Origin of the sequence: Collinsella sp. An7 (assembly GCF_002159335.1) — a bacterium.
Taxonomy (GTDB): Bacteria; Actinomycetota; Coriobacteriia; order Coriobacteriales; family Coriobacteriaceae; genus Coprousia.
This window is the reverse complement of record NZ_NFHP01000002.1, coordinates 285,678-343,348: the sequence shown is the minus strand read 5'-3', so window position 1 is coordinate 343,348 and position 57,671 is coordinate 285,678. Positions and strand designations below refer to the sequence as shown.

The 57,671-nt window shown below is 66.0% G+C and carries 42 protein-coding genes and 1 other RNA gene (2 of these 43 cut by a window edge); 35 read left to right on the top strand and 8 right to left on the bottom strand.

Annotated features, from left to right (window positions below; all coding sequences use genetic code 11):
* The 12 genes from B5G20_RS03650 to B5G20_RS03595 all read left to right on the top strand — a co-directional run.
* Positions 1–926: the 3' portion of a 6-phospho-beta-glucosidase gene (locus B5G20_RS03650; protein WP_087355145.1), read on the top strand. It extends 469 nt beyond the left edge of the window; 926 of the gene's 1,395 nt are visible here — the last part of the coding sequence; its start codon lies beyond the left edge, outside the window; it ends in the stop codon at positions 924–926.
* 1 nt (position 927) lies between these two features.
* A complete protein-coding gene (locus tag B5G20_RS03645) occupies positions 928–1,665 on the top strand; it encodes a glucosamine-6-phosphate deaminase (RefSeq protein ID WP_087355143.1) in 738 nt (245 codons plus the stop codon).
* Between the two features lie 44 nt (positions 1,666–1,709).
* Positions 1,710–2,951: a PTS transporter subunit EIIC gene (locus B5G20_RS03640; protein WP_087355140.1), complete on the top strand. Its 1,242-nt coding sequence runs from the start codon at positions 1,710–1,712 to the stop codon at positions 2,949–2,951.
* A 176-nt stretch (positions 2,952–3,127) separates the two neighbouring features.
* Positions 3,128–3,940: a hemolysin III family protein gene (locus B5G20_RS03635; RefSeq protein WP_239286855.1), complete on the top strand. Its 813-nt coding sequence runs from the start codon at positions 3,128–3,130 to the stop codon at positions 3,938–3,940.
* Positions 3,941–4,108: 168 nt separating this feature from the next.
* A complete protein-coding gene (locus B5G20_RS03630; protein ID WP_087355138.1) occupies positions 4,109–5,515 on the top strand; it encodes a hemolysin family protein in 1,407 nt (468 codons plus the stop codon).
* A gap of 179 nt (positions 5,516–5,694) precedes the next feature.
* A complete protein-coding gene (locus tag B5G20_RS03625) occupies positions 5,695–6,318 on the top strand; it encodes a hypothetical protein (RefSeq protein ID WP_087355136.1) in 624 nt (207 codons plus the stop codon).
* A 189-nt stretch (positions 6,319–6,507) separates the two neighbouring features.
* Positions 6,508–6,906: a YtxH domain-containing protein gene (locus B5G20_RS03620; RefSeq protein WP_087355134.1), complete on the top strand. Its 399-nt coding sequence runs from the start codon at positions 6,508–6,510 to the stop codon at positions 6,904–6,906.
* Positions 6,906–7,661 (top strand): hypothetical protein, encoded by a 756-nt coding sequence (locus B5G20_RS03615; protein ID WP_087355132.1) that lies wholly within the window; start codon positions 6,906–6,908, stop codon positions 7,659–7,661. Before B5G20_RS03620 ends, B5G20_RS03615 begins: the two co-directional genes overlap by 1 nt.
* 100 nt (positions 7,662–7,761) lie before the next feature.
* Complete coding sequence (locus B5G20_RS03610) at positions 7,762–9,141, top strand: polysaccharide deacetylase family protein (protein WP_087355130.1); 1,380 nt, start codon at positions 7,762–7,764, stop codon at positions 9,139–9,141.
* Positions 9,142–9,329: 188 nt separating this feature from the next.
* Positions 9,330–10,892, top strand: coding sequence for a polysaccharide deacetylase family protein (locus B5G20_RS03605; protein ID WP_143750208.1), 1,563 nt, complete (start codon positions 9,330–9,332; stop codon positions 10,890–10,892).
* A gap of 469 nt (positions 10,893–11,361) precedes the next feature.
* Positions 11,362–13,254 carry a CBS domain-containing protein gene (locus tag B5G20_RS03600; RefSeq protein ID WP_087355126.1) on the top strand — a complete coding sequence of 631 codons (1,893 nt, stop codon included), beginning with the start codon at positions 11,362–11,364 and terminating at the stop codon, positions 13,252–13,254.
* Between the two features lie 2 nt (positions 13,255–13,256).
* Entirely contained in the window at positions 13,257–14,498 is a 1,242-nt protein-coding gene (locus tag B5G20_RS03595) for a divalent metal cation transporter (protein WP_087355124.1), read from the top strand.
* A gap of 381 nt (positions 14,499–14,879) precedes the next feature.
* Here the strand turns inward: B5G20_RS03595 and B5G20_RS03590 are convergent, their stop codons facing one another.
* The 5 genes from B5G20_RS03590 to B5G20_RS03565 form a co-directional block, all read right to left on the bottom strand.
* Positions 14,880–16,949, bottom strand: coding sequence for a hypothetical protein (locus B5G20_RS03590; protein ID WP_087355122.1), 2,070 nt, complete (start codon positions 16,947–16,949; stop codon positions 14,880–14,882).
* 687 nt (positions 16,950–17,636) lie between these two features.
* Complete coding sequence (locus B5G20_RS03580; RefSeq protein WP_087355118.1) at positions 17,637–18,635, bottom strand: Spo0B domain-containing protein; 999 nt, start codon at positions 18,633–18,635, stop codon at positions 17,637–17,639.
* 9 nt (positions 18,636–18,644) lie between these two features.
* Positions 18,645–19,646 carry a GHKL domain-containing protein gene (locus B5G20_RS03575; RefSeq protein WP_087355116.1) on the bottom strand — a complete coding sequence of 334 codons (1,002 nt, stop codon included), beginning with the start codon at positions 19,644–19,646 and terminating at the stop codon, positions 18,645–18,647.
* A gap of 9 nt (positions 19,647–19,655) precedes the next feature.
* Entirely contained in the window at positions 19,656–20,864 is a 1,209-nt protein-coding gene (locus B5G20_RS03570) for a hypothetical protein (protein ID WP_087355114.1), read from the bottom strand.
* 10 nt (positions 20,865–20,874) lie between these two features.
* Positions 20,875–21,726 (bottom strand): LytTR family DNA-binding domain-containing protein, encoded by an 852-nt coding sequence (locus B5G20_RS03565; RefSeq protein ID WP_158094383.1) that lies wholly within the window; start codon positions 21,724–21,726, stop codon positions 20,875–20,877.
* 400 nt (positions 21,727–22,126) lie between these two features.
* Between B5G20_RS03565 and B5G20_RS03560 the strand changes: the two genes are divergently transcribed.
* The 10 genes from B5G20_RS03560 to B5G20_RS03515 all read left to right on the top strand — a co-directional run bounded on the left by B5G20_RS03560 (position 22,127) and on the right by B5G20_RS03515 (position 36,126).
* Positions 22,127–22,435, top strand: coding sequence for an Asp-tRNA(Asn)/Glu-tRNA(Gln) amidotransferase subunit GatC (locus B5G20_RS03560; protein WP_087355110.1), 309 nt, complete (start codon positions 22,127–22,129; stop codon positions 22,433–22,435).
* On the top strand, positions 22,435–24,009 hold the full coding sequence (gene gatA / locus B5G20_RS03555; protein WP_087355108.1) for an Asp-tRNA(Asn)/Glu-tRNA(Gln) amidotransferase subunit GatA: 1,575 nt from the start codon (positions 22,435–22,437) through the stop codon (positions 24,007–24,009). Before B5G20_RS03560 ends, gatA begins: the two co-directional genes overlap by 1 nt.
* Positions 24,006–25,889, top strand: a complete 1,884-nt coding sequence (gene gatB, locus B5G20_RS03550) for an Asp-tRNA(Asn)/Glu-tRNA(Gln) amidotransferase subunit GatB (RefSeq protein ID WP_087355106.1) — start codon at positions 24,006–24,008, stop codon at positions 25,887–25,889. The genes gatA and gatB overlap by 4 nt, the downstream gene beginning before the upstream one ends.
* Positions 25,890–26,549: 660 nt before the next feature.
* Positions 26,550–28,043 (top strand): 4-alpha-glucanotransferase, encoded by a 1,494-nt coding sequence (gene malQ, locus B5G20_RS03545; protein ID WP_087355104.1) that lies wholly within the window; start codon positions 26,550–26,552, stop codon positions 28,041–28,043.
* Positions 28,044–28,421: 378 nt separating this feature from the next.
* Positions 28,422–29,819, top strand: coding sequence for an ATP-binding protein (locus B5G20_RS10315; protein WP_087355102.1), 1,398 nt, complete (start codon positions 28,422–28,424; stop codon positions 29,817–29,819).
* A gap of 355 nt (positions 29,820–30,174) precedes the next feature.
* On the top strand, positions 30,175–31,794 hold the full coding sequence (locus B5G20_RS03535; RefSeq protein WP_087355100.1) for an ABC transporter substrate-binding protein: 1,620 nt from the start codon (positions 30,175–30,177) through the stop codon (positions 31,792–31,794).
* 117 nt (positions 31,795–31,911) lie between these two features.
* Complete coding sequence (locus B5G20_RS03530) at positions 31,912–32,928, top strand: ABC transporter permease (protein WP_087355098.1); 1,017 nt, start codon at positions 31,912–31,914, stop codon at positions 32,926–32,928.
* 5 nt (positions 32,929–32,933) lie between these two features.
* A complete protein-coding gene (gene nikC / locus B5G20_RS03525; protein WP_239286853.1) occupies positions 32,934–33,896 on the top strand; it encodes a nickel transporter permease in 963 nt (320 codons plus the stop codon).
* 6 nt (positions 33,897–33,902) lie between these two features.
* Complete coding sequence (locus tag B5G20_RS03520; protein WP_087355096.1) at positions 33,903–35,039, top strand: ABC transporter ATP-binding protein; 1,137 nt, start codon at positions 33,903–33,905, stop codon at positions 35,037–35,039.
* On the top strand, positions 35,026–36,126 hold the full coding sequence (locus B5G20_RS03515) for an ABC transporter ATP-binding protein (protein ID WP_087355094.1): 1,101 nt from the start codon (positions 35,026–35,028) through the stop codon (positions 36,124–36,126). The genes B5G20_RS03520 and B5G20_RS03515 overlap by 14 nt, the downstream gene beginning before the upstream one ends.
* A gap of 708 nt (positions 36,127–36,834) precedes the next feature.
* Here the strand turns inward: B5G20_RS03515 and ssrA are convergent.
* Positions 36,835–37,202, bottom strand: a transfer-messenger RNA (tmRNA) gene (gene ssrA, locus B5G20_RS03510).
* Between the two features lie 348 nt (positions 37,203–37,550).
* Here ssrA and B5G20_RS03505 point away from each other — a divergent pair.
* The 5 genes from B5G20_RS03505 (at position 37,551) to nagB (ending at position 41,221) form a co-directional block, all read left to right on the top strand.
* Entirely contained in the window at positions 37,551–38,450 is a 900-nt protein-coding gene (locus B5G20_RS03505) for a patatin family protein (RefSeq protein ID WP_087355092.1), read from the top strand.
* A 363-nt stretch (positions 38,451–38,813) separates the two neighbouring features.
* A complete protein-coding gene (rplM, locus tag B5G20_RS03500) occupies positions 38,814–39,257 on the top strand; it encodes a 50S ribosomal protein L13 (protein WP_087355090.1) in 444 nt (147 codons plus the stop codon).
* A 3-nt stretch (positions 39,258–39,260) separates the two neighbouring features.
* Positions 39,261–39,656 carry a 30S ribosomal protein S9 gene (rpsI, locus tag B5G20_RS03495; protein ID WP_087355088.1) on the top strand — a complete coding sequence of 132 codons (396 nt, stop codon included), beginning with the start codon at positions 39,261–39,263 and terminating at the stop codon, positions 39,654–39,656.
* A gap of 263 nt (positions 39,657–39,919) precedes the next feature.
* The gene (locus B5G20_RS03490) at positions 39,920–40,417 is read left to right on the top strand and encodes a PTS glucose transporter subunit IIA (protein ID WP_087355086.1); all 498 of its coding nucleotides are present in this window, start codon (positions 39,920–39,922) and stop codon (positions 40,415–40,417) included.
* A 69-nt stretch (positions 40,418–40,486) separates the two neighbouring features.
* Positions 40,487–41,221 (top strand): glucosamine-6-phosphate deaminase, encoded by a 735-nt coding sequence (gene nagB / locus B5G20_RS03485; RefSeq protein WP_087355084.1) that lies wholly within the window; start codon positions 40,487–40,489, stop codon positions 41,219–41,221.
* Between the two features lie 522 nt (positions 41,222–41,743).
* Here nagB and B5G20_RS03480 read toward each other — a convergent pair.
* Positions 41,744–42,676, bottom strand: coding sequence for a putative RNA methyltransferase (locus tag B5G20_RS03480; RefSeq protein WP_158094382.1), 933 nt, complete (start codon positions 42,674–42,676; stop codon positions 41,744–41,746).
* Positions 42,677–43,078: 402 nt separating this feature from the next.
* Here B5G20_RS03480 and B5G20_RS03475 point away from each other — a divergent pair, with 402 nt between their 5' ends.
* Both B5G20_RS03475 and B5G20_RS03470 read left to right on the top strand, forming a co-directional pair.
* On the top strand, positions 43,079–43,900 hold the full coding sequence (locus B5G20_RS03475) for a ZIP family metal transporter (RefSeq protein ID WP_087355080.1): 822 nt from the start codon (positions 43,079–43,081) through the stop codon (positions 43,898–43,900).
* A 109-nt stretch (positions 43,901–44,009) separates the two neighbouring features.
* On the top strand, positions 44,010–44,873 hold the full coding sequence (locus tag B5G20_RS03470) for an HAD-IIB family hydrolase (RefSeq protein ID WP_087355078.1): 864 nt from the start codon (positions 44,010–44,012) through the stop codon (positions 44,871–44,873).
* 55 nt (positions 44,874–44,928) lie between these two features.
* On the opposite strand, the gene B5G20_RS03465 is transcribed toward B5G20_RS03470, so the two are convergent.
* Positions 44,929–45,408: a LysR family transcriptional regulator substrate-binding protein gene (locus B5G20_RS03465; protein WP_158094381.1), complete on the bottom strand. Its 480-nt coding sequence runs from the start codon at positions 45,406–45,408 to the stop codon at positions 44,929–44,931.
* A gap of 56 nt (positions 45,409–45,464) precedes the next feature.
* On the opposite strand from B5G20_RS03465, the gene B5G20_RS03460 reads away from it, so the two are divergent.
* From B5G20_RS03460 to B5G20_RS03435, 6 genes are all read left to right on the top strand, one after another.
* Positions 45,465–46,793, top strand: coding sequence for an aminotransferase class V-fold PLP-dependent enzyme (locus B5G20_RS03460; protein WP_239286852.1), 1,329 nt, complete (start codon positions 45,465–45,467; stop codon positions 46,791–46,793).
* Between the two features lie 159 nt (positions 46,794–46,952).
* On the top strand, positions 46,953–47,705 hold the full coding sequence (locus B5G20_RS03455) for a TetR-like C-terminal domain-containing protein (RefSeq protein ID WP_239286851.1): 753 nt from the start codon (positions 46,953–46,955) through the stop codon (positions 47,703–47,705).
* Positions 47,698–52,590: a 2-hydroxyacyl-CoA dehydratase gene (locus B5G20_RS03450; protein WP_239286850.1), complete on the top strand. Its 4,893-nt coding sequence runs from the start codon at positions 47,698–47,700 to the stop codon at positions 52,588–52,590. Before B5G20_RS03455 ends, B5G20_RS03450 begins: the two co-directional genes overlap by 8 nt.
* A gap of 618 nt (positions 52,591–53,208) precedes the next feature.
* A complete protein-coding gene (gene pheS, locus B5G20_RS03445; RefSeq protein ID WP_087355072.1) occupies positions 53,209–54,285 on the top strand; it encodes a phenylalanine--tRNA ligase subunit alpha in 1,077 nt (358 codons plus the stop codon).
* A 229-nt stretch (positions 54,286–54,514) separates the two neighbouring features.
* On the top strand, positions 54,515–56,977 hold the full coding sequence (gene pheT / locus B5G20_RS03440) for a phenylalanine--tRNA ligase subunit beta (RefSeq protein ID WP_087355070.1): 2,463 nt from the start codon (positions 54,515–54,517) through the stop codon (positions 56,975–56,977).
* Positions 56,978–57,577: 600 nt separating this feature from the next.
* Positions 57,578–57,671 carry the beginning of a hypothetical protein gene (locus B5G20_RS03435; RefSeq protein ID WP_087355068.1) on the top strand. The gene runs 740 nt beyond the window's last position, so 94 of the gene's 834 nt are visible here — the first part of the coding sequence; its start codon is at positions 57,578–57,580; the stop codon falls past the right edge of the window.

Sequence of the window (57,671 nt, the reverse complement as noted above, 5' to 3'; positions counted from 1 at the left end):
AGGCAATTCTGCGTTACGGCAACTTCCCGCGCGCCGTGGGTCTCTGCAACGGTCCCATCGGCATCCAGCGCGGCATCGTGCAGACGCTCGGCGTCGATCCCTCGCGCGTGTTTGTGGAATTCCAGGGGCTGAACCACATGGTCTTTGCTCGTCGCGTCTTCCTCGACGGCGAGGACGTTACCGCCGACGTTATCGAGAGCATGATCGCCTCTAACGGTGACGCCATCTCGCTCAAGAACATTGCCGACTACGCCTGGGACCCGGAGTTCTTCCGTGCGCTTGGCATGATTCCCATCAGCTACCTGCGTTACTACTTTAAGACGTCCGCCATGCTCGCCGACGGCGAGCGCGCTCTTGTCGAGGAGGGTACGCGCGCCCAGGTAGTCAAGCGCGTGGAGCATGAGCTCTTTGACCTCTACCGCGACGAGAACCTCGATGTTAAGCCCCCGCAGCTCGCCGAGCGCGGCGGTGCCTACTACAGCGAGGCCGCCTGCAACCTCATCAACTCCATCTATAACGACAAGCGCGATATCCAGACGGTCAACACGCGCAACAACGGTGCCATTCGCGACCTCGACCCGGATTCTGCCGTGGAGGTCAACTGCGTTATCACCAAGCAGGGGCCGATTCCGCTCACCACGGGCGAGCTGCCGGTGAGCATCAAGGGCCTCGTGCAGCAGATCAAGAGCTTTGAGCGCACCGCCGCCAAGGCTGCCGTTACGGGCGACTACCGCACGGCGCTCCTTGCCATGACGATTAACCCCCTCGTGCCGAGTGACATCGAGGCGCGCGAGATTTTGGACGAGCTCTTCGAGGCGCACAAGGACTACCTGCCACAGTTCTATCGCGACGGCGTGCCGGTATGGAAGACCGCGCCCCGCGCCGATGCCCCCAACGAGTCTGCCGACGCCGGGTGCGGTGAGTAGCATGGCTCTCTCATATACGGTCGCCCGCGACTACGACGACCTGAGCCGTCGCACCGCCGCGCGCATCATCGAGCATATCAACAACGACCCTACGGGCCTCTACTGCTTTGCCGGGGGCGACACTCCGGTGGGGACGCTCAAGCTCGTGGCCGCGGCAGCCCGCGCGGGCATCGTTGACATGAGCCGCGCCTCGTTCGTGGAGCTTGACGAGTGGGTCGGCCTCGACCCGGCAGACCCGGGGAGCTGCGTGTCCTATCTGCAGCGAAACCTCTTTGAGCCGGCGGGCATTCGACCTGAGCAGATTCATTGCTTTGACGCATGCGCCGCGGACCTTGCGGCGGAGTGCGACAGCGCCAACACCTATGTAAGCGCCCATGGGGGCATGTCGCTCACGCTCCTCGGTGTGGGCGTGAACGGGCACCTGGGCTTTAACGAGCCGGGGAGCGCCCTCGACGCACAGGCCCACGTGGTGGAACTCACCGAGTCGACGCGCACCGTGGGCACGAAGTACTTCGATGATGCGGCGCGGGACGGTCACACGTCTGCCTCGCGCGGGATCACCCTGGGGCTCGCTCAGTTGCTTGCCGCTCACGAGGTCATCGTGCAGGCGAGCGGCCCTACCAAGCGCGACGCCATCGGCCGCGTTCTGTGTGGTACCTACGACCCGGCCTGGCCCGTCACGAGTATCTGGGGAGCCTCCGCGGCAGCGCTCATGGTTGACGAGGCGGTGCTCGCCTAGAGCGCCGCTCGCATTGCAAGCTGGAAATCGAGAGGGGAGACACTATGGATTTCCTGATGAACCGTATCATGCCGGTTCTCGTCAAAGTCGGTAACAACAACTACCTCGTTGCGATTCGTGACGGCATTACCAAGACCATTCCGTTTACCATCGTCGGCAGTATCTTCCTCATCATCGCCAATTTTCCCGTTTCGGCGTGGACGGACTTTATCGCGCCCTGGTCGGGCATGCTCTCGGCCGTCTCCAACGTTACGTTCAGCGCGCTCGGTCTTATTACGGCTATCGGCGTGGGCTACTACATGGGCGAGACGTTCGAGCTGGACGCCATCTCCACGAGCTTGCTGACGACAATCGCCTTCCTGCTCGCGACGCTCACCGATGACTTCACCATCAATGCTGCCGCCTTTGACTCAACGGGCATGTTCACCGCGATTGTGATGGCGCTTCTTACCAATGCGGTCTTTAGGTTCTGCCTTAAGCGCAACTTTGTGATCAAGATGCCCGAGGGCGTGCCGCCTAACGTCTCTACGTCGTTTACCGCGCTCATCCCTGGCGCCATCGTGCTGGTTATTGTGTGGGTGCTGCGCGCTGTGCTCGGCATCAACCTCAATGAGGTCATCTCGACCGTCTTCTCGCCGCTCGTTATGGGCCTCAACACCCTGCCCGGCATGATGCTCTACTCGTTTATGGTGTGCCTGCTCTGGGTGTGCGGCATCCATGGCGACAACGTGCTCTCTGGCATCGCGAGCCCGATCTTCCTCGGTCTTCTTGCCGAGAACGTGGCTGCCATGCAGGCCGGTACCGTGCCGCCCAACTTCATCTCTGATGGCTACTGGATCGTCTTTATGTGCTTCGGTGGCACCGGCTCCACGCTCGGCCTGGTGCTCAACATGCTCCGCTCGCGCAGCAAGATGTATCGCGATCTTGGCAAGATGTCGCTGCCCGCCGCCATCTTCTGCATCAACGAGCCTGTGATCTTTGGCTTCCCGATCGTGATGAACCCCATGATGATGATTCCGTTTATCGTGACGCCACTCGTGCTCTGCGCAGGCACCTACCTGCTCATGACAATCGGCGTGGTGGGGCGCATCTGCATTCAGGTGCCCTGGACCATTCCGCCGGTGATCGGTGCCTACCTTGCCACCAACGGAAGCGTCGGCGCGGCTATCTGGGCTGCGGTGGAGATTGTCATCTCGTACGTAATCTACCGGCCGTTCTTTAAGGCGGAGGAGAAGAAGCAGGTCGAGCGGGAGCTGGCCGCTGCAGGGGAGACCACCGCTGCATAGCCAACCGGTTGCCTGACCAGCCTTCTGACCACCTAAACAACTTATCATTTCCCGGGAGCGGGCGCCTGTGGCCGAGCAGTCGGTGACGGGCGCCGCGCCCTGTAGCGGCGTACTTCACCCGCCCCTCTCCTTCTGATATAGTATTGAGCAGTCTATCTTGGGAGGATGAGTAGGAGATGTCCCAATCGGGCGACAGTTCCACACCCCGAAGTACCACGGCGGCCTCCGACGCCGCTGATTCCGCTGCTGCCCCTACGGCCGAGGCAGCGACCTCGAGCCATGGGTTCTCCGTGGTAGAAGGCTCGGCCGCTGGCGCTCGCGCCTCCGCGCGCCGCCGTCGCACGCCGAGCGAGCCGCCCCATTACACCCTCGGCGAAGAGATCGCCAACTCCATTACGCACGGCATCGGCGTGCTACTTGCCATCGCCGGACTCGTGCTGCTCATCGTCAAGGCCACGCTCGACGGCGCTGAGCCGGCCCACCTCGCCTCGGGCATCGTCTTTGGCGTAACGCTCATACTGGAGTACCTCGCCTCCACGCTCTACCACGCCATCCAGGTGCCGGCGGCCAAGCGGGTCTTTCGCATCATCGACCACAGCAGCATCTACCTGCTCATCGCCGGCTCCTACACCCCGTTTTGTCTCATCACGCTCGCGCGTGCGGGCGGCATCGTGCTCTTTGTGATCGTGTGGGCGCTCGCCATCGCTGGCATCTCGTTTGAGGTCATCGGCCGCCAGCGCCAGCCGCGCTGGGTCACCACGGTCATCTACCTGTGTATGGGCTGGCTCGTGGTCTTTCGGCTCCCGCAACTCATCAGCGCGCTCGACCCGGTGGCGCTCGCCCTCCTCGCGGTGGGCGGCTTGTGCTACACCGTGGGCTGTGCCTTCTACCTCATGAAGAAGGTCCGCTACATGCACAGCGTGTGGCACCTGTGGGTGCTCGCCGGGAGCATCTTCCAGTTCATGGCGGTGATCCTCTACGTGATCTGATCGCGCACCCCGCGCGGACGAAGGGTCGCCCGGCCGCGCCGCTCGCCCAGCTCGGGCCCGTCCCGGCAGCAAGCGAGCCGCCCCGCCGTCCGCCGTACCGCCCGCCCCTCAGGGGTACTAGCCGGGCACGTTCTCATCCATCGTACCTAGGAGGTTCGATTCCGCCGTATGGGCATTGCCATATCCATCGTCGCAACGCTGCTCCTGACCCTTCTTAACGGCTACTTCTCGATGTCCGAGATGGCCCTTACCACCGCCAAGCGCGCCAGCCTCGAGCACGACGCCGAGGAGGGCGACAAGCGCGCCGCTCAGGCGCTCGAGCTCGCCGCCGACTCCACCGACTTCCTCGCCACCATCCAAGTGGCTATCACGCTCGTGGGGTTCTTCTCGGCAACGGTCTCGTCTAACACGCTTTCCGACCCGCTCACCCAGTGGGTTGTCTCGTTTGGCGTGGCCCCGCTCTCGGCCGTGGCACCCGTGGCCTCGCCCATCGTCATCACGCTCATCGTGTCGTATCTCTCCATCGTGATCGGCGAGCTCGTGCCCAAGCGCATCGGCCTCTCCGACGCCGAGGGCATGGCCAAGTCTGTTGCCGGGCCCATCATGTTCTTCCGCAAGATCGCCAAGCCGCTCGTGTGGCTCACGCAGGCGAGCGCCAACGGTATCTCGACGCTGCTTGGCATCAAGAGCGCCGACGACCGCCAGAACGTCTCGGAAGAAGAGATCAAGTACATGGTCTCGGAGCAGGATGGCCTGCTCGACGAAGAGAAGCGCATGATCCACGAGATCTTTGACCTGGGCGACGCCGTGGCGCGCGAGGTCATGGTCCCGCGCGTGGACGTGACCATGGTCGAGGACGTGGACAGCGTGGAGAAGGTGCTCGACGTGATGCGCAAGACCGGCTATTCGCGCGTGCCGGTCTTTCATGAGGACCCCGACAACGTGGTGGGCATCGCGCATATCAAGGACCTCATCGAGCTCGCGCTCTCGAGCAAGGGCAAGCAGCCGGTGAGCGGGAGCCTGCGTGACGCCACCTTTGTGCCCGACACCAAGGATATCCTACCGCTTCTCTCCGAGATGCAGACCGCGCACGAGCAGATGGTCGTGGTGGTGGACGAGTACGGCGGCACGGCCGGCGTTATCACCGTCGAGGACATCGTTGAGGAGATCGTGGGCGAAATCGAGGACGAGTTTGACCCCGACAACAAGTACCTTACGCGCCTCTCCCGTCGCGAGTGGCTGGTCGACGGCCGCTTTAGCTGTGACGATGCCATTGAACTGGGTTGGCCTATCGAGGAGAGCGACGACTACGAGACCATCGCCGGCTGGATTATGGACTTCTGCGACTCGGTGCCCGACATCGGAGAGGTCTTTACCGTGGAGGGCTACAAGTTTAAGGTGCAGTCGATGCGCGGGCAGCGTATCTCGCTCATCCGCGTGATCGCGCCGGAGGAGCCGGTGACGCCGGCGGTTGGTGCCGAGGATGCCGATGCCGCCGCACGTGCCACCGAGGAGGACGCTGCCGCGCACAAGGGTGCCGTCCACGATGAAGAGGGCAAGGAGGCGCGCGCCTAGTTGCCCATAACCGGTAGAATACGGGGGAGGGCCGCGCGGACGAGCGCTGCTGACGCCGCCGTTGCCGTTGCCACGTGCTTGCGGCAACGCCTGCGCGTAGCGCGCCGAGCGTGCCCGCACGCGAGCGGCCCTGCACGCGGGCCGGCAGCAAGCAACGGGAGCCGAAGGATCGGAGAGCCATGGCAGACCTGTTTAACATCATGAAGATCCACGTGAGCGCCGACAAACTCCGGGCGCGCGTGCTCGTGAACCCCGGCATGCCGGTGCGCACCTCCGAGGACATCGAGGCCACCGCGCGCGTGTACTACCTGGTCCCGGCCATCGCCCAGCACGCATGCTACGGCGACGCGGGCGAGAAGTTCCAGGACTGCATGGGCGATACCGAGGTCGCCCACCTGCTCGAGCACCTCACCGTTGAGCTTATGATCGAAACGGGCCTTGCGGGCGACATCTCGAGCGGGCGCACCCGCGGGGTCTCCGAGGACCCGCACCTCTTTGACATCGAGCTGAGCTGCCCGGACGACGCGCTCACCATCGGCGCGCTCTCGTCGGCCGTCTTTATGATGCAGTGGGCCTTTGTGCACCCCGACACCCCGGCGCCCGATGTGGAGGGCACCGTCGCCGCGCTGCGGAGCCTCGTGCTGAGCCTGCGCGGCGAGGACGATAGTGCAGGTAACGGGGCCGATGAGTCTGCGGACGGAGCCGAGGACGGCGCTCCCATCGACACCGAGGCGCCCGCTGCGGCGGGCGAGCCGGCCGAGGGTGCGGTCTTTGGCGGGGCTGCCGCTGGCTACCAGGGATAGACTGCTTGATTGCAGATACGAGCGGGATCGCCTCGCAGCAGGGTCCAGTGCCGGAGTACCCGGGCGGCCATGCTGCGAGGCGGCTGCGTTTCTAAACAAATCACCGCTCACGGGTCGTCTGAGTTGACGCTCGCACATGCGGGTATAATGAGCTGCACCTGTACGCAAACTCTCACTGGAGGGATAGACATGGGCAAGACGTTCAGCTTTGTGGTCGGCGCGGCGCTCGGCGCGGCGGCGGGTACGGTCATCGGCATCCTCGTTGCCCCGCGCTCGGGCGCCGAGACCCGCGCGATGGCGAGCGATATGGCCAACGACGCTTGGGACAACGCGCGCGACTTTTACGAGCAGGGCACCGAGCAGGTCCGCTCGGCGGTGAACGACTTTGGCCCGATGGTTGACGCCAAGACCGACGAGCTCCGCGCCAAGGTCGACCTCGCCCGCGAGCGCATGGATCAGCTGCGCGAGACTCTCAACCAGGCTGTCTCCTCCGGCAACGTAAAGCCCGCCATGGACGTTGAGGTCGAGGTCGCTCCCGCCGCCGAGGCTGCTGCCAAGGCTCCCACCGAGGCTCCCGCCGAGGCGTAATGCGCGCTCTCGATTTTCAGGGGCTCAAGCTCTACCGCGTGCCGCCTAAGGACCGCCGGACGGACAAGTCCGGCGCTCCGGTGCGCCCGCGCAAGATGGGCAAGGTGCACTTTCCCGTTTTTACGCCACGCGGCGATCGCTTGATGGGCTTTATGGTGACCCCGCCCGAGATTGCGGGGATGGTCAAGCGCCCCGATTTCTTTGTTGCTTTTGACGCCCTTGAGTCGTACGAGGGCGCGTTCTGCGCGCTCGACGTCAAGGGTTCGTTTGATAAGCCGGCGGCCAAGCGTCTGGGAATCGACCTCGACCGCTGCCTTATCTGGACGGGCATGGACGTGCGCACCGTCTCGGGCGAGTCGCTCGGCTACTGCGCCGATGCAACGTTTGACCCCAAGACGGGCGCGGTCTCTACCTATGCGCTCACGCGCGGCGCCACCGCCACGGCGCTTCTGGGCAACGTTGAGATGCCCGCGGAGCTTCTCCGGGGGTACCGCGACGGCTGCATGATCGTGGACGACGCAGCGGCCGAGCTCGAGGTTACGGGCGGTGCGGCGGCTAAGGCGGCCGAGGTGAGCGTTAAGGTCTCGGCCTCGGTTAAAGAAGGGGCCGCCAAGGTCAAGGCAGGCGCCAAGGCGTTTGACGACAAGGCGGCACCTGCCGTGGAGAAGGGAACCCGCGCCGTGGGCCGCCAGCTCGGCAAGACCAAGGGCATGTTCAAGGCCTTTAAGGACGAGTTTAAGAAAGCTTCGCAGTAAGGCGGTCTTGGTCGGAGGCAAGGCCGTCTTGTGTTTGTGTTGCGCGCTATGGGTGCTCGCACCCCCGGCGCATCCTCCGGTTATAGCGAGGGGAGAACCATTGCCAAAACGTCGCACCCCCTATCCGGCATCCCGTCCGACCCGCCGTCGGGCGGCCACGGGCTATCAGCTCCCGCGCGGACGGGCGCGCTCCCAGCGGCGCCCGGGTGCCACCTACCTTAACCATTCGCAGGGGTTTGGCCGTAAGCGGACGGGATTCCGCGCGAGCGGCCCCGACAGCCGCAAGCCTTACGCCATCTTGGCCGTGGGCTGCGCCTTTCTCTTTTTTGTGGCGAGCATCATCTGGTACCTCAACCGCTCGGTCGAGATTACCTATAACGGTGAGCCGGCGAGCGTGCGCATCAATGCGTCGATTTCGCAGTACATTGAGGACAACGGGCTTGCCGACGAGTATGACGCGGGCGACCTGCTCGCGGTGGACGACTCCGTGCTCGAGCGCGGGGGCGGCTCGCGCTATACCGTGACGCTCAACGGGAACGAGGTTGCACCCGACGATTACGGCACCACGCACCTCACGGGCGGCGAGGAGCTTACCATCGCCGACGGCGCCGACACCTACGAGGACCACGACGTTCAGGCGACCGAGATCGCGCCGACCCTCACCGTGGAGGGCTCGGGTGCCGTGGGCTACGTGGCCACCTGGGGCGTGCCCGGCCGCACGGAGGTTTGGACGGGCAAGACCTCGGGCATCACGGCCGACCGCGGCACGGTGCGCGAGGTGGTCAACGCGGTGGTTAAGCTCACCTCGGTCTACCCGGATGACGGCAAGAAGCTCATCGCGCTCACCTTTGACGAGGGCCCGAGCTCCTATACCGAGCAGATTCTGCAGGTACTCAAAGAGAAGGGCGTTACGGCAACGTTCTTTCTCCAGGGCGATGCGGTTGAGGCCGACCCTGCGGCGGCCCGTGCCATCGCCGAGGCTGGGTGCGAGATCGGGTCCAACTCCTACAGCGATACGGACCTCACCGACCTTTCGGCCGACGACCTGCGCTCCCAGCTTACGAAGGGCTTTAGCGCCATCAAAGACGCCACGGGTGAGGACGTGTGCCTGCTGCGCCCGCCGTACGCCGCGTTCTCGGAGCAGAACTGGGCCGACGCAATGGATTTGGTGAGCGCCGTGGTGTCGTGGAATCTCGACTCGGGCGATTGGCTCGTGCCAGGGGCGGACGAGGTGGCCTCGACCGTGGTGAGCGCGGCGCGCACGGGCAACATCGTGCTCCTTTCTGATACCGACGCGACGGGTGCGCAGGCGGTTGAGGCGCTGCCGATGATCATCGACCAGCTCCAGGCCAACGGCTTTAGCATCGTGAGCCTCTCGGAACTGGTGGCGAGTGACAGCGACCTCAAGGACGCCATCAACCTCTCTAAGGTGACGATGCCCAAGGACGCCGTGCTGCCCACGCTCTCCACCGAGGAGTGAGAATATGGGGACGGGTGCGTCTTTCTCACGTGGAGAGAACCGGACCCCCTAGCCCCCTGCTTCAAGCACTTGTTCTGGCTTCAACCTAGCATTTCGGTAACTTGTATCGGTCCCGCGTTGCGGGTACGCTTCTCGTCAAAGGAGAGACCGCTGCCAAGAAAGAGGGCTGCGGCGGAAAGGCGGACATGATGGCGCAGCGCGATCGCGTCGAGGTCGGCAAGGCAACGAATCTGCACTATACCGGTGGCCGTGCGCACTACCGGCATGCGCCCAAGCCGCATGGCCGCTCATCTGAGTTTCCCAAGCTGCATACCGGCGGGCCGCGTCTCACGCATCGCTCGGACGGTGCGCACGTCGGCCATGGCGGCTGGCGTGGGCCGCGTCGTCCGCGGGGCCGGGGCGGCGCGGCGGCCCTTGCCGTGATCGCGCTCTTTGCGGTGCTGCTGTGTGGTACCGTGGTGGGCGGCTGGTACTTTATGCTGCGCGACATCACCGTCACGGTCAACGGCGAGCCGGTGACGGCACGCGTTAACACCCCGCTCCCCAACCTGCTCTCTGAGCACGACTACTTTGGTGCCAAGCCGGGTCGTTTGCTCTCGGTGGGCGGGAACGTCCTCGATGAGGAGGGCGGCGTAACGTGTACGGTTACCCGGGGCGATGCCGAGGCCACGGGCGATGCGGCGGGGGACGCCGGGGACGCTGCGGGGGACGCCGTGGCAGATCAGGCCGCTCCGGACGGTTCGACTGACGACTCGGCTGCGCCCGCCGAGGACACCGCCGCTTCGGACGCTGCCGCAGATACCTCGCAGGCTCCCACCGGCGACACCATCGATGAGCGCGACTTTGCCAAGACCCTCCTGCACGACGGCGACGTCTTTACCGTGACCAACGGCGTGGACACCGACGAGCCGAGCCACGAGGAGGAGGCGGAGCTCGCCCCGGCTGTGCAGCGGGAGCGCGGAGGCGCGGTGCAATTTGTCTCGCAATGGGGAAAGGCCGGCAAAAAGACGGTCCGCGTGGGCGAGCGTTCGGGCGAGCGCGTTGACGTGGCGGTGATTGAGCCTGCGACCGACATGGTGGTGAGCTCCATCAATCTCGAGCCGGCGGGTGGTCCGTATGCGGCGCTCACCTTTGACGACGGCCCGAGCAGCTACACCCCGCAGATCCTCGAGATTCTTAAAGAGAAGAAGGTGCCGGCCACCTTCTTTAACCTGGGCAACCAGGCCGCAAAGGATCCGGACGGCTGCCGCGCCATCGTGGACGCGGGCTGCGAGCTCGCGAGCCACACCAACGCGCACCAGAACCTGCCGACGCTCGACCGCGAGAGCCTGCGTGCCGAGATTTCGTCCGCGGCGGATACGCTCGAGCAGGCGAGCGGCACGCGCCCGCAGATGATCCGTGCGCCCTACGGCGCCTTTACCGAGACGGAGTGGGGCCGCGCGGGCGACCTTATCTCGGCCAACGTGCTCTGGAACATCGACACGCTCGACTGGAAGCGCCCCGGGGCCGAGGCCATCACGAACGCGGTGCTGGACAATGTTGAGAACGGCTCGATCATCCTCATGCACGACGGTGGCGGCAACCGCGAGCAGGATGTCGAGGCGTTGCCCGGCATCATCGACGGCCTGAAGGAGCGCGGCTACACCCTCGTTACCGTGAGCGAGCTCATGAAGCTCGACGGGCGCGTGCCCGAGGAGGTCATCGAGGGAACGGTCAAGATGCCCGAGGACGCCGCCATGCCCGAAGGGTGACACCGCGGGCCCTATCGGGGCGCCTGGGGCCTGTTTTGTCGGGCGCCTGGGGCCCATCGTTGCCCGATTAGGGGGTCATTTTCAAAACTTCGCGTCAATGTAAGGATGGAATCGGGGTTTGCCGAGTAGACTAGGCCGGGCGCCCAGAGAAAGCGCTGGTAGATGCGGTGCCGATTTTCGCTCTACTCGACGGAAGCCGTTTTCATCCTTACATTGGCGCGAAGTTTTGATACTAACCCCTCTTTGGCGCTGTTTTGGGCAAAACGGTACGGATGCGCCTCCCTGACAGGCCGGCAGCTCGCCCGGCACCAAACCGCGCTCGTGGTACACTTAGCAAGTTATACGCAGGGTCTCGAGAAAGGTGAGCGGTGAAATCCAAACCTCGACCTCATAGTCGATAGGGCCCTGCGGGCGCTGCCGGCGCGTGCGGGGTGTCTTGCACCTTCTGCCGCAAAGGAGCGCCATACCCATGAATTACCTGTCTGAGATGCTCAGGCTCCCCGTCATCGACGCCGCGGGGGAGAAGCTCGGCGTTGTGAACGACCTCGGCATCGCCACCGGCGAGGTCTTTCCCCACGTTACGTCGCTCGCCTTTCAAGGGCCGGGCAAGACGCCCTTTATGATCAGCTGGCGCAAGTACGTCGATCATCTCGACGACACGGGCGTCTACCTCAAGGCCGTGAGCACCGATGTGCGCTTCTCGTACCTCCAGCCCGACGAGGTGCTGCTCGCGCGCGACATCCTCAACAAGCAGATCGTGGACACGCAGGGCATGAAGGTCGTGCGCGTAAACGACATCAAGCTCTCGGCCACGGGCGCGGGGCAGCTCCGCCTGCTCGGCGCCGAGGTGGGCGCCCGCGGCCTCTTGCGTGCCATCCACCCCGCGTTCGAGCGTACGGTCATGCGGCTCGCCAAGCTCACGGGCCGTCCGCTCAAAGAAGAGATCATCGCCTGGTCGTACATGGACCTTCTTGAGCGCTCGACCCAGACCATCAAGCTCTCGGTCTCGCACAAGACGCTCGACGAGCTGCACCCGGCAGACATCGCCGACATCATCGAGCAGCTCGACCCGCGCCTCCGCGGCCAGGTCTTTGCCCAGCTCGACACTGCGCAGGCGGCCGAGGCCATCAGCGAGCTTGACGATGACGAGCTCGTGGCCGAGATGCTCGAGGGCATGAGCGACCGCGACGCCTCGAGCATGCTCGCCCTCATGGACCCCGATGACGCGGCCGCGCTCATCGAGGAGCTCGACTACGAGAAGGCCGAGAAGCTCCTGCGGCTCATGGGCGTCAAGGAGGAGCGCGCCATCCGCACGCTTCTCGGCTACGCGGAGGACACCGCCGGCCGCATCATGACCCAGGAGTTTGTGGCGCTTCCGGCTACGGCGACCGTCGGCGATGCGATCGACGCCATTCGCAGGCTCGACGAGGACTTTGAGAGCGTCTACTACGTCTACACGCTCGATCCGGTGGGCGCGCTCACGGGCGTGCTCAGCCTCCGCACGCTCATCGTGGCCGACCGCGACGCGCGCCTCTCGGAGCTGTCGTACCGCGACGTGGTATGGGTCGCCCCCGACCTCGACCAAGAGGAGGTGGCCGACGAGATGACCAAGTACAACCTCGTGGCCATCCCCGTGTGCGACGAAGCGCGCCATGTGCTCGGTATCGTTACGGTGGACGACGCGCTCGACGTTCTTGCGGAGGAGCACGAGGAGGACCTGCAGATCGCGGGCATGGGCTCGGGCGAGAGCGGCGCGGCGGGCGAGTCGATGCACGCGCTCTCGTGGTTCGCGCAGCGTTCGTACTGGGTGCTCGTCTGGGCCATCGCCTCGGGCGTTATCGCGGCGGTGCTCACCTGGATGGGCGTGGACGGCAGCTCGTGGTTTATCTATCCCATGGGCGTGATGCCGGTGGTGCTCATCACTGCAAGCCGTATGACCTCGTTTGTGCGGGGCTTCTACCTGGAGTACGACGAGCGCGAGGACGAAGGCAAGCCGTATCTGGCGTTCTTCTTGCGCTGCGCCGGCGTGGGCGCGGTGCTTGCGCTCGTGGTCTACCTCTGCGGGCAGCTCGTGCTGGGCGCGGCATTCCCTGAGGGGTCGCTCGAGCCGGTGTTTGTGGGCGGCGCGTGGGATGTGACGGCGCAGACCACCGCGCAGGTGCTCACGGCGTGCTTTGGCGCCGCGGCCGCGGTGGTGTTCGTGTGCTTCTTGGGTGCCGTGGGCTACCTCAAGCTCCTCTTCTGGCGCGATGAGCACGACCGCAACACCTCGGGTATCGCGCTCAACGTCTCGGCGGTGCTGATCGCCTGCGTGCTGTACGCGGTTGCCGCGACGCTCGGCGTCTTTCTTGTGGTGGCGTGAGGATGGCGCGCGGGACGGGCGAGCGCTTAACGCTCGCGGCGGTGCTGGGCGCGATGGGCCCCGGACTTCTTGCGGCGCTCGCCGGCAACGACGCCGGCGGTATCGCCACCTACTCGAGCGCGGGTGCCACCTACGGCTACGGGACGCTCTGGATTCTGCCCATCATGGCGCTTCTGCTCATCGTGGTGCAGGAAACGGCGGCGCGCTGCGGCTGTGTGACGGGCAAGGGCTTTGCCTCGCTCATCCGCGAGAAGTTCGGCGTGCGCAAGAGCGCGCTCGCCATGGCGGCGCTGCTGATTGCCAACACGGCCGTGACCATCTCGGAGTTTGCCGGCCTGGCGAGCGGCCTTGCGCTTTTTGGCGTGCCCAAGACCATCTCGGTTCCGCTCGTGGCGCTTGTGATCTGGCTCGTGAGCATGTCGGGGAGCTTTCGGCGGATCGAGAAGATCCTCCTGCTTGTGAGCTGCGTGTTCTTGACCTACGTGGTCGCCGCGTTTCTGGTGGGACCCGACTGGGGCGCGGTGGCGGCCGCTACGGTCACGCCGCGCATGGTGGCGAGCCCGGGGTACGTATCGCTGCTGGTGGCGACCATCGGCACCACCATCGCGCCGTGGATGATCTTTCTCGCGCAGAACAACGTGGTCGATAAGAACGTTGACGAGTCGGGAATCCCGCTCCAGCGGGTCGATACCGTCTCGGGCTCCATCATCGCCTGCGCCATCGCGTGGTTCATCATCGTGACGACGGGCTCGGTGCTCTACCCCGCGGGAATCGAGGTCTCCGACGCAGCCGACGCGGCGCTCGCCCTCGAGCCCATCGTGGGGCCGTGGTCGACCGTCCTCTTTGCCGCGGGGCTCGTGGCGGCGAGCTTTTTGGCGGCGTGTGTGCTGCCGGGTGTGACCTCGAGCGCCATCTGCGAGGCCTTTGGCTGGGAGCGCGGGGCCGACCGCAGCTGGGACGAGGCGCCCGTCTACCGCGGTATCATCACGGCGGTGATCATGGTATCGGCCTTGCTGGTGATTTTGCCCGGGGTGGACCTCTTTGAGATCATGATGTCGGCGCAGGTCATCAACGGCGTGCTGCTACCCGTGCTGCTGGTCTTTCTAGTGTTTATCGCAAGCGACCGGCTCATCATGGGGCAGTACCGCAACGGACGGGTGTGGAACGTCCTCACCTGGGCGACGATCGTGCTCATCACGGTGCTCACCGTGGTGATGTTTGTGCTGCAGCTGCTGGGGTTTTAGGGGCGCGAGGGCTCCGGGTCGGTGCGGCCGGGCGCGATGTCGGGCCTGGGCTAGCACCCGACCGTCGGGCGGCGGTGCGGACGGCAGTCGCGGGCGGCCGCCTGGCCAGCCGAGATGACGGGAGGGGCGAGTCGGCGGCGGCTGCCCGGCCGGCCGTCTCGGACACTGCGGCCACCCCGGATACCGCCGTTGCGGACCGCTGCAGAGCACGCTCGCCGTACGGCCGGTCCCGCGGAACCCGGGCAACGCCCGTCGCCGCGGAACCCGTGCGGTCCGTCGCCCAACAACCCCGCCCCAACAAAAAGCGGGCCGCGACTCCTCGCCGCGGCCCGCATGCACCTCTGGCTCAGTCCGCCAGAAACGGCTTTCTATCCCAGCGGCTTACCGCTGCTTGCGCTTGCCCACGGCAATAAGGCAGCCGCCCGCCAGAGCCACCGTGGCAGCGCCGGCGCCCGCCAAAAGCGAGAGGTCGCCGGTCTGGGCGAGCGTCCCGGTCGGCGTGCCCGCCGCGCCGGCTCCCACAGACCCGCTGCCAGGCTCGACGTTCGCCAGCACAAAGGTCGAGAAGTGCGTGGTCTCAAAGCTCACGGTGCCGGCCTCGGCGTCCACGGTCGCGTGCATATCGGTCACCGTGCCGTCGTCCGCAACGTGGAAGACAAAGAGGTTCTCGGCGCTCATGCCCTCGGGGATGGGCAGCGTCACGGTCACACGGTCGCCCTCGGGCACCGCAAACTCGTTGCCCGCCCAGTCCTCGAGGTGGATGTCGTAGACGTACATCGCCTTCACGCCGGCAACCGCGGTGTTAATGGCATCGCCCGCGGTCTCGGCTGCGTCGCCGCCGATCCAGTCGGTCACCAGGGTGAGCATGCTCCATACAGCGTCGTCGCCAAAGCCGTCGGCGTCAACCTTGCCGCTTACGGTGTGGGTGAGCGTGGCGCCCTGCGCGTTGGAGATCACGGTCTCCGTCGAGGTGCCGAGGGTGAGCGTCGCGGGCGCGGTGAGGTTGATGTTGAGTGAGTTGGGGCCGCCCTTGCGGTTGAGGGTGCCCGCCGCGGGGGCGAGGGCGTAGGAGAGCGCCTTCTCGGCAGGGTACTCAACCCACAGGTTGGCGGATGCGCCCTGGCCGTCGCCGCGCACAAAGTAGATGCCCGAGTTGTGCCCGCTGTTATAGAGCGGGTCGGACGGGTCGAGCGAGTGCGCGTCGATCATCATGGTCCACGCCGAGCTGCCGCTGGGCGCGCTGAACGTGACGCCGTCTTCGGTCTTGACCGTGAGCTGGTACCACTCGCCCAGCTCAGGGTGTCCCGGGAAGGTCATAACGCCGTTGTTGATGGTGTAGGGCAGGAGCTCGTTGTTCTCGTCCCACGGCTCGGCGACGTATTTGAGGCTGCTGAGAACGTAGGTGCCGGTTGCGGTCATGCCCTTGATCACAAGGCGCCCGTTGCTGTCCACGGTGGTCGACAGATACTCGGGCTCGCCGCCGTTCTCGGGGATGCGCATGACGTACACCCCGTTGAGGTCGCTGAGGCCGAGCTCCTCCTCCAGCCCAAAGAGCGTCAGGTTAAAGGTCACGCCGTCTGAGGTTGCGAGGTCGTGTTTGGCCACGTCGATCGTGCCGTCGGAACCGTCGGTCAGATACTCATCAAAAGCAACGTCAAGGATGGCAAGGGCCTGCTGGTCGGGAGCGTACGTGGTAAAGCTCTGCTGCTGCGCGGCGTTGAGCTCGGCGCGATCGAGGCCGATGGGGTACTGGCCGCCCACGCGGTCACAGAACGCCTGCCACGCGTCGATGCAGGCGAGGTCGACCTTGCCGTTTGCGGGGATATCGGTGGTGTTGGAGGCGAAGATGATGGAGGAGACGCCGCTCCACTTTGCGTAGACCCAGATGTTGAAGGTGCCGTTAGACTCGGTAAAGTCTGACGCTTCGAGCTTCTTGTCGAGCGGGATAGAGCTCTCCCATCCCTGCAGGGTGTGATAAGTGCCGTCGCCGAACATCTCCGTTGTGCCCACGGGGAACAGGTCCGCAGCTTCCGCAGCGATGACCTCGTTGAGCGTCTTGCCGAGCGTGACGTCGACGCCGAAGTCGGACAAGCCGCCCGCCGGATCCTGCATGTCAAAGCGCACGATGTAGTGCACGTCTGCCTGTGTGCTGGCCTGGGCATCAGTTGCCGCGGCCTTGGCCGGCTCGGTCGCCTCTGCTGGTGCGGTCTCTGCGGTGCCGGCGGTCTCGGTGGCGTCCGTGGTTGCCGCACCGGTCTCGTCCGTCGAGGTCGCGCTCGCGTTGGCGGCCTCGGTGTCCGTTATCGAGGCGACGGCCTGGCCGGCCTCGTCGGCGGCAAAGAGCCCCGTGGGTGCGAGGCATACGCTGCCTGCGCCCACGCTCGCGGCAACGATGAGCACTGCCGCCGCGACGCGGACCGCGCGGGTACGCGCTTTGTTCTGTCGTGCCATAGCGTTCCTTTCTTCCCCCTGCCCCGGGCTCGCAGTGAGCTCGGGGCAGCATGAACCCATAGTCTTTCAGAGTATCCTCGCCGCCCACGTGGGACGGAAGGGGTTTGGCAGAACGGGTCGCTTGCTTGGCAGTATCGGTTGGCGGGGCCAAGCGCCGGTATCGGAGCGTGGCGAGCCTGTTTGGATGCGACCCGCTTGCCCGCAGGTGCCCGCGCTCATGGAGAAGGCGGTCCGAAGCGGCCTGAAGACCGAAGCCGCTGCCTGTACCGGCGCCCTGCGCAAGTGGATGGGCAGGCTGACGGCGGATGCAGGCGGGACGCGCATTGTGTGGGCGGAGTGGCGCGCCGCGCGGGCGGGCGGACAGCTTGGCGGTGCATGCAGACGGGATGACACGCCGCGCGGGCGGGTGGACATTTCGCGCCGTAAGGGCTCGGGCGCGGATGCATGACAGGGAGGGGGGTTCTTATCTATAACGAAACGCTGGCGTGGCCAAAAACAGCGTCGAAAAAGTAACGTGCCGTCCCGCGGACCGCCTGCTGAGCGATCGGAGAAGGCGGCACGGATGGTCCGCGTAACTTATGAAGGCTCGCAGGTGCAGATAAGCGGGCAAATTCCCTGCATCTGACCACGGAGCTCGATGCACTTTGGGGTGTGGGAAGCCCAGCAGCCCCTTGGCAACGCGGAAAATTACTTTTTCGACGCCGATTTTGGCCACGCGGCCAGCTGCGCGCGAAGCTCCGCCACGTAGGCGCGGGCGCGCTCCAGCTCGCCGCGCTCCACAAGCATGCCGATTACCTGCAGGTGGTTGCGCTGGTCGTGCCTGAAGCGCGCCGCCGCCTCGGCCTCGCGCGCCATGCGCCGTGCGGCATCCGCGTGCACGGCAAGCTGCGCCTCAAGGCCCGCGGCGCGCGCCCGCTCGCGCTGCGCGGTGCTGAACCGGCGCAGGGAGAAGACGGCCGCAATGTCCGCAACGGCGCAGAACAGGGTCACGCCTAGCATCACGAGCGCGAGGGGCGTGGGGATGACGCCCAGCCCGCCGCAGAAGTAGGCAGTGTAGAGGACGAGTATCACGAACCCCTGCGTGGCCAGAAACCGCCCGTATGGGGCAGCATCCTCCGCGTCCTCGACCTGCCCGCTTCCATCTAGTGCAGCGCGGTTCAGGGGTCTCGAGCCGTCTGCCGCCGTGCGGTCGTGTGCAAGGATCGCCTCCCGCTGCCGGGCGAAGAGCCGTCGGAGCGCCAGACCGAGTATGGCGAGCGCCACCAGCCCGGCAACGCGGACCGCAAACTCGAGCGGGCCGCTCGTTACCTGCGCCGTGAGGGGGAGGCCCAGCACGCTGTAGAGCACCATGGTGGAGGTTTCTACCGTCAGCTCCGCAATGACCCCGATGGCGATTGCCGCGGCGCGCACCGTGCGCGGACCGCGCCAGCACAGATAGGGGATGAGCACGTAGTCGGTAAGATACCAGAGCACGCGCTGGGTGGGATCGGGACCGATGGGCAGGAGCATGTTGCCGACGATCTGGCACACGATCGCCGCCGTCCAGTACACGCGCGGGTTTTTGATGGGCAGGACCCATGCGCAGACGGCATGGTAGACCAGGTCGAAGGCGACGTGCTTGACGGTGAAGTTGAAGAGCAGGATGGCGAGGGCGCCCGTGTCGGCGGCTTGGAGGAAGGGTTGCATGGAGGGCTCCTAGTCTTTCCAGAGGGCGCTCAGGGTAAAGATGCCGTTCTCGCGCGTGCAGGTGATCTCGCCGTCGCGCCGCTCGACGATCTGGCGCATGATGGCGAGGCCGAGCCCGTGGCGGGGGAGTGTGCCCGCCGGGGCGGCGGGATGTGTGGTTTGGGCGGAAGGACTCGAGGTTGAGCTCGAGTCGACGCGGCGGCGATTGGCTGCCCTGTCGGCGTGCGCATGGCCGGCCGATGCTCCCACCGGGGCGACCGGGTTCTCGACCTCCAGAAGGAAATAACCCTGTGCGGGGTGTGCGTGGAGGTGGATCCAGCGCTTGCCCGTCGGCAGCGCGGTGCAGGCGTGCACGGCGTTGTCGAGCGCGTTGGCGAAGAGCGCGCAGAGCTCGACGTCAGGGGTGGCGAGGTCGCCCGGCACGGTCGCGTCCGCATCGAGCTCGACGCCCTCCTCGGCACACCACGCGGCCTTGGCTGCCAGAAGCGCGTCGACCACGGGGTGCTCGCAGAAGCGGTCGTCCGGCGTGCGGACCACCTCGGCCGCGCCTGCCAGGTGGGTGAGCGCGGCGGCATCGTCGCCCGTTGCGAGGGCGGCCTCGACCTGGGCGAGCTGAGCATCGAGCTCCGTGCGCACGCGGTCGCCTTCGGCCTGCGTGCGCCGCATGAGCAGGGCGTAGTGCTCCTGCGCGGCCACTTGGTCCTCCAGAAGCGCCGCCCGCTCAGCCTCGATGCCAGCTCGCTCGGCGTCGAGTAGGCTGCGGAAGAAGAGCGGGTTCAGACAGGCGCAGACCACGCCCATGGCCGCCGCCAGGAGCGCCACGGCCTCCCAGGCGGCGAAGTGCGGGCGGAGCAGGAACGCACTGGCCACAAAGATGATCTGGCTCGCCGGCATGAGCAGGTTGACCGCGCGGCGCGCAAGCGGCAGCTCGCGGAGGAGGTGCCACAGGTAGACGGTCGAGATTACGAGTGCACCGAGCGAGACGGCTCCGAGGGTGTAGACGACGTTCATGGGGCTTCCTTAGGAGTTGGTGCTTTGGGAAGGGAGGGGCTGCGGAGCCCCGGTGCCGCGGCGAGGGTTCTTGCAGGGGTTGGGCTGCGGCGCACGGGGAGATGGATCGGCGCCGGTGGATGCCGGGCTGGGTGGGTCGGGCGGGCTTGGCCGGGCGTGGGTGGTTGAAGCAGCGCCTGTGGACGGCGTTGGGACGGGTCGCCCGCCCGGGACGCCGGGCTTGCTCGCGGCAGGCGGCTCGGTGAGGCTGCGGCGCAGTGCGCGCACGTAGGCGAGGGCGCGCCCGCGCTCCCCGCGTTCTACCAGCGCCCCGAGCACCTGCAGGTGGTTACGCTGGTCGTGCCGAAAGCGCGCCGCGTCCTCCGCATCGCGCATCGTGCGTTCCGCGGCATGCACGTACACGGCAAGCTGCCGCTCGAGCGCCGCTGCCCGCTCGCGCTCTCTAAGCGCCGCACCCAAGCGACTGAGTGAGGCAAAGGCGAGCACATCGGCGGCGAGGCAGACGGCAACCGAGACCACCATGATGAGGTAGATGGCGGGAGAGGTGTTGCGGTTTGCCATGATGATCGTCGAGCCAACCAGCAGAAAACCTAGCTGAGTGGCAAGAAAGAGCAGGTAGGGTCGGTCCGGTGCCTGGGCGGCGCGGCAATCGCGCGGGCGCAGGCGCGCACTGCCCTGCGGGCGGTTCGGTGACGCTCCGGCATCGGCACCGCCTGCCGCGGCTCTCGCGGTGCTCGCCCGCCCCGCGTCTCGCTCCCGCTTGTCCGCAGCCGGCCCCTGCCAGCCGGCGCGTCGGACGGCGATCGCCACGGCCCGCCCGATGGCGAGCATCGATACCCCGCACAGGGCCCGTGCGATAATGCTGCTCGCATCGATCGTGTCGCGGTTGACGTTGAGCCCGGCAAAGATGATGAGGAGCCCAAAGACCATCTCGCTGGAGATCTCGGTTGCCACGAGCAAAAGCGCGCAGACCGCACGCCGCGCCCAGGGCCCTTTCCAAAAAAGACAGGGGATAACGAGGTAATTGAGGGCATACCCCGCGATATTCCAGGCGGTCATGGTGTTGGGGCTCGCCAGCGCAAGCGCAAGAGGGCTGATGGCGAGCATGCAGGCAAAAAAGGCCACTCGCCGCCGGATGGGCAGCAGCCAGGTGGCGACGGTGGCGATGACGGCGTTGACGCCAAGGAGCACGATCAGGTTGAGGGCGAAGAGCGGCATGGAGGGCGGCTTATCGGCGGCAGGCCCGGAGGTAGGCAAAGAGCGCCTGGCGCACGCCCGCGCGCATGCGGCGGCTCACGGGGACGCGCTCGCCGGTTACGAGGACAATACCCGTGGCGTCGAGCGAGGCGACGGCGGCAAGGTTGACGATAAAGCTCTGGTGGCAGCGCGCGAAGCGCGCGGGGAGCTGCTGCACGAGGTCGGCGAGCTTGCCGTAGACCTCAAAGGTGTCGCGGCGCGTGTGGACGCGCACCACGTGGAGGTTGCTCTCGAGGTAGAGGATCTCGGCCGGGCGCACCACGCGGTCGGCGCCCTTGAGCCTAAAAGCGATGGGCTCCTCGTGCGAGCGCTCGAGGGCCGCGAGGGCGAGCTCGAGGGCGTAGGCAACATCGGCACGGTTGAATGGTTTTTTGAGGTACGCAGCATGATGGGTGCGATAGACCTGCGTGTGGAAGGAGTCGTAGCCGCTCACGTAGACCACCTGCGTGCGGGCGCCAAGGCCAAAGAGCCGCTCGACGGCGTCGATGCCGGTGGCGGCGTGCGAGCCTTCGGGTCGGGCGTCGGTTCCCTCGGCGGCCCCGCTGGCCCCGGGCGCGGTGGATGCAGCCTGGCCTGAGGCCGCGGCGCGTCCGGTTTCGTCCTCCTCGGCGAGCACGATATCGATAAAGGCGAGGTCGGGGTCGTATCCGGCGGAGAGCGCTTGGGCGAGCTCATCTGCCGAGGTAAAGGTGCGAATATCAAAGGAGGAGCCGGGGCGGGAGGGCCGCCCGTCCGGCAGCGCGGTGCCGGGCAGTTCGCCAATCAGCCTCGCGAGCGCCTCCGCGTCTGCGGCGCGGTCGTCCACGATCGCGACGGTAACCATATACTGCCTCCCCTCCCCGTATGCGCTCTCGCCATTATAGAAAAGCGCCGCCTGCGCCCGGCCGCCGCCGCCCCGCCGTGCCGGAGCTGTCAAAAACCGTGCCGAATCTGCTGCAGTTACCCGGGTGGGCGCCGGGGCAGCCCCACCGGCTGCCGCCGGGCGGCGTGGCTCGGCGGCCGGCATGCGCGTTGCTGGTCCTGCGACTCGCCCGGGTCTGCGCCCGTTGTGTCTTTGCGGCTGGCTCCAGCCTGGCCCGCCGAGCGCTCCGGCTGCGCTGGCGCCGCCCGCGCGCCCGTCGCTTCGCCCGCACGTTGCCGTTGCGTGACCGGCGCCCCTTCGCCGCGGCCTGTCCGCGTACTCTCTTATAATGGTGCGACATGACCGACCGGAAGGGGCGCCCATGCCACTTACCCAAGAAGACGTGCGCGGCATTGCCGATTACGCGCGGATTGCGCTCGAGGGCGACGAGCTCGCCCAGATGACCGACTACCTCAACGATGCCGTGGCGATGCTCGAGCCCGTGCTCGCCTACAACCTGCCCGATGTGGACCCCACGTTCCACCCCATCGGGGACCTCTCCAACGTCATGCGCGCCGATGCGCTGGCGCCCGAGCGCGACCTCACGCTCGCGGCGGCGCTCGGCAACGCGGCCTCCACGCGCGGGGAGAACTTCCGCGTGCCGTCGATTCTGGGGGAGGGTGAGGAGTAATGCCGCAGAGCTACGACACCCTGTCCGCGGAGCAGATTGCCGCGGGTGTGCGCGATGGGGCCTTCTTGGCCGTTGAGGTTGCTCGCGCGGCGCTCGAGGCGGTTGAGGCGCGCGAGCCCGAGGTCCAGGCATTCATCCAGGTCACGCCCGAGCTCGCCCTCGCGGCGGCCGAGCGCATCGACGCCGCCCGCGCCGCCGGCGAGACGCTGCCGCCGCTTGCGGGCGTGCCGCTCGCCATCAAGGACAACATGAACCTCGAGGGCACGCGCACCACCTGCGCCTCCCGCATGCTCGAGAGCTACGAGAGCCCCTATACCGCCACCTGCGCCGCACGCATGCTCAAGGCCGGTTGCCTGCCCATCGGCAAGGCCAACATGGACGAGTTTGCCTTCGGCTCGTCGACCGATACCTCGGCCTTCCACCCCACCAACAACCCGTGGGACCTCACGCGCGTGCCCGGCGGCTCTTCGGGCGGCTCGGCGGCGGCGGTGGCGGCCGGCATGGTGCCGCTCGCGCTCGGATCCGACACGGGCGGCTCGATCCGCCAGCCGGCGGCCCTTTGCGGCGTGGTGGGCATGAAGCCCACCTACGGAGCCGTCAGCCGCTACGGCGTGGTGGCCTTCGGTAGTTCGCTCGACCAGGTAGGCCCCTTTGGGCGCACCGTGGCCGATGTTGCCGCCGCCATGGACGCCCTCGTGGCGGGCGGACGCGACCCGTACGATTCCACCTCGCAGGAGGTCGCGCCCTCCTTTGCCGCAGCGGCGCGGGGCGAGGGCGCGGTGCCCGTGGCCGGGCGGCGCGTGGGCCTCGTCCCGGCGTTTATGGAGGCCGAGGGCCTTACGCCCGAGGTCCGCGCCGGTGTGGAGCGCGCGGCGGCGGCGCTCGATGCCGCGGGCGCGGAGCTCGTGGAGGTCGACCTCCCGCACGTGGATGCCGCCATCGCCGCCTACTACGTGATCGGCCCGGCCGAGGCGTTCTCCAACCTCGCCCGCTTTGACGGCATTCGCTACGGCTACCAGGAGCCGGGCTGCACCTCGCTCGCCCGGCAGAGCGCCCTCTCGCGCGCCCACGGCTTTGGGGCCGAGGCCAAGCGCCGCCAGCTGCTCGGCGCCTACCTGCTCTCGAGTGGTGTCTACGACCGTTACTACTACGCGGCGCAGAAGGCGCGCACGCTCATCACGGCCGACTACGCCCGCGCCTTTGAGCAGGTCGACGTGATCCTCATGCCGGCCACGCCGCATGCGGCCTTCCGCCACGGAGAGATCAGCGACCCCACGGCCATGTACCTCTCCGATATGTACACCATCTCGCTCAACATCGCGGGCAACGGCGGCATCTCAGTGCCGGTGGGGCTCGGCGAGAGCTCGGGGCTCCCCATGGCGGCGCAGCTCGTGGCGCCCGCGTTTGCCGACGAGCGGCTCATCGCCTTTGCCGCCGCCGTCGAGCGGGGCGTAGGCGGCGCGTTTGCGGCGGGCGTCGGTTCGCCCGAGGGTGCTGTGGTCCCCGTACCCGGCTCGGCATCGGTGCTCGGCGTGGCCCCGGCCTTTGCCGGGAAGGGAGGTGAGCTCGCATGAAGGAGCTCCAGGAGGTCCTCAAAGACTGGGAGGCCGTGATCGGCCTCGAGATTCACACCGAGCTCACCACGCTCGAGACCAAGATGTTCTGCAACTGCAAGCTCAGTCACGACGACGCGCCCAACACGCACGTCTGCCCCGTGTGCCTGGGCCTACCGGGTGCTCTGCCGGTGCCCAACGAGCAGGCCATCCGCAGCATCGTTAAGGCCGGTCTCGCCACCAACTGCGAGATCCAGAAGCACTCGATGTTCTACCGCAAGCACTATTTCTATCCCGACATGGCCAAGAACTTCCAGACCACGCAGGGGCCCGTGGCGTTTTGCATGCACGGGCGGCTCGACCTGGAGGTCACGGGCCGCGGTGCGGCCGAGCGCCCCGACTGCGCGTTTGGCGAGGCCGAGGCTCAGAGCCTGGCTAGTGCGAGCGCGGGCGCCGTGGGCCTCTCGGCCGACCTCTCACGCATGGCGGGCGAGGGCATGCATTTTGGGACGGGGTCAAAATGTGCCATGTCCGGCGCGGAGACGGGGACGGCGCAAGGCGGCCCCGCCCCAGAAGCGCCTGCGTCCGCGCTCGCGGGGCTCTCGGGCTACGACACCGCCGGGCTTGCCGTGCCCGAGCGGCGCGATGACGGCTCCTACACCGTGCCCATCCGCATCCTGCGCATTCACATGGAGGAGGACGCCGCCAAGATGGTGCACGTCGGCGGCGAGGAGGGGCGCATCGGCGGCGCGGCCGAGAGCCTCATCGACTACAACCGCTGTGGCACCCCGCTCATCGAGCTCGTCACCGAGCCCGACCTGCGCACCCCCGAGGAGGCGCGCCTCTTTATGGAGAAGCTGCGCCGCATCTTTGTTACGCTCGGCATCTCCGATTGCTCCATGGAGAAGGGCTCCATGCGCTGCGACGGCAACGTGAGCCTGCGCCGCCGCGGCGACACGCGCCTGGGCACCAAGACCGAGCTCAAGAACCTCAACTCGTTCAAGGCCCTGCACGACGGCCTTGCCTACGAGATCTGCCGTCAGGCCGAGGTGCTCGAGGAGGGCGGCATCATCTACCAGGAGACGCGCCACTGGGAGCCGAGCCACAAGCGCACCGTGGTGATGCGCACGAAAGAGACGGCCGACGACTACCGGTTCTTCCCCGATCCGGACCTTGCGCCCTTTGACCTGACCGACGAGTTTATCGAGAGCTGCCGCGCCGAGCTGCCGGAGCTCCCGGATGCGCGCCGCGATCGTTTTGAGCGTGATTTTGGCATCAAGCGCGCCGACGCCGAGCAGCTCGCGGGCGACCCGCAGACGGCGGCGTTCTTTGAGGGGGCGGTGGCGCTCGCCGCTCCCGGTGAGGCCCAGCAGGTCGCAAACTTGGTGGTTAACGACCTGCCCGCCTTCCTCAAGGCCGCCGCACGCGCGGACGCCGATGTCGTTGACGATGCGGATGCGTGGCTTGCGGACGGGGACGTCGCTTCTGCAGCCGATACCGTCGAGCCCGCGGGTGCCGAGGGCACCTCCGGTGACGCTGCAGCGAGCTCGCCCTTTGCGGCGGCGGGTATTGAGCCTGCGCAGGTGGCGTCGCTCGCGCACCTGCTCGCCGGCGAGGCCATCGCCTCCAACCAGGCGGCCGTCGTCATTGAGGCCATGGCCGGCACCGGGCGCGACCCCGAGGAGATCGTGGACGAGCGCGGCCTGCGCCAGGTGAGCGACGCCGGTGCACTCCAGGCCATCGTCGACGCGGTACTCGCACGCTGCAGCGACCAGGCTCAGCAGTACCGCGACGGCAACCAAAAGGTGCTCGGCTTCCTCGTGGGGCAGTGCATGCGCGAGAGCAAGGGCACGGGTAACCCCAAGCTCTTCAACGAGCTGCTGCGCGCGTCGCTGAGCTAAAGGGGCTTGCGGGAGGGCTTGCGGCCCGCCGGGGTGCTGGAGTGCGCCTCGACGGGTCTCAGCTTCTCGGTCCCATTTCCGTTTTCTCGATTCCCGTTTAACAATCTGCGATACAACTGGCGTGGGCCTGAGGGCGGGCGGTAGTTGTGTCGCAGATTGTCAATTGCAGCCACCTTTGGAAACCTCCGTTTGACCATTCGCACCATTACTAAAGGCAGCCCGCCGGATTCTGCCGCAGATTGTCAAACAGGCAAGCGTCCCTGGCCCTTTATCTGACAATCTGCAGCACAACCGCAGACGGACAACAGGTTCCATTGCAGTTGGTCAATTTGAGCAGCGGTGCCGACCCTTCAAATGACGATCTGCAACACAACCAGAGGCGAACAACTGGTTTCATTGCAGTTAGTCAATCTGCGTGGCCGTGCTGCCCCTTCATTTGACGAACTGCGGCACAACGTAAAACCTGCGGCGGGTTCCACGGCAGCTTGTCAATCCACGCCGCCCGCGCGGCCAACGCCACCGCCTACCGATGCGGCCGCGATGCTCAACTTGTTCGTATAAGTTAGTGCTACCATGCCGGGAGACTTCAACCTCTGGGGCGGTTCCCTCGGCTGGCACCCGTTGCCGCGCCGGCCGCCCCACCCGCGATAGGGGGACCTTATGCGCCGCGCCGGTGTTCTCATGCCCATTACGTCGCTGCCGAGCCCGTGGGGTATCGGCACCATGGGCGCGGCCGCGCGCTCTTTTATCGACTTTTTGGTCGAGGCAGGGGTCTCGACGTGGCAGATTCTGCCCATCGGTCCCACGAGCTTTGGCGACTCGCCCTACCAGTCCTTCTCGTCCTTTGCGGGCAACCCCTACCTCATCGACCTCGATGACCTTGCCGCCGAGGGCCTGCTCGACCGCGCGGAGTACGCAAGCCGCACCTGGGGGAACGACCCTGCGCGCGTGGATTACGGGGCACTCTACCGAGAGCGCTTTGACGTGCTCGCCTGCGCGGTGCGCCGCCTTGCTGCCGAGCCGCCGGCCGAGTACGCGGTCTTTTGCGAGCGCGAGCGCGCCTGGCTGGAGGACTACGCGCTCTTTATGGCGCTCAAGGGTGCGCACGACGGTGCCCCGTGGTCGGCGTGGGAAGATCCGCTCCGCAGGCGCGATCTGGCAGCGCTCGATGCCGCCCGGGCCGAGCTTGCCGACGAGCTCGCGTTTTGGAGGGGCGTTCAGTACCTCTTCTTCTGCCAGTGGGGACGCCTCCAGGGCTACGCGCATACCGCTGAAATCGAGATTATGGGCGATCTGCCCATCTACGTGGCGGAAGACAGCGTTGAGGTCTGGGCGCATCCCGAGCAGTTCCAGCTCGACGAGAACCTGCGGCCCACGGAGGTTGCCGGCTGCCCGCCCGATGGGTTCTCGGCCACCGGGCAGCTGTGGGGCAACCCCCTCTTTGCCTGGGACCGCATGCGCGAGGACGGCTACCGCTGGTGGATCGGGCGCATCGCGCATCAGTTCAAGTTCTACGACATTCTGCGCATCGACCACTTCCGCGGCTTTGACTCCTACTATGCCATCCCCGCCGGCAACACCACGGCGGCGGGCGGCCAGTGGCGCGAGGGGCCGGGCATCGGGTTCTTCCGTGCCGTGGAGGCGGAGCTCGGTCCGCGGCGGATCGTTGCCGAGGACCTCGGCTTTCTCACGCCGTCGGTGCACCGGCTGCTCGCCGAGAGCGGCTACCCGGGCATGAAGGTGCTCCAGTTTGCCTTTGACAGCCGCGACGGCGGCGCGGAGGCGTATGTGCCCTTTGTCTATCCGACAAACAGCGTGGCCTACGTGGGAACCCACGATAACGACACCGCGCTCGGTTGGCTCAAGACGGCGCCTGCCGAGGACGTGACGGCGGCGCGGGAGTTTCTGGGTCTCAATACCCAGGAAGGCGAGGGCTGGGGCCTCATGCGCGGGGTGCTTGCAAGCGCCTCCGACCTTGCGGTGGTGCTCATGCAGGACCTGCTCGAGCTTGGCAGCGAGGCGCGCATCAACACGCCCTCTACGCTCGGTGGCAACTGGACGTGGCGCGCACGGCCCGGCTTTGCAACGCCGGAGCTCGCCGCCAAGCTGCGCCGCAAGCTCGCGCTCTACCGGCGCCTCCCACCGCAAGCGTAAGGCGCCCGGCGCCGAGCGGGGGAATGCCGCTGGCAGCGCTCCGCAGCGTTGTGCGCCCGCGCAACCCGGCTGGGACGTCTGTGCGACCGGGTCGGGCCGCTGTGCTCCGGCTCTCGTGTCAACTCGAGGCGGAAAACTGCGTATGGATGCGTATCAGTCGCGTAGGGCCGTACCGTCTGAAATCTCTACCTGCGTTTTTTCTCTGCGAGGTTAGGCGCTAACCGCGCGAACGATGATTCTTGCACAGTTTTCCGTCTCGAGTTGACACGCGGCGGCGACACCGGACGGAACGGACGCGTTGTGCGACCGCCCTGCCTTTGCTCTGCGCCCCGGCCACCCCGCCTCGTGGGTATAACTCCTCCCAAGGAGGTGGCGCCTATGTCGTTCAGCCCGTTTAGAGATGAGCGGGGAGCCGCCAAGGAGCTTGCGGCGGTCACCTACGCCGACCTCGCGCAGCTCGCTGACATGGACGAGGGCTACGTGCTCGAGTTCAAGCGGTCGTTTACCTCGAGCGTCAAGGCAAAGGTGCCCAAGATCATCGCGTCGTTTGCCAACTCGCGGGGCGGCTGGCTCATCATTGGCATTGCCGACGACGACCGCTCGATCTGCCCCGTACCGCGTCTCGCGGCCGACTACGGGCAGATTATCGGCGAGCTCTGTCGCCGTCACGTCTCGCCGGCGCCTCCGTTTGACGTGCGGTTTATCCCCAATCCGGCCAACGAGGACGAGGGCGTCGTGGTGGTTCGCGTGGAGGAGGGGAGCTTTCCTCCATATGTGGCGGACGGCGTGGTGGAGATTCGCGAGGGGTCGACCTCCGGCCCGGCCACGGGCGCGGCACTCGTGGAGCTCTACGACAAGGCTACGCGCCGGCAGTCACGTATCGCCGAGTTCTGCCGCCGGACCGTCTTTTTTGCGCGACCGGTGCCGCTCTTTGACCTCTATCTCTTTCGCATGGACACCGTGGGGCGCGACACCCCCTCGCGCGACGAGGTGGCCGTCTGCGCCGAGGCGATGCGTCGCGCGTTTGCCGCTCAGCGGCTTGAGTGCCACGTGCAGCACGCGCACGACTCGCTCATCTTTCGCACTTCGGTGGCCTTTGACGGGATGGCTCCGCATTCCGCGATCGAGCTCTTTCCTGACGAGTCCATCAAGCTCACGGTGCCCGCCGTGCTCTGCCCGCCCGCCGAGCGCGACCGGGCGCTCGCCGCGCTGCGTGCGGCCTGTACGCCGCAGGTGGGGGAGGCTGGGCGGACCGCGCCAGATGCGCGGCAGGTGGGTGCGGCGGAACGAACCGAGGATGCCGGGGATGCCGCGCCGCTGATGGGTGCGGCAGAGCAGGTTGAGCCGGGAGCTCCGGTATGCCTTCGTGGCGCAGGCGTGGCAGCCGGCGCCGCTAAGACAGCTCACCCGCGCGTGATGTCGGCCTCGGACACCCTCCGTCGCGTTACGCGCATGGCCGCGGTGCTCGATCGCTACATCCGCGAGCGCCGGGGCTCGTGGCAGCCCTATGCCACGGCCTACGAGCTCGAGAACATGGCCGGCGTGCTCCTCTGGTCGGACGACCCGCTCTACCTTTCCTACGTGCGCGGTCACGGTCCACTCTTCTGCGGAACGACCGACTGCCGCAGCCGCGTGCGCTACCTCAACGACGGCGCGCACGACGCCTTCCGAGCGCGGCAGTTTGCCGGCAGCCACTTCTTCGAGGCATGCGGCCTGCCTCTCGGATCGCCCGATCCCGAGGACAACGCGCTGGTAGACGCCTTGCTCCGCGGCTGAGCGCGGGCATGCCGGCCCGCCCCGGACCATCGCTGCCCGCACCTCACGCTCCGCCCCGTGTGGGCCTGCCTAGCCTGCTGCCGAGCACCAGCGCGCTGACCTGCGTAAACTTCGGCCAGCCTCGCGCCGCGGATCTCGCGCCGCTCCGCGCCAGCGCGCACTCCACCACACCCCACTGCACACGCCGCGGGGGCCGCTACCCCCCCGCACCCAGCTCCAACCCCACCCTGTTTCCAAATCGTTTCCAACCCGTGACCACTTTATTTCAGTAAAGCGCATCCTCGTCTTTTCGAACCCCTCGCCGCTCTGCCGCTGCTACAGTGTGTTGCACATTGTTCACGGGAAGGAGAACATCATGTCCACCATGGCAGAGATTTCTAGGCGTCGCTTCCTTCAGGCGATGGGCGTCGTGGGTGCGTCGAGCGCGTTTGCGCTCGCCGGCTGCGGTGCCCAGCGCGCAAGCGACCAGGCGGCCGGCTCCACGAGCGGTGAGGGCGGCATCGCCGACACCATCACCTTTGCCCAGGGTGCCGATCCGCGCGGCCTCGACCCGGCCTACGTCGACGACGGCGAGTCTGCCAAGATCATGTGCAACATCTACGATACGCTGCTCCGCTACGACACCGAGAGCTGCGATGTCGTTGCCGGCCTCGCTGAGATGCCCGAGGTCTCCGAAGACGGCCTCACCTACACCTTCAAGCTGCACGAGGGCGTCAAGTTCCACGACGGCACCGACTGCAACGCCGCGGCCGTGAAGGCCTCCATCGACCGTCAGCTCGAGCCCGCCCGCACCGAGGACATGCCCTACGCGTCCTTCGTCTTTGGCTCCGAGGACAGCGGCGCCGGTGTCGCCTCCGTCGAGGCTCCGGATGATACTACGCTTGTCATCACGCTCCGCGCCGCCTCCACGCCGTTCATCAAGAACATGGCGATGGCCCTCGCCGCGCCCATCGTGGCCCCCTCGGCCATCGACGCCGGCGACTCCAACGAGAACCCCATCGGCTCCGGTCCGTACAAGTTCGTCAGCTGGTCCAAGGGCGAGAACGTGGTGCTCGAGGCCAACGAGGACTATTGGGACGAGGAGCACATGCCCCAGACCAAGAACGTCATCTTCCGCTTCATCGCTGAGAACTCCAGCCGCGTGACCGCCCTCAACAACGGCGAGGTCGACATCATCGACGGCATCGACGCCTCCGTGGTTCCCACCATCACCGACGCGGGCAACGAGCTCTTTGACGAGGACGGCATGAACATCAACTACATGGCGTTCCGCAACGACTCCGGTGCCTTCACCGACGTCGAGGCGCGCCGCGCGTTCTGCCAGGCGGTGAACGTCGAGGAGATGGTCCAGAGCCTCTACGGCGACTACGCCGGCGTTGCCACTTCCGTCATGCCGCTGTGGATGGCCCCCTACGACGAGGACATCGAGCAGACGGCCTACGATCCCGAGGCCGCCAAGGAGAAGTTCGCCGAGCTGGGCATCACGAGCTGCACCATGCTCACCTACACCAACCCGCGTCCCTACAACTCCATCGGTGGTCAGGCGCTCGCCGAGGCCATCCAGGGTTACCTGGCCGATGCCGGCGTTGACATGGACATCGTCTCCTACGACTGGACCACGTACCAGACCAAGGTCGAGACCGACGCCTTCGACTGCTGTCTCTACGGCTGGGTGGGCGACAACGGCGACCCGGACAACTTCATGAACCTGCTGGCCGACGAGAACGTCTCGATGAACGTGGGTCGTTACCGCTCCGACGCGTACAACGCGCTCATCCAGCAGGGCCTCGCCACGCCCGAGGGCGACGAGCGCGACGCGATCTACAAGCAGTGCGAGCAGATGGTCGCCGACGAGATGCCCTGGATGCTCATCAGCCACTCCAAGAACCTCGCGGGCTACAGCCCCAAGGTCAAGGGCTTCTTCTATCACCCGACCGGCGTTGTGCACATGGAGGGCGTCACCAAGAGTGCCTAGTGCCGACGGCTGCGTCACACAGGACCTGGTAGCAAGACGGGCCGGGATTGCTCGGCCCGTCTTGCGTTTGCGGCGCGTGGCAGGCGCGCCTAACCGATAGGGGAGGAGGTAGGTAGCGTGCTTAAATACATCGTGAAGCGCATCTTGCTGGCGATCCCGGTGCTCCTCGGCGTCTCGGTCATCGTGTTTCTCATCATGCGCGTCTTCTCGGCCGACCCGGCGCCCGTCGTGCTCGGCCAACACGCTACGGCCGAGGCCATGAATCAATGGCGCGAGGCAAACGGGCTGAACGACCCGCTCATCGTTCAATACTTCAACTTCCTTGCGGGTGCCCTCACGGGTAACCTCGGAGAGAGCTACTACACGCACACCCCCGTGACCCAGGAGCTGCTCTCGCGCTTCCCGGCCACGGTTGAGCTCGCGCTCGTGGCCATCATCATTGCCGCGGTGATCGGCGTGGTGCTCGGTGTGATCTCGGCCACCCACAAGAACTCGCCCATCGACGGGCTCGCCACGATCCTCGCGCTCGTGGGCGTCTCGATGCCGATCTTCTGGTTGGGCGTGCTGCTCATTATCTTCTTTGCCGGCGTGCTCCACGTGCTGCCGAGCTCGGGCCGCATCGACCCGCTCCTCCAGCCGGTGGGCGGCACGGGCTTCTATCTCCTCGACACCCTGCTCATGGGCGATTTCGAGGCCTTTAGCGATGCGGCGTCGCACATCATCTTGCCGGCGCTCGCGCTCTCCATGTACTCCATGGCGGTTATCACCCGTATGACGCGTTCAAGCATGCTCGAGACGCTTAGCGAGGACTACGTCCGCACCGCCCGCGCCAAGGGACTCAAGAAGCGCCGCGTGGACATTCACCATGCGCTGCGCAACGCCATGCTCCCCATCACCACGGTGATCGGCCTGCAGCTGGGAAGCCTCCTCGGCGGCGCCATGCTCACCGAGACGGTCTTTGCTTGGCCGGGTATCGGCAAGTACGTGGTCGACTCCATCTTAAAGTCGGACTTTCCCGTCGTGCAGGGAGCGGTGCTCCTCATCGGCGTGATCTTTATCGTGATCAATCTCGTGGTCGACGTGATCTACGCCTACCTCGATCCGCGCATCACCTATACCAAGGAAGAGGGGTGATACTCATGGCAGCAGCAACCCTTTCGGCAGATGCGGATAACGCCCGCACGCCCCAGACCGACCCGACCACCCCAGGTGGCCCTAAGAACGCTCCCACCTCGAACGCGGAAAAGTCGGAGTCTCTCTGGAAGGATGTCTGGTACTCGCTCCGTCAGAACATCCCCGCCATGGTGAGCCTCTTTGTGATTCTTGCGCTCGTGATCGTGGCGATCGTGACCTTTGTGGCTCCGGGCGTTCTGCCCTACGATCCCTACCAGCAGGATCTTTCTGCGTCGTTCCAGCCGCCGAGCGCTGAGCACTGGTTTGGGACCGACCAGCAGGGCCGCGACATCTTCTGCCGCGTGCTCATCGGCAGCCAGATCTCGATTACCGTGGGCCTGCTCTCGGTAGCCATCTCGCTCGTTATCGGCGTGACGATCGGCGCCATCGCCGGCTACAAGGGTGGCAGGATCGACACCGTTATCATGCGCATCATGGACATGATGCTCGCCATCCCGTCGATTCTTCTGGCCATCGCCTTTATGGCGGCGCTCGGCCGCGGCATCGACAAGGCGATCATCGCCATCGGCTTTGTGTCGATCCCCGAGTACGCCCGTATCGTGCGTAGCCAGGTGCTCGCCGTGAGGCAGAGCGACTACGTTGCTGCCGCGCGCGTCATCGGCGATTCCGACGCCGTCATCATCTTCCGGCACGTGCTGCCCAACGTTACGCCCTCGATCATCGTTCGCGCGACGCTCGGCATCTCGAGCGCCATCCTCGATGCGGCGGCGCTCGGCTTCCTCGGCCTCGGTGTGCAGCCGCCGGCGGCGGAGTGGGGCGACATGCTCGGTCGCGGCCGCAACTACATCTTTGCCGCGCCGTTTGCCATGATCTTCCCGGGCCTCGCCATCACCGTGACCGTGCTCGCGTTCAACCTGCTCGGCGACGGCATCCGCGATGCCTTCGACCCCAAAGCGCGGAAGCGGTGATGAGCTATGGCATTGCTTGAAGTACGCGACCTGGTGACCGAGTTCCCCACGCGCAAGGGTGTCGTTCGTGCCGTCAACGGCGTGACCTTTGATGTCGAGAGCGGCGAGATCCTTGCCGTGGTGGGCGAGTCGGGCTCGGGTAAGAGCGTAACGTCCCTTTCCATCATGCGCCTTCTGCAGGACCCGGGCCACGTGGCATCCGGCTCGATTACCTTTGACGGTGAGGACCTGCTCGCTGCCTCGGAGGCCGAGATGGAGCGGGTGCGCGGCGGGCAGATCTCGATGATCTTCCAGGAGCCCATGACGAGCCTGAACCCGGTTTACCGCGTGGGCGACCAGATTGTGGAGGCCATCCGCACTCACTCCGACATGAGCAAGAAGGACGCGTGGGCTCGCGCCGTGGAGATGCTCCGCGTGGTGGGAATCCCGAGTCCCGAGGAGCGCGCGCGAGACTATCCGCACCAGATGTCGGGCGGTATGCGCCAGCGCGTCATGATTGCCATGGCGCTCTCGTGCGACCCCAAGCTCCTCATCGCCGACGAGCCCACAACGGCTCTCGACGTGACCATCCAGGCGCAGATCTTGGACCTCATCTACAAGCTGCGCAGCGAGTTTAACATGGCGGTGCTGCTCATTACGCACGACCTGGGCGTGGTGTCCGAGGTTGCCGACCGTGTGGTGGTTATGTACTGCGGCCAGGTGGTTGAGGAGGGCGAGAAGTTCGAGCTCTTCGAGCATCCGCTCCATCCCTACACGCTGGGCCTTCTGAAGTCCATCCCGCGGCTCGAGGACGAGGAGTCCGAGCGCCTCTACATGATTCGGGGCTCGGTGCCCAATCCGCTCGAGATGCCGCCGGGATGCCCGTTCTCCGACCGGTGCGACCGCTGCTTTGAGCGCTGCCGCACCGAGGTGCCCGAGCTCACCACCGTTCCCGGGACGACGCGCCGCGTGCGGTGCTTCCTCTACGACGACGCTGCCGAGGTGGAGCGTGCCGTTGTGGCAACGGAGGCTGCGCATCAGGTCAAGGCAAAGCTCGAGGCCGAGGAGCGCGAGCGTATCGAGGCGGCCGCCGCGGCCGCGGCTGCGGCGTCGGTGCGTCGCCCGCAGGAGCTAGAGGAGGTGCCCGCAGATGGCGATCGATAAGACCGATAACCTCATCGAGGTGCAGCACCTCACCAAGAGCTTTGTGGCCGAGTCCAACTTCTTTGGCAAGCCGACGTCCTTTGTTCAGGCTGTCGACGACGTGAGCTTCACCATTCGTCGCGGCGAGGCCTTTGGTCTCGTGGGCGAGTCGGGCTGCGGCAAGACCACGATCGGCAAGATGATCGTGGGGTTGCTCAAGCCCACGAGTGGGCGGATCCTCTTTGAGGGGCAGGATATCACCGCGATGAACCGCAAGGAGCGTCGCGAGCACTGCCGTGATATCCAGCTCATCTTCCAGGATCCGTATGCGAGCCTCAATCCGCGCATGACGATCGGGCAGATCGTGGCCGAGCCCATCATCACCAACAACATCCTGCCGCGCGACCAGGTGGATGGCCGTGTGGAGGAGCTGCTGGAGCGCGTGGGACTGGCCGCCTACATGAAGAACCGCTACCCGCACGAGTTCTCGGGCGGACAGCGTCAGCGCGTGGGCATCGCCCGAGCGCTTGCGGTAAACCCCAAGCTCATCGTTTGCGACGAGCCGGTCTCGGCGCTCGACGTGTCCATCCAGGCGCAGGTCTTGAACCTCCTCGACGACCTCAAGGATCAGTTTGGCCTGACGTACCTTTTCATTGCGCACGGGCTTAACGTGGTCAAGCACATCTCGGACCGCGTGGGCGTGATGTACTTGGGGCGCCTCATGGAAGTTGCACCCAAAAACAGCCTCTACCATGAGCCGCTCTGCCCCTATACGCAGGCGCTGCTCTCGGCCATTCCGAGCCCCGACCCCAAGCTCCAGCGCAAGCGCATCATCTTGGAGGGCGATGTGCCGAGCCCCATCGACCCGCCCGTCGGGTGCCGGTTTGCGAGCCGGTGCTTTGCCAAGGTGGGCGCCTGCGACGTGAGCGCGCCCGATCAGCGTGAGGTGCTGCCCGACCATCTCTGCGCGTGCCATCGCTACGACAACGTGGGCGCCGACGCGGTGCGTCAGCTCGCGATTGACATGCAGTACGATGCGGCGCGCCCGAGCTATGGCCGCGGGAGCGACCTGATAAACGCCGATCCGGTGGTAACGCCGGAGGTGTAGGTTCGGCGGCTGCGCGCGCCGGTGCCTGCTTGTTTTGGGCAGCCGGGAGGCCGGCGAGCGCGCTTGAGAAGCCTCCTTCCCGGTGAGGGGTAGGTCTGACCTGCCATGCATACCTACCCCTCGCTTATCGAGGCACGGCCCCGCGGCGGAAACGCCGTGGGGCCGTGATGTGTTAGGGGCGCAAGGTTGTGTGCGGCGGGTTTTGCGGAGCGTGGGGACCGCGGCGGGGGATCGGTTTGTAATGGGCGTGCGCCCGGAAAGGCCGCCCACCAAGCGGCTGACGAGGACCCTATTATCATCATGCATATATACAGTGAAATATGCAAAATATCGGATGTTCCTTGAAGGTCGGCGCGGGACCGACGGTAATCATCTGCCGCTGCGGTCAAAATCCGGAGAAATCAGCGATTCTTGGACGCATGCGGAGGGCTGCAATAGTGCGGTGGCGTGTTCGCAGCAGAAAAACTGCAGGTCACGTCTTATGCATCACGAACGCGCAAGGGCAAATCGTTGATTTCTCCAGATTTTGACCAGTCGCATCGAGAAGTTGGCGTTGTTGCGGCTCGCGCCGCCTCGCGCGCTGCGCTGGCAAACCGCTTGCGCGGTTTTCGCAGCTCCGCGCCCCGCACGGGGTTCGATTCTCCGCTGCTATGCCAAACCGGTAACAAAAAAGCAGGTAGATACGTACATCTACCTGCTCATCATGGATGGTGGAGGCGCGGAGAATCGAACTCCGGTCCACGAAAGCCCCCTGATCGGCATCTCCAGGCTCAGTCGCTGGTTTGATCTCGGACGCGTTGCGCGCAGCGACACGCTCGCGGCGTCCCAACCGGTTCGGTCTTAGCCCGCGCCATACCGATTACGTGCGTGGGAGCATTCCCCTAAGATGACACCGCACCCGGAGCGGGGAACATCCGGGATTGGCGTGCCTGCTAGTAATTAAGCGGCAAGAGCCAGCTGGGGCTCGTAAGAAGTGTTCTTGTCAATTCATTTTGACGGTACCCCTGTTTAACGTGGCGAGGAGACCACGGCCTGCTTCCTCTCTCAGAGCTATCGCGTCGAAACCAGTCGCCCCCTTGACGAGGTGCTTGGCGCTCGCACTCAGGGGAAGCGCCTGCCTCGCAAAGACAGCCGGCGGCCCGGCGTATGCCCGGCCATCGACCTTGTCAAAGAACATCCCGCGTGCCGTTGCGGCCAGCGGGCCTTGCATCGTACCACAGTTGGAAGATGCAGCTTGTATTGTATACCCACGGCTACCACACGGCATACGAGGGGTGTGGCCGTCCAGGCGCCACCCGGTGTCGCGGCGCACCGCACAGCTGGGCGACAACCCGTCTGTCTCAGGAGTGCCGGTTTGTGGTAGAAGGGCAGGAAAGGACCAACGCGGCGGCAGGGGAGCCAAAGCCCAATCGAGAGGACATACCATGGCTGAGCAGGAAAACGTACGGTCGGCGCAGGACGCGCCTGCGGCCGGGCGCGGCAAGGTGGCGCTCGTCCTCGAGGGTGGGAGCTTCCGTTGCCAGTTTACGGCGGGCGTGCTCGACGTTCTTATGGAGCAGGGCGTCACCTTTGATGCCTGCTACGGGGTCTCGGCCGGCACCCTGTGCGGTCTCAGCTATAAGTCGCACCAGATCGGTCGCGCCAACCGCGTTAACCTCGCCTTTTGCAACGACAGCCGCTATATGGGCTCGCGCGCGATCGCCTCGTCGGGGAGTCTCGTGGGCTACGACTTCATCCTCTACGACGTGCAGGACCGCATCGACCCCTTTGATACGGCGACCTTCCTCGCCAATCCCATGCCCCTTTTTGCCACCGTCACCGACATCGTTTTTGGCACCGCGGAATACCTCGAGGTCAAAGATCCGATCCTCGACATCGACGCCGTGCGCGCCTCGACCTCCATGCCGCTCGTGACCCCGCCGGTCGAGCTTGGCGGTCGCCTCTACCTCGACGGCGGTATCGCCGACTCGGTGCCGGTGGAGCGCGCGCTCGAGCACGACGGCTTTGACCGTGCGGTTGTGGTCCTCACCCAGCATCGCGCGTACCAGAAGGGCCCTTACGAGCTCATGCGGCCGGCGCGCGCCCGCTACGGCGACTACCCGTACTTCCTCGACGCGCTCGAGACGCGCCCCGAGCGCTACAACGCGCAGCGCGAGCACATCTGGGCCTACGAGCAGGAGGGGCGCGCACTTGTGGTGGCACCGCCCGAGCCGGTTGAGGTGGGCCACGTGGAGCGCGACCCCGAGAAACTCCTCAGTCTCTACATCCAGGGCCGCCAGGAGGCCATGCGGTTGCTTGCGCAGATTCGCGCCGTTGCGGCGTAGCGCTGCCCCCGCTGGAAACTCGATCCCCGATGTGAGTGCATCTTTTGGAGATGCCCGAGTACACTGCACTATACTAAAGTGCCCAACTGGTCTTTTGATGGTCAAAACGGCCTGTTATGAGACGTCTACTCGACTCGCCGCTAAAGATGCACTCACATCGGGGGCCGAGATTATCTGCGGCCGCTTTTTGCTGCAGCCGTGCGGCAGCGACCGCCCCTCCGTCTCGCGCAATCCTTGCGAAGACTCTGCGAATGAGCCGTCTTTTGTGGTTGACGCCTGCGCCGAGGGTGGTACACTCATCGGGTTACTTTTCAGAGCCCCGTGAATCTCTGTCAAGACACGTACTGTACCTGGAGGAGTCAAGTGATTTCCAAATCGACTCGCTACGCCAAGCAGGGTGAGGTCGCCCGCAACTGGGTCCTCATCGATGCCGAGGGCGCTGTGCTGGGCCGCCTTGCCACCCAGATCGCCATGATTCTGCGCGGCAAGAACAAGCCCCAGTTCACCCCCAACTCCGACTGCGGCGACTTCGTGGTGGTCATCAATGCCGATAAGGTCCAGCTTACCGGCAACAAGGCCGCTCACAAGACCTACTATCGCCACAGCGGCTGGAACGGCGGCCTCAAGGCGGAGTCCTTCCGTGCAGCCATGGAGAAGCACCCCGAGAAGGTCATCGAGCGCGCCGTGCGCGGCATGCTCCCCAAGACCACGCTCGGCCGCAAGCAGCTGACCAAGCTCAAGGTCTACGCTGGCACGGAGCATCCCCATGCTGCCCAGAACCCCGTCAAGATCGAGCTGGAGGCGTAAAACATGGCTGAGAACACCGTTGTCTACCAGGGCACCGGGCGTCGCAAGAACGCCGTGGCCCGTGTCCGTCTTGTTCCCGGCACCGGCAAGGTGACCATCAACAAGCGCGACGCCGCCGAGTACTTCGGCCGCAAGAACCTCCTCGACGATGCGCTTGCTCCCTTTAAGGTGACCGACACCCAGGGTGCCTTCGACGTTATCGCACTGTGCGATGGCGGCGGCATCTCCGGTCAGGCTGGGGCTCTGCGCCTCGGTATCGCCCGCGCCCTTCTCGACGCTGGCGATTACCGCGCCGACCTCAAGCGCGCCGGCTTCCTCACGCGCGATGCGCGCGTCGTGGAGCGCAAGAAGTACGGCCTCAAGAAGGCCCGCCGCGCTCCCCAGTTCTCCAAGCGCTAATCTTTGCTTGGACCTATGCGCACGCAGCGGGGCTGCCTTCGGGCGGCCCCGTTTTTTATGCCGTGGCAACGCATATGGGTAGCCAACCTACCCGCCCACGTGGCGCACATAGTGGGTCATAAAATCGATACCAGCTTTATCGCCGCAGGTCAAAGGGTTGTTTTATGCTCGTGACGATGCCTCCTGTTTTGGGGTACCATGGAGGCGTCGGAAACGGGGTACCGCGCCCCGTGCGAGAGCGCTTGAGATGATCTAGGGGGATCATGTTCAGCCGGTTGTTTCATTCGTTGGTGCCACATGGCAAGGGGAGCGTTCTGCGCGCGCCGCTCGCCGGTACCGTGATACCGCTCTCGGAGGTGTCCGACCCCACGTTCTCCTCGGGCTCGCTCGGAGAGGGCGTGGCCATCGAGCCGAGTGGCTGCCGCGTGGTGGCTCCGGCCGACGGCAAGGTCACGGCAATCTTTCCCACCGGTCATGCGGTGGCCCTCCATACCGACGACGGGCTCGACGTGCTCATTCACGTGGGGCTCGACACCTACAAGCTCGGCGGACGGCACTTTACCGTCCATGCGCAGGTTGGTGATACGGTCAAGCAGGGCGATCTTCTCATCGAGTTCGACCGCGAGGCCATCAGGGAGGAAGGCTACGACATCACCGTGCCGATCCTCATCTGCAATGCGGCGGAGTTCTCGAGCATCAAGGGCCGTGTTGGCGACACGGTCTTGGAGCTCGACAAACTTATCACAGCGCGCGAGCGCTGAGCGGGGTATGGATGGCGCCGGTTCTACCGGTGCCGTTTACGGTTTGGTTGGCTCTTGAAAGGGGTCGCTATGAAGATCGTTCGTGCACGTGACTACGATGACATGAGCCGCAAGGTGGCAAACATCATCTCCGCTCAGGTTATCCTTAAGCCCGAGAGCGTGCTGGGCCTTGCCACGGGCTCGACGCCCATTGGCGCCTACAAGCAGCTCGCGGAGTGGAACAAGAAGGGCGATTGCGACTTTTCGCAGGTCTCGACCTATAACCTCGATGAGTACCGTGGCCTCTCGCACGACGACCCGCAGAGCTACCACTACTTCATGAAGACCAACTTCTTCGATCACATCAACATCGACCAGGCCAACACCCACGTGCCGGACGGCTCCAACCCCGACGCCGAGGCCGCCTGCGCCGATTACGACCGCATCGTGGCCGCGGCGGGCTACCCCGACCTGCAGCTCTTGGGCATTGGCAACAACGGGCACATCGGCTTTAACGAGCCCGATGATCACTTCTCCAAGGGCACGCACTGCGTCGACCTGACCGAGTCGACCATCCAGGCCAACAGCCGCCTCTTTGATCGCATTGAGGACGTGCCGCGCCAGGCCTACACCATGGGCGTGCAGACCATCATGTTTGCCCGCATGATCGTGATCGCCGCCAACGGCCGCGCCAAGGCTCAAGCCGTCTACGACATGTGCTACGGCCCGGTGACCCCGCGCTGCCCGGCCTCGATCCTGCAGCTCCACAACAACGTTGTGGTGGTTGCCGACGAGGAGGCGCTCGCGCTCTGCCCCAACGCGTAGGCTTGTCGCCGCGCTGACTGGCGCGTACTGCGGGTGGTGACCGTGCCGCTTTGGCCCGCGTAATCAGAACCTGCTGTTGCCGCCCCTTTCCGTTCTGTATGGGAAGGGGCGGTTTTGTGTGCGTAGCGCGGGTACACGACGGGGGCGACGGGGGCAGGACGCGCCGCCCGCTGCGTTTTGGCAGCTTGTTGCGTCGCTTGATGCAAGTGCTCCACGGCTGAACGCGTTTGTGGCCAAAAGTGGGGTCGAAAAAGTATGTTGGCCAGCGGGAGCGGCTGCAGGCGGGTTCCCGGCGGGCCATTTTAAGACCCTGGAGCTACCCTACGGCCCAGTTTTGGGCGCCTGTGCTCGCTCGGAGGGCTGCTTGAGTGCATGGGCCAGGGAGCCAATTACTTTTTCGGCGTGATTTTTGACCACGATATCGTTTGGTTGTGGGCGCTATCTCGCAACGGTCTCTCTGCGTTTGTGCTGGCTGCCGCCCAGTGGCCCGTCTGCTTGGTTGGGCCACCGATTGCCCTGCGACTACCAGGTGCCGACAAGCACCTCGGCCTCAACCGTGGCGTGCGTAAGGGGCGTCCAGTCGATAGTCGCGGTGTCGACGGAGAAGAGAATCGGCGTCATGGCCACGAGGGCGTCGCGCACTTCGGGCGTGAGCTCGAGGGTGCTCGACACGGTGCGGCGGCTGAGTAGGGTGCACGACGCCTCGAGGTGCTCCACGACGCGCTCGTTGGAGTAGCCGCGGTGGCGGAGCTGGCCGGCGGCGAGCTCGCGGACCTCCCGGAGGTGGTTGGCGGTGGGCACGACCTTGATGAGCCGCCCGCCCGGAGCAAGGATGCGGCGGAACTCGCCGTAGTGGGCGGGGGAGAAGACGTCGAGCACCACGTCGGCAGCGCCGGTCTGCACGGGGATGGCTGCGAGGTCGGCCACGAGCCAGGAGATACCGTCCTCGACGTCCTCGCGGGCGGCGAGCTGCACGGAGTCGCGCGAGATGTCAAAGGCGCATACCGTTGCCCCCGTGGTGTGCCGGACCGTGCGCGCAAAGTAGCCCTCGCCGCATCCGGCGTCCACAATGCGGAGGGGGCGGAGTGCGCTGCCTGTGCCTGAGGTGGGCGCTGGGCTGGTGGGCGTAATCGCGGCGCCTGTGGCTTTGGTGATGCCCACGGTGTCGGCGCCTGCCGCCGCCGCGCGTTCGACCTCCTCACAGAGCGCCTGCGCGATGGGTGCGTAGAGGCCGCTTGCAAAGACGGTGCGGCGCTGTTCAAACGAGGTGCGGTCGTAGTGCTGCTCGCGATGGACACCGCGCAGGAGGTTGACGTAGCCCTGCCGTGCGATGTCGAAGCGGTGCCCGTGGCTGCAGGCAAGGCAGGTGCCGTCGAGCCGGAGCGACTCGCCGCAGACGGGGCAGGCGAGCAGCTGCTCGCAGGTGGCAAATCGCGTGAGTTTGCGTGCGTCCACAGGGCTCCTTTCGCGCGGACGGAAGATCGGGCGGGTTTGGCCGGGCACCGCGCGCGACCGACGTTACTGGCAGGTCGCGTCGCGGGCGGTTGCGCAGATGCAACGTATCCCATTGTGGCACAGCGCGCCCCGTCCCGCTCGTCCCGCCTTGTTCGTGCCGTCCCACCGCCAGCCCCGCCACGCTCTACCTGGGGCGGTTCCGAACGCTGCACAGCTCTGCTATAGTTAACCGACATTAACCTCAATGTTTGCGAACAACTTCGGCGGTGTCGTTTCGGGCAGAGAGAGGCACGCAAAGTGGCCCGATCGGTACGGACCCACGCTCCGCCATAACAACAGGGCGCGGGCAGGGGCGATTGTCTTCCATCTAGCCCGTGCCGCTCCATTCAGAAAGGACAAGCCATGCTCGACCAGGAGACCATCCAAGCGCTCGTATGGGCGGCGCTCGGTTGCGGCTTTACGTGGCTCATGACCACCGCGGGCTCGGCGGTAGTGCTTTTTACCGGCCGGGGCAAAAAGAGCAGCACGCTCGCAAGCCAGATTTTCCTCGGGTTTGCGGCGGGCGTTATGATCGCGGCGTCGGTGTGGTCGCTGCTCAACCCCGCTATCGAGCGGGCCGAGGAGCTCGGCCAGGTGGGCTGGGTCCCCGCGGCGGGCGGCTTTTTGCTCGGCGTGGGCTTTCTCATGCTCCTCGACACGCTCCTGCCGCATCTCCACGCAGATTCTGACGAGCCCGAGGGCATCCACACCAGTTGGAAGCGCACCACGCTCCTCGTCTCGGCCGTGACCCTCCATAACATCCCCGAGGGCATGAGCGTGGGCCTGCTCTTTGCCATGGCATCGCAGACGGCGGGCGCGGCGGGGGAGGCCTACCTTGGCATGGCCGTTGCGCTTGCCGTGGGCATCGGGCTCCAGAACTTTCCCGAGGGCGCGGCCATCTCGCTGCCGCTCCGCCGCGAAGGTATGGGTCGTGTAAGGGCTTTTGCAGCCGGCTCGCTCTCGGGCATTGTCGAACCCATCTTTGGTATCCTCGTAGTGCTGGCTAGCGGCTGGATCGCTCCGTACATGCCGTGGCTTTTGGCCTTTGCGGCAGGCGCCATGATCTACGTGGTGGTAGAGGAGCTTATCCCCGAGGCGCACCTGGGCGAGCACTCCAACGCGGGGACGCTCGGGGTTATCTTCGGCTTCGTGATCATGATGGTGCTCGACGTGGCCTTGGGCTAACGCACCGTTGACCCTGGCGGGCCCGAGCACAGCGCGAGGCGGCGCCGCGGCGCACGGGGTATCTGTGCCCGCTGCCAGCGCGATGCACGAAAGGGGACCCTGCCAACCTATGATCAAGCTTTTTGCCTGCGACCTCGACGGAACACTGCTCAACATTCTGCACACCACCGACAAGACCATCCTGCGCGCCGTGCAGGAGGTGGTTGACGCCGGCGCTCATCTGGCCATCGCCACGGGCCGCGCCATGCAGACCACCAACGACCACGGCTTTGGCGGGATGCCCGTCGACATCCTGGGCTCCAACGGCACCATCGTGCGTGACCGCACGGGCAGGCTGCTCAAGACTTTCCCCATCGAGCCGGAGGTGCTTGAGGACGTGCTGCGGACCTTCCCGACGATCCCCTTCGATTGCGCCACGCCCGACGGCGTCTTTATCCGCGGCAGCAAGGCGCAGCACGAGGAGGGCTTTAAGCGCGACCACGTGATCCGTCGCATCATCATGCGCGGCATGCGCGGCCCCCTGCCCACCTACCACATGGTCTTTGACCAGAAAACCGAGGACATCCTCAAGCTCAACGTCTGCAAGCTCAACTGCCGCGTGCCGGACGAAGGCCTTGCGCGCGAGCTCAAGGCCTATCTGGCCGAGCACACCGACACGCTCGTGAATGCGCCGTTTAACCCCGAGATGTTTGAGATCTCGGACCGCGACGCCAACAAGGGCGCCGGCGTGGCGTGGCTCGCTGCGCACTACGGCATCTCTGAGGACGAGTGCGCGGTCTACGGCGACGGCGGCAACGACATTGCCATGCTCAAGCGCTTCAAGCACTCCTACGCCATGGCCAACGGCTCCGATGAGGCCAAGGAGGCGGCGAGCGAGACCATCGGGTACTGCGCCTTCCATGCGGCGCCGCGCCACATCATGCGGACCCTGCGCGAGCAGCGCGCCGCCGGCAACTACACCACCATCGCCTAGAAATGAGTCAGTTGGGGACGTGTTCCAACTGACCCATTTTTTCAGGGAGAATGGGTCAGTTGGAACACGTCCCCAACTGACCCATTTTGTGCGTGGCAAAGCCCTCGCGCACTGTGGCAAGAAACGCCGCCATGAGCGGGCTCACCCATTTTTTCTGATGGTAGAAGAGCTGACTCGCCATCCGCACGGGTGCGAGCTCGCTTTGCACCAGCTCGAGCGTTCCCGCGGCAAGCGCCCCCTCCACCGAGAAGCGCGGCAGAAACGCCACGCCCACCCCGCACTCGGCTAGGTGCACGAGGGTCTCGGTGTTGCCGGTCTCCACCACGGGGGTGAGCGCGATGTCGTACGCGGCGAGCGCGCGGTCGAGCTCGAGCCGGTAGCTCTCGCCCCGCTCCGTGAGAACAAAGGGGAGCGTGGCGAGCTCGGTGGGCGAGAGGGGTGCCGGCGTGGAGCCGGCGGTGCCCGGTTGCTCCTTTCGAGCGCGCGCGATGAGCCCCGGCTGTGCCACGAGGACAATCTCTTCCTCGCGGAGCACCTCGCGGATTTGTCTGCGACCTCTTTGAGCGTAACCGTCGTCTTTCCGACGGCCCCGTGATCTCGGAGCCCTCCGATGAGGTGCTCGAGCGCGTCGCCGCGCAGGGCATTCCCGCCGAGGGACGCGGGCTCGAGGACGTGGTGCAGGAGATGGAGCGGGACGTCATCGGCTATGGCTACAACGCCGATCACGCGCGCTTCATGGGCTTTGTGCCGGGGCCGACGTCTGCGGTCTCGTGGCTCGGTGACATGATCGCCGCGGGTTACAACCGTCATGCGGGGAGCGTGGCCAACTACCCGGCGGGGTGCCGCGCCGAGCAGACGCTCCTGCGGTGGCTCTGCGACCGCGCGGGCTTTCCCGAGACGGCGACGGGCGTCTTTACTTCGGGTGGTTCGATGGCCAACTTTACGGCGGCGATTGCCGCGCGCGACGCCAAGCTCGCGCCCGAGCGCTGGGGGAGCGCGGTGGCCTACGTCTCGGAGCAGACGCACAGCTCGGCCGCCAAGGGCCTGCACATGATCGGTGTGCCGGCCGACCACATCCGCGTGATCGGGGTGGACGGGGGCTTTCGCATGCGCACCGACGAGCTCGAGCGCGTCATCGCTGCGGACGAGGCGGCGGGGCTCTCGCCCTTCCTCGTAATCGCAACGGCGGGCACCACCAACACCGGCTCCGTCGACCCGCTGCGCACGATCGCGGGCATCTGCCGCGCGCACAACCTGTGGATGCACGTGGACGGCGCCTTTGGGGCAAGCGTGCTCCTCACCCGCTTTCGCGACATGCTCGACGGCGTGGAGCTCGCCGACTTGCTCTCGTGGGACGCGCACAAGTGGCTCTTCCAGACCTACTCGTGCGGCATGGTGCTCGTGCGCGACGCGCGGACGCTGCTGGCGAGCTTCTCCACGCACCCCGAGTACCTTGCCGACCTTGAGCAGGGTGCGAGCGAGGGCGAAGCGCTTGCCAACCCCTGGGACCTGAGCCCCGAGCTCACCCGTCCCGCGCGCGGGCTTAAGCTGTGGTTTACGCTGCAGGTGATGGGCTCCGAGGGTATGGCGGCCGCGGTGGAGCACGGCTTTGACCTTGCGCGCTGGGCCGAGGACGAGCTGCGCCACACGTCCGATGCGCAGATCGTCACGCCGGCGCAGATGGCCATGGTGAACTTCCGGTTTGCGCCGGAGGGTCTGAGCGAGGAAGAGCTCGACGCGCTCAACCTGCGCGTCTCGCAGCGGATGCTCGAGAGCGGCTACGCGGGCGTCTTTACCACCGAGCTCGGCGGCAAGAAGGTGTTGCGCATCTGCGCCATCCACCCGCGCACCTCCGAGGAGGAGATGCGCGAGGTCATCCGGCGCCTCGCGGCGTATGCCACGGAGGAGGCCGCGCGCTAAACCACGCTGAGAGTGTGACAGTGGGGACAGGCTGCTTTGTCACGTGACAAAGCAACCTGTCCCCACTGTCACATTGTTGGGGTTCTGCGCAGATGCATATTCTTTCACGATGTGTGCAATAATGCACATGTCGTGAAAGAACGCAACCAAGGAGGGTCCTTGGCACCCGTCGCAACCATGCGCGCGGCCGCCCCGCCGCTCACCGTGGCCAAGCTCGACCGTCGCTCGGCACGCAGCCAGCGCCTGCTTCGCGCGGCGCTCGCTGGGCTCATCAACACCGGCGAGGATCTCACGCGCATCACCGTGGCCTCGCTCACCGAGCACGCGGGCCTTACGCGTCGCACCTTTTACACCCACTACCAGGACATCTCGGATTTTGTGGAGCAGACGGAGGCCGGTATTTTGGCCGAGATCCGCCGTCGCCTTGCCGCGCTCGCGGCAACCGACCTGGAGGGTCTCTACGAGAACATCGACGACCTCGAGCCGGCGCCCGGCTCGGTGGAGCTTCTCGCGTACCTTAAAGAGAACGGCGCGCTCATCGGCGCGCTGCTCGGCCCCTGCGGCGACCCGGCCTTTGGCCAGCGCATCATGGCCATCGCGCGCGAGACCGTGGCGAGCCGCATGAAGACCGGCATCTTTCCCGGGGTGCTCGGCACCTTCTTTGACTACTACCTGTCGTACGTGGTGGCGGCCGAGATGGGCATCATCGTGCGGTGGTTTGAGACGGGCCTTGCCGAGAGCCCCGAGACCATGGCGCGCATCATGACCGTTGTGGCGTTTGTGCGCCCCGGCGACCTCTATGGCAAGCCGATCGACATCAACGTGCCGGCGTACGGCATGAAGCTCTTGGGCCTCAACCTGCAGGGCCCGGCATCTGACGACACCCCGATCAAGGAGGATATCGATGGTTAAGATTCCGGTGACGGACCTTATGGACGAGCAGCCCCCCTGCCGCACCTGCGCAGCCGAGGAGACCTCGCAGACAGATAAAACGGCCACGGAGCCGAGTGAGGTGCTACCCGACCAGGCCGAAAAAGCAACCACGGAGACGGGTGCAGCTGATGCCCCAGGTTGCCCCGAAACGAGGGCGCCGCGTACTGAGGTACGCAAGCCCGAAGTTGAGGGGCAAGGTGCGGTGCTAGATGCGCCCGACCAGGTCAGTGTCCCCCAAGGTGCGATCTGGAATCCGGACAACGCTTACGGCACCCTCCACCTCGGCATCGACGTGGGGTCCACCACCGTCAAGCTCGCTGTGCTCAACGACGACAACCAGATCGTCTACGCCAAGTACCAGCGCCACCACACCGACGTGCGCGCCTGCGCCCGTGACCTCTTTGTCGGCGCGGCCGGGCTCCTCAAGAACACACCCATGACCTGCGCCATTACCGGCTCGGGCGGCCTTCTGCTCAGCCAGTGGCTGGGCCTCGAATTTGTGCAGGAGGTCATCGCGAGCAAGCGCGCCGTCGAGACGCTCATTCCCCAGACCGACGTCGCCATCGAGCTCGGCGGCGAGGACGCCAAGATCATCTACTTCGATCAGGGCATCGAGCAGCGCATGAACGGCACCTGCGCCGGCGGCACGGGCGCGTTCATCGATCAGATGGCCACGCTCCTGCACACCGACGCCTCGGGCCTCAACGACCTCGCCCGCCATGCCACGACCATCTACCCCATCGCGAGCCGCTGCGGGGTCTTTGCCAAGTCGGACGTGCAGCCGCTGCTCAACGAGGGTGCGGCGCCCGAGGACGTTGCCGCCTCGATCTTCCAGGCGGTCGTGACCCAGACCATCTCGGGCCTTGCGTGCGGTCGCCCCATCCGCGGCAACGTGGCCTTCCTGGGCGGCCCGCTCCAGTACCTCTCTGAGCTCCGCCACCGCTTCTACCTCACGCTCGACCTCGACGAGGAGCACCGCATCGTGCCCGAGAACGCCCATCTCTTTGTGGCGTCGGGCGCGGCCATGGCGCACGAGTCCAACAAACTCTCGACCTTCCCGGGGCTCATCCAGGCTATCGACGCCCTCGGCGATACGCAGGGCTCCGAGGTGGCGCGTCTGGACCCGCTCTTTGCAAGTGAGGAGGACTACCGCGCGTTCAAGACCCGTCACGACCAGGAGGTCGTGCCCCGCGGTGACGCAGCCACCTACACGGGCAAGCGCGTGTTCATCGGCATCGACGCCGGCTCCACGACCATGAAGGCCGCGATGGTGGGTGAGGACGGCCAGCTGCTGCACACCTGGTACGGCAACAACAACGGTGACATCCTCGGCACGGCCAAGATCATCATGGCCGACTTTTACGAGCACATCCCCGCGGGCGCCACGATCGGCCACGTAACTACCACCGGCTACGGCGAGGCCCTGCTCATCGAGGCCCTCAAGGCGGACTCCGGCGAGATCGAGACCGTCGCCCACCTGCGCGGCGCCAAGGCGTTTCTGCCCGGTGTGGAGTTCATCCTCGATATCGGTGGCCAGGACATGAAGTGCCTGCGCGTGCGCGACGGCGTGATCGAGCACATCATGCTCAACGAGGCGTGCTCGTCGGGCTGCGGCAGCTTTATCGAGAGCTTTGCCGTCTCGATGAACATGGACGTGCGCGCCTTTGCCGAGGAGGCCATTCGCGCCAAGAACCCCGTCGACCTGGGCAGCCGCTGCACCGTCTTTATGAACAGCCGCGTTAAGCAGGCCCAGAAAGAGGGCGCCACGGTGGGCGACATCGCGGCCGGCCTCTCGTACTCGGTCATCAAAAACGCGCTCTTCAAGGTCATCAAGCTGCGCGATCCCAAAGAGATCGGCACCAAGGTGATCGTGCAGGGCGGCACCTTCATGTCCGACGCGACGCTGCGCGCCTTTGAGCTCCTGACCGGTGTGAACGCCATCCGCCCGGACATCGCCGGCTGCATGGGCGCTTACGGAGCGGCGCTCCTCGCCCGCGACCGCGCCGGGGCCGAGGGCACCTCGACCATCCTCTCGGCCGCCGAGATCGCCGCGCTCACCGTGACGCAGAAGCACGCGCGCTGCGGCCGCTGCTCCAACAACTGCCTGCTCACCATCAACGACTTTGGCGGCGGGCGGCGCTTTATCACGGGCAACCGCTGCGAGAAGGGCGCGGGCAACCACGCCAAGAAGCAGGAGGTCCCCAACCTCTTTACCGAGAAGAACCGCCTGCTCTTCGACCGGCCGGTGCTCACGCCCGAGGACGCCCCGCGCGGCACCGTGGGCCTGCCCCGCGCGCTCAACATGTACGAGAACTACCCGTTCTGGCACGCGTTCTTTACGCACCTCGGGTTTGCCGTGGTGCTCTCGGACAACTCGAGCAAGAAGACCTACGAGGCGGGCATCGAGTCCATGCCCTCGGAGTCGGTATGCTACCCGGCCAAGCTCAGCCACGGGCACATCATGAACCTCATCGACAAGGACGTCGACTTTATCTGGATGCCGTGCATCCGCTGGGAGCGCAAGGAGGACCCGCAGGCGGGCAACTGCTACAACTGCCCGATTGTGATGAGCTACCCCACGGCGCTCGGCCTCAACATCGACGACATCGCGGCCAAGAACGTCGAGTTCATGTACCCCTTTGTGCCCTACCACGACAAGGTTGAGCTCAAGCGGCGCCTCTACGAGCTCATCGCCGTTGAGCGCGTGGCCGACGCCGAGGCCGGGCGCGGCCGGGTGCGCGGCGAGCGCATCACCCGCTCCGAGATCGACGCCGCGGTCAACGCTGCCTACGAGGCCGACGCGGCCTTCCACGAGAAGATCCAGGAGATGGGCGAGGAGGCCATTCACTGGATTGAGGAGCACGGCGGCCACGGCATCGTGCTCGCCGGGCGCCCCTACCACAACGACCCCGAGATCAACCACGCCCTGCCCGAGCTCATCACGAGCTTTGGCTTTGCGGTGCTCACCGAGGACTCGGTGGCGCACCTCGTCAAGCCCGACCGGCCCATCCGCGTCGTGGACCAGTGGATGTTCCACAGCCGCCTCTACCGCGCGGCCAAGCTGGTGACGCTGCGCAACGACCTCGACCTCATCCAGCTCAACTCGTTTGGCTGCGGCCTGGACGCGCTCACGACCGACCAGGTGCAGGAGATCCTCGAGGGCTCGGGCAAGATCTACACTGTGCTCAAGATCGACGAGGTCTCTAACCTGGGTGCGGCTCGCATCCGCATCCGCTCGCTCATGGCGGCCCTCAAAGATCAGGAGGCCGAGCGCGCCGCCGAGGCCGCGCGCACCGGCGGGACCTACGAGCAGGGCGACGCCGCCCCCGTGGCGCCGAGCGCGGACGCCCCGGCCTTTGCCACGCACAAGTATGCGCTCGCCGCGCAGCGCCGCGCCAACTCGGCCGCCTTTGAGAAGGTGCCCTTTACCGAGGAGATGCGCGAGGCGGGCTACACCATCCTCTGCCCGCAGATGGCGCCCATCCACTTTGACCTGGTCAAGGAGGTCATGAAGGCCGCGGGCTACAACTTTGAGCTTTTGCCCTCCACCGACCGCGGTGCCGTCGAGGCGGGCCTGCGCTACGTCAACAACGACATCTGCTACCCGTCGATCCTGGTGACGGGCCAGATCATGGAGGCCATCGAGAGCGGCCGCTACGACCTCTCCAAGACGGCCGTGATCATCAGCCAGACGGGCGGCGGCTGCCGCGCCACCAACTACATCGCGCTCATCCGCAAGGCGCTGCGCGAGTCGGGCCACCCCGAGATTCCCGTCATCTCGCTCTCGGCCGTTAAGCTCGACGAGCACAACCCTGGCTTCAAGCTGTCGCCGGGGCTCCTCAAGGCGGCTGTGTACTGCGTGCTCTTTGGCGATGTGATGATGCAGATGCTCTACCGCACGCGCCCCTACGAGGCCGAGCCGGGTGCGGCCAACGCGCTCTTTGACGAGTATATGGAGCGCGCCCGCAAGCTCGCGCCCAAGTTTACGCGCCGCACCTTCACCCGCCTTGCGCGCGAGGCCATCCGCGCCTTCGACACCATGCCGCTCGTGGGTGAGGGCACCAAGCCGCGCGTGGGCGTGGTGGGCGAGATCCTCGTCAAGTTCCACCCCACGGCCAACAACCACGTGGTCGACGTGATCGAGCACGAGGGCTGCGAGGCCGTGGTACCCGGGCTCCTGGACTTCTTCCTCTACTCCATGAGCAACGCCAAGGTGCAGAAGGACGAGCTCGGCAGCTCGGCGGCTTCGCGTGCGGCCATGGATGCGGTGATCGGCCTCGTGGACTGGATGCGCAAGCCCGTGGACGAGCTGCTGGAGAAGTCGACGCGCTTTGAGCGCCCCGAGCCCATCTCGGTCATGGCCGAGAAGGCCAACACGGTCCTCAGTCTCTGCAACAACATGGGCGAGGGGTGGCTGCTCACGGCCGAGATGCTCGACCTCATCGACCATGGCGCGCCCAACATCATCTGCACGCAGCCGTTTGCGTGCCTGCCCAACCACGTGGTGGGCAAGGCTGTGATCAAGGAACTCCGCCGGCTGCACCCCGAGAGCAACATCGTGGCCGTTGACTACGACCCGGGTGCCTCTGAGGTCAACCAGCTCAACCGCATCAAGCTCATGATCAGCGTGGCCAAGGAGAACATGCGCGCCGGCAAGGGCTTTAAGATGGAGAGCGTCAAGCCCCTTGCCATGGACGAGGTGGACCAGAAGTTCCGGCCCAACCACGAGGGCGACAGCGGACGTGCCGCCGCGAGCGCGAGCCCGGCGGGCGCGTGCGGGAGCTGCGGCGCCTTTGGCGAGGACGCCGTGGCGGCCGTGGCCGAGCGCCTGGGCGAGGGTGTCGGCGCCGGCGCGGCCAAGTAGCGCCGGTACCGTCTGGAACGGGTGCATCTGAGCGGGCATGGGGCGCGGTTGACGCCCCCGTGCCCGCTCGTCTGGTCAACTCAGGCCGGAAAACTGTGTAAGGAACGGGATATGCCGAGTAGAAGCCTCGGCCTGCGCAAAGAACGCGCGGGTCGGGGCTTTACCGGGTTTTGGACTACTTTGCCCACCGCGGTTCTTACACAGTTTTCCGGCTTGAGTTGACACTGCGGGTGCGTTTTGGTGCGCGTCCGACTCAGATGGAGCACCCCGGATGCCGCGCGCTGTGCTACCATACTGCCCAACGCGTTGACGGAGAGGGCTGCACCCGCCGCGTCGCCGCCAAGAGAGGGAGGGTCACCGGCTGAGAGCCCACCTGCGGAGGCAAGGATGCAGCGTTCACTCCCGAGCAGCGACCTGAACGGTCGGTCCCGTCGCCCGCGAGCGGCGGCCGGGCTCAGTAGGGGAGCCGCCCACCCGGGCGATACCGGGCAAGAGTGGGTCTGCGGGGAGAAATCCCGCAGGTCAAGCAAGGTGGTACCGCGGTTATTAGAGCCGTCCTTGGGATTGTCCCGGGGGCGGCTTTTTTCGTGCCGTCCCCACGTACGAGAAGGGGAGAGCATGGGTCTGATTGACGAGCTTAACGCATTGGAGGCGCGGGCGCACAACCTCATCGAGGGGGCGGGCGACGCCGCGGCGCTCGAGGCGGCGCGCGTGGCGCTGCTCGGCAAGAAGGGTGAGATTACCTCGGTCATGCACATGATGGGCAAGGTTGCCCCCGAGGAGCGGCCGGTGCTCGGCAAGCGCGCCAACGAGCTGCGCCGCATGGCCGAGAGCCTGCTCGAGCGCCGCGGCAAGGGCCTGCGCCGCGAGGCCATGGCGGCGCTCATCGGGGCCGAGGCCGTGGACGTGACGCTTCCCGGCGCGCGCCCCACGCTCGGCCACGAGCACCTCATCAACCAGATCCGCCACGAGATCGAGGACGTCTTCTGCGCCATCGGCTACACCGTGGAGGCCGGTCCCGAGGTCGAGACGAGCTGGTACAACTTCACCGCGCTCAACGCCCCCATGGATCATCCCAGCCGCTCGGCGCGCGACACCTTCTATGTGGTCGACAACGCGCCCGGCAGCGTGACGCACCCCGAGGAGCACGCCGCGGGCGAGTCCGACGTGCTGCTGCGCACCCAGACCTCCGGCACGCAGGTGCACATCATGGAGCATCAGAAGCCGCCCATCTACGCCATCGTGCCCGGCGCGGTCTACCGGCCCGACACGGCCGACGCCTGCCATCTGCCGCAGTTCCACCAGGTCGAGGGCCTTGTGGTGGACGAGGGCATCACCTTCGGCGATCTCAAGGGCACACTCGACTACTTCGCCCGCGCCATGTTTGGCCCGGAGCGCAAGACGCGCTACCGCCCGCACTTCTTCCCCTTCACCGAGCCCAGCTGCGAGCTCGACGTGTCGTGCCATGTGTGCGGCGGCAAGGGCTGCAGCTTCTGCAAGCACTCGGGCTGGATCGAGATTCTGGGCTGCGGCATGGTCGACCCCAACGTGCTCATCAACTGCGGCGTCGACCCGGAGCGCTACACCGGCTTTGCCTTTGGCATCGGTGTGGAGCGCGTCGCGGCTCTGCGCTACGACCTGCCCGACCTGCGGACGCTGATGACGGGAGATATGCGCTTTTTAGCGCAGTTCTAGGTTGACTGACCCGGCCGGCGTCCTCAAGCACGGCACCTCGGCGTTCACTCGTCGGTCGCCGCACGCAAAGCGTGCTCCCTCCTCGTTCACGCCGATTTGTCGCACTTGAGAACGCCGTAGATCTTGCTGGAGGAAAAGCTGGATGGGTCAAAACAACCCCGTCCCAAGATGACCCATGGGTCACATGGAACACGTCCCCAAATGACCCATTTGATAGAAAGAGTGCAGCATGAAGGTTTCATATAACTGGCTGAAAGACCTCATCGACGTGCCGGAATCGCCGGAGGAGCTCAGCCGCGAGTACATCCGCACCGGCACTGAGGTCGAGGCGATCGAGACCGTGGGCGATGCGTTCGACCACATCGTTACCGCGCAGGTGGTGAGCAAGGAGCCGCACCCCGACTCCGACCACATGTGGGTCACCCTGGTCGACGTCGGTCGTTTCAACCTCGGTGAGGACGGCGAGCCCGCGCCGCTGCAGATCGTCTGCGGCGCGCAGAACTTCAACGCCGGCGACCATATCGTCACCGCGCTCGTGGGGGCCGAGCTCCCCGGCGGCGTCAAGATCAAGAAGAGCAAGCTCCGCGGCGTTATGTCGTGCGGCATGAACTGCTCGGCCCGCGAGCTGGGGCTCGGCTCGGATCATTCTGGCATCATGATCCTGCCCGAGGACGCGCCGGTGGGCGTGCCGTTTGCCGACTACTACCAGACCGCCGACACGGTGCTCGACTGCGAGATCACCCCCAACCGCCCCGACTGCCTCTCGATGATGGGCATGGCGCAGGAGACCTCCGCCATCTTTGACCGCGACACGCACATCGAGCTGCCCCAGATCCTGCACGAGGACACCTCCGTGCACGTGGAGGACCTCGTTGAGGTGCGCATCGACGCCCCCGAGCTCTGCAGCCGCTACACGGCGCGCGTGGTGCGCGGCGTCAAGATCGGGCCCTCGCCCGACTGGCTCGCCGAGCGCGTCGCTGCCGCCGGTATGCGCCCCATCAACAACGTGGTCGATGTCACCAACTACGTCATGATGCTCACCGGCCAGCCGCTCCATGCCTTTGACCTCGGCAAGCTCTCTGAGCGCGACGGTCGTCGTCACGTGGTGGTGCGCGCGGCGCGCGAAGGCGAGCAGATCCAGACCCTCGACGGCCAGGACCGCACGCTCGAGCCCGACATGTGCGTCATCACCGACGACGGCGCGCGCCCCGTGTGCCTTGCCGGCGTGATGGGCTCGCTCGATTCCGAGATCGACGAGACCACCCACGACGTGCTCCTCGAGGCCGCGTGCTTTGACTCGAGCCACATCTCGCGCACGAGCCGCAACCTCTCGCTCATCTCCGAGGCGTCGATTCGCTACGAGCGCCAGGTCGACCGCACCCGCTGCCCGGAGGTCTCGTCCATTGCGGCGGCGCTCTTTGAGCAGTGCTGCGGCGCGACGGTGGTCTCGGGCGCCATCGACGTGTACCCGGTGCCCGTTGAGCCGCGCGTGATCGGCCTGCGTCCCGAGCGCGCCTGCGCCATCTCGGGCGTGGAGATCCCGACCGACTTCATGGTCGCACGCCTGCGCCGCCTCGGCTGCACCGTTGCCGAGGAGACGGACGGCACCCTCAGCGTGACGGTGCCCACCAACCGCCCCGATCTTGAGCGCGAGATCGACCTCATCGAGGAGATCCTGCGCCTGTGGGGCATGGACCGCGTGCCGGCGACCATCCCCGCTGCCCGCAACCACATCGGCGGTCTCACCCACGACCAGCGGCTCGTGCGCCGCGTGGGCGAGATCCTGCGCGCCTGCGGCCTCAACGAGACCATCTCCTACGCCTTTGCCGCACCGGGCGATCTGGAGCGCACGGGCATGACCGAGGAGGGTCGCGGCGTGCCGGTCAAGATCATGCGCCCGCTCGTGGCCGAGCAGTCCGAGATGCGCCGGACGCTTCTGCCCGGGCTTCTGATCTCGGTGGCCTATAACGAGGCGCACGGCAGCGAGAACGTGCACCTCTATGAGATGGGCACGCTCTTCCACGGGCGCGAGAACGCGAGCCTGCCCAAGGAGCGCCAGAGCGTGGCCGGTGTGCTCTCGGGCGCGTGGGGCGACGTTACGTGGAACCAGCCTCGCAAGCCGCTGCGCTTCTTTGACGGCAAGGGCGTCGTGGAGGAGCTTTTGGCGCAGCTTCGCGTGGAGAAGGTGCGCTTCCGTCCGGCGGAGGGCGAGGGCTACGCCTTCCTGCAGCCGGGCCGCGGCGCCGAGGTGCTCTCCGGCGGCACGGTGCTCGGCTGGGTGGGCGAGATTCACCCCGAGGTCCGCGAGCGTTACGACATCGCCCTGCCCGTGGTTGCCTTTGAGCTCTCGCTCGACGCGTTGCTGCGTGCCGCGCGCGACCAGGCGGCCTACCGCGGGTTCTCCACGTTCCCCTCGGTTGACGTCGACCTGGCCATCGTGGTGGACGAGTCGGTGACCTGCGAGACCCTCGTGCAGCGCCTGACCTCGGCGGGCGGCAAGCTTCTGCGCGACGTGCGGCTCTTTGACGTGTACCGCGACGCGGAGCGCGTGGGCGAGGGCAAGAAGTCGATGGCCTTTGCGCTGACCTATCGGGCCGACGACCACACCCTGACCTCGGAGGAGGTCGAGCGGGTGCACGGGAAGCTTGTGACGAAGGTGTGCAAGGCGGTCGGCGGCGAGGTGCGCGGCTAGGCTGCCCTTTGCTTGCACGATGGACTGACCAGACCGGTCGACGGTGCGCGGTATCCCGTTCGCTCGTGGTCCTCGGCGGCTCGCGCTCCCGCGCGAGCCGCCTGCGGGAAACTCGCTACCGGGATACCGCCCGCCGTCGGCGTCTGGCTACTCAGTTGAGCGCACGGGGTCGTAGCGTGCCCGGACCCCGGGGGCTGGCTTCGCGCCCCCTGCTGGGGGGAGGAAACAACGGGGAGGGGCTTGTGGTTGCTGCGGGCGTTGGCCTTGTTGCGCGTTGCACTTTGGGGCGCGGCGCGGTGCTTTCGGTTGGTGAGCTCCTTGCATCGCTCCTTACCTTCCCGCGACGCCAACCGACCCAAAACACACGTACAATAGCAACCAGAACTGGTTAATGCACGTCAGACCTACGGGCGCCGTGCACGCATGGCGCCCATGCAACATCTTTTCTTTACACCCGACCGTGCGACCACGTCGCGTCTCCGGTCTTGGAATCCCGCAGCGAGTTTCCCGCAGGTTCTTTTACGCAGGGCGCAAAAGAGCTGAGGGCGACGAGCGGAGGGATTCCAAGCCCGGAGACGTTCAGGAGAACGGGAGGCCCCTGTGCCGAGTTGGAACATCCATATCGCTCAGACCGAGCGGCTGCTCAACCGCGGGGGAGTCGTGGCGCAGACCGTGGTCGACCGCAACGCCTTCC

What these genes read in the sequence shown, in the direction of transcription:
- B5G20_RS03645 (WP_087355143.1), top strand. Translation starts at nt 928, where the DNA reads ATGGCTCTCTCATATACGGTCGCCCGCGACTACGACGACCTGAGCCGT.
- B5G20_RS03640 (WP_087355140.1), top strand. Translation starts at nt 1,710, where the DNA reads ATGGATTTCCTGATGAACCGTATCATGCCGGTTCTCGTCAAAGTCGGT.
- B5G20_RS03635 (WP_239286855.1), top strand. Translation starts at nt 3,128, where the DNA reads ATGTCCCAATCGGGCGACAGTTCCACACCCCGAAGTACCACGGCGGCC.
- B5G20_RS03630 (WP_087355138.1), top strand. Translation starts at nt 4,109, where the DNA reads ATGGGCATTGCCATATCCATCGTCGCAACGCTGCTCCTGACCCTTCTT.
- B5G20_RS03625 (WP_087355136.1), top strand. Translation starts at nt 5,695, where the DNA reads ATGGCAGACCTGTTTAACATCATGAAGATCCACGTGAGCGCCGACAAA.
- B5G20_RS03620 (WP_087355134.1), top strand. Translation starts at nt 6,508, where the DNA reads ATGGGCAAGACGTTCAGCTTTGTGGTCGGCGCGGCGCTCGGCGCGGCG.
- B5G20_RS03615 (WP_087355132.1), top strand. Translation starts at nt 6,906, where the DNA reads ATGCGCGCTCTCGATTTTCAGGGGCTCAAGCTCTACCGCGTGCCGCCT.
- B5G20_RS03605 (WP_143750208.1), top strand. Translation starts at nt 9,330, where the DNA reads ATGGCGCAGCGCGATCGCGTCGAGGTCGGCAAGGCAACGAATCTGCAC.
- B5G20_RS03600 (WP_087355126.1), top strand. Translation starts at nt 11,362, where the DNA reads ATGAATTACCTGTCTGAGATGCTCAGGCTCCCCGTCATCGACGCCGCG.
- B5G20_RS03595 (WP_087355124.1), top strand. Translation starts at nt 13,257, where the DNA reads ATGGCGCGCGGGACGGGCGAGCGCTTAACGCTCGCGGCGGTGCTGGGC.
- B5G20_RS03590 (WP_087355122.1), bottom strand. Translation starts at nt 16,949, where the DNA reads ATGGCACGACAGAACAAAGCGCGTACCCGCGCGGTCCGCGTCGCGGCG.
- B5G20_RS03580 (WP_087355118.1), bottom strand. Translation starts at nt 18,635, where the DNA reads ATGCAACCCTTCCTCCAAGCCGCCGACACGGGCGCCCTCGCCATCCTG.
- B5G20_RS03575 (WP_087355116.1), bottom strand. Translation starts at nt 19,646, where the DNA reads ATGAACGTCGTCTACACCCTCGGAGCCGTCTCGCTCGGTGCACTCGTA.
- B5G20_RS03570 (WP_087355114.1), bottom strand. Translation starts at nt 20,864, where the DNA reads ATGCCGCTCTTCGCCCTCAACCTGATCGTGCTCCTTGGCGTCAACGCC.
- B5G20_RS03565 (WP_158094383.1), bottom strand. Translation starts at nt 21,726, where the DNA reads ATGGTTACCGTCGCGATCGTGGACGACCGCGCCGCAGACGCGGAGGCG.
- B5G20_RS03560 (WP_087355110.1), top strand. Translation starts at nt 22,127, where the DNA reads ATGCCACTTACCCAAGAAGACGTGCGCGGCATTGCCGATTACGCGCGG.
- gatA (WP_087355108.1), top strand. Translation starts at nt 22,435, where the DNA reads ATGCCGCAGAGCTACGACACCCTGTCCGCGGAGCAGATTGCCGCGGGT.
- gatB (WP_087355106.1), top strand. Translation starts at nt 24,006, where the DNA reads ATGAAGGAGCTCCAGGAGGTCCTCAAAGACTGGGAGGCCGTGATCGGC.
- malQ (WP_087355104.1), top strand. Translation starts at nt 26,550, where the DNA reads ATGCGCCGCGCCGGTGTTCTCATGCCCATTACGTCGCTGCCGAGCCCG.
- B5G20_RS10315 (WP_087355102.1), top strand. Translation starts at nt 28,422, where the DNA reads ATGTCGTTCAGCCCGTTTAGAGATGAGCGGGGAGCCGCCAAGGAGCTT.
- B5G20_RS03535 (WP_087355100.1), top strand. Translation starts at nt 30,175, where the DNA reads ATGTCCACCATGGCAGAGATTTCTAGGCGTCGCTTCCTTCAGGCGATG.
- nikC (WP_239286853.1), top strand. Translation starts at nt 32,934, where the DNA reads ATGGCAGCAGCAACCCTTTCGGCAGATGCGGATAACGCCCGCACGCCC.
- B5G20_RS03520 (WP_087355096.1), top strand. Translation starts at nt 33,903, where the DNA reads ATGGCATTGCTTGAAGTACGCGACCTGGTGACCGAGTTCCCCACGCGC.
- B5G20_RS03515 (WP_087355094.1), top strand. Translation starts at nt 35,026, where the DNA reads ATGGCGATCGATAAGACCGATAACCTCATCGAGGTGCAGCACCTCACC.
- B5G20_RS03505 (WP_087355092.1), top strand. Translation starts at nt 37,551, where the DNA reads ATGGCTGAGCAGGAAAACGTACGGTCGGCGCAGGACGCGCCTGCGGCC.
- rpsI (WP_087355088.1), top strand. Translation starts at nt 39,261, where the DNA reads ATGGCTGAGAACACCGTTGTCTACCAGGGCACCGGGCGTCGCAAGAAC.
- B5G20_RS03490 (WP_087355086.1), top strand. Translation starts at nt 39,920, where the DNA reads ATGTTCAGCCGGTTGTTTCATTCGTTGGTGCCACATGGCAAGGGGAGC.
- nagB (WP_087355084.1), top strand. Translation starts at nt 40,487, where the DNA reads ATGAAGATCGTTCGTGCACGTGACTACGATGACATGAGCCGCAAGGTG.
- B5G20_RS03475 (WP_087355080.1), top strand. Translation starts at nt 43,079, where the DNA reads ATGCTCGACCAGGAGACCATCCAAGCGCTCGTATGGGCGGCGCTCGGT.
- B5G20_RS03470 (WP_087355078.1), top strand. Translation starts at nt 44,010, where the DNA reads ATGATCAAGCTTTTTGCCTGCGACCTCGACGGAACACTGCTCAACATT.
- B5G20_RS03450 (WP_239286850.1), top strand. Translation starts at nt 47,698, where the DNA reads ATGGTTAAGATTCCGGTGACGGACCTTATGGACGAGCAGCCCCCCTGC.
- pheS (WP_087355072.1), top strand. Translation starts at nt 53,209, where the DNA reads ATGGGTCTGATTGACGAGCTTAACGCATTGGAGGCGCGGGCGCACAAC.
- pheT (WP_087355070.1), top strand. Translation starts at nt 54,515, where the DNA reads ATGAAGGTTTCATATAACTGGCTGAAAGACCTCATCGACGTGCCGGAA.